At 55.0% G+C, this 54,929-nt stretch carries 65 protein-coding genes and 2 pseudogenes (1 of these 67 running past the window's edge); 4 read left to right on the top strand and 63 right to left on the bottom strand.

Going from position 1 to position 54,929, the window contains the following annotated elements:
* Window positions 1-418: 418 nt before the first annotated feature.
* From IAE27_RS26855 to traM, 48 genes are all read right to left on the bottom strand, one after another.
* Window positions 419-676 carry a bacteriocin immunity protein gene (locus tag IAE27_RS26855; RefSeq protein ID WP_200093091.1) on the bottom strand — a complete coding sequence of 86 codons (258 nt, stop codon included), beginning with the start codon at window positions 674-676 and terminating at the stop codon, window positions 419-421.
* On the bottom strand, window positions 677-2,707 hold the full coding sequence (locus IAE27_RS26860; protein WP_200093093.1) for an S-type pyocin domain-containing protein: 2,031 nt from the start codon (window positions 2,705-2,707) through the stop codon (window positions 677-679).
* Window positions 2,704-3,885, bottom strand: coding sequence for a tail fiber domain-containing protein (locus IAE27_RS26865; protein WP_200093101.1), 1,182 nt, complete (start codon window positions 3,883-3,885; stop codon window positions 2,704-2,706). The genes IAE27_RS26860 and IAE27_RS26865 overlap by 4 nt, the downstream gene beginning before the upstream one ends.
* Window positions 3,886-4,994: 1,109 nt before the next feature.
* On the bottom strand, window positions 4,995-5,870 hold the full coding sequence (gene repA, locus IAE27_RS26870; RefSeq protein WP_200093102.1) for an incFII family plasmid replication initiator RepA: 876 nt from the start codon (window positions 5,868-5,870) through the stop codon (window positions 4,995-4,997).
* Window positions 5,851-5,928 (bottom strand): RepA leader peptide Tap, encoded by a 78-nt coding sequence (gene tap, locus IAE27_RS26875; protein WP_020323529.1) that lies wholly within the window; start codon window positions 5,926-5,928, stop codon window positions 5,851-5,853. Before tap ends, repA begins: the two co-directional genes overlap by 20 nt.
* A gap of 233 nt (window positions 5,929-6,161) precedes the next feature.
* Window positions 6,162-6,422, bottom strand: a complete 261-nt coding sequence (locus IAE27_RS26880) for a replication regulatory protein RepA (RefSeq protein WP_108703732.1) — start codon at window positions 6,420-6,422, stop codon at window positions 6,162-6,164.
* Between the two features lie 132 nt (window positions 6,423-6,554).
* Window positions 6,555-7,112, bottom strand: a complete 558-nt coding sequence (locus tag IAE27_RS26885) for a phospholipase D family protein (RefSeq protein ID WP_320159734.1) — start codon at window positions 7,110-7,112, stop codon at window positions 6,555-6,557.
* Between the two features lie 97 nt (window positions 7,113-7,209).
* Complete coding sequence (locus IAE27_RS26890) at window positions 7,210-7,518, bottom strand: hypothetical protein (RefSeq protein ID WP_200093103.1); 309 nt, start codon at window positions 7,516-7,518, stop codon at window positions 7,210-7,212.
* Window positions 7,515-8,165 carry a DUF2726 domain-containing protein gene (locus IAE27_RS26895; RefSeq protein ID WP_200093104.1) on the bottom strand — a complete coding sequence of 217 codons (651 nt, stop codon included), beginning with the start codon at window positions 8,163-8,165 and terminating at the stop codon, window positions 7,515-7,517. The genes IAE27_RS26890 and IAE27_RS26895 overlap by 4 nt, the downstream gene beginning before the upstream one ends.
* Window positions 8,166-8,170: 5 nt before the next feature.
* The gene (locus tag IAE27_RS26900) at window positions 8,171-8,794 is read right to left on the bottom strand and encodes a hypothetical protein (RefSeq protein ID WP_200093105.1); all 624 of its coding nucleotides are present in this window, start codon (window positions 8,792-8,794) and stop codon (window positions 8,171-8,173) included.
* A 149-nt stretch (window positions 8,795-8,943) separates the two neighbouring features.
* Window positions 8,944-9,246, bottom strand: a complete 303-nt coding sequence (locus tag IAE27_RS26905; protein WP_200093106.1) for a hypothetical protein — start codon at window positions 9,244-9,246, stop codon at window positions 8,944-8,946.
* Between the two features lie 204 nt (window positions 9,247-9,450).
* Window positions 9,451-9,798, bottom strand: coding sequence for a DUF6404 family protein (locus IAE27_RS26910; RefSeq protein WP_200093206.1), 348 nt, complete (start codon window positions 9,796-9,798; stop codon window positions 9,451-9,453).
* A gap of 19 nt (window positions 9,799-9,817) precedes the next feature.
* Complete coding sequence (locus tag IAE27_RS26915) at window positions 9,818-10,411, bottom strand: fertility inhibition protein FinO (RefSeq protein ID WP_200093108.1); 594 nt, start codon at window positions 10,409-10,411, stop codon at window positions 9,818-9,820.
* Window positions 10,412-10,555: 144 nt separating this feature from the next.
* The gene (traX, locus tag IAE27_RS26920; RefSeq protein ID WP_200093112.1) at window positions 10,556-11,281 is read right to left on the bottom strand and encodes a type-F conjugative transfer system pilin acetylase TraX; all 726 of its coding nucleotides are present in this window, start codon (window positions 11,279-11,281) and stop codon (window positions 10,556-10,558) included.
* A 56-nt stretch (window positions 11,282-11,337) separates the two neighbouring features.
* On the bottom strand, window positions 11,338-16,593 hold the full coding sequence (gene traI / locus IAE27_RS26925) for a conjugative transfer relaxase/helicase TraI (protein ID WP_200093120.1): 5,256 nt from the start codon (window positions 16,591-16,593) through the stop codon (window positions 11,338-11,340).
* Window positions 16,593-18,896: a type IV conjugative transfer system coupling protein TraD gene (gene traD / locus IAE27_RS26930; RefSeq protein ID WP_200093123.1), complete on the bottom strand. Its 2,304-nt coding sequence runs from the start codon at window positions 18,894-18,896 to the stop codon at window positions 16,593-16,595. Before traD ends, traI begins: the two co-directional genes overlap by 1 nt.
* Window positions 18,897-19,119: 223 nt before the next feature.
* A complete protein-coding gene (locus tag IAE27_RS26935; RefSeq protein ID WP_320159735.1) occupies window positions 19,120-19,836 on the bottom strand; it encodes a tetratricopeptide repeat protein in 717 nt (238 codons plus the stop codon).
* A gap of 4 nt (window positions 19,837-19,840) precedes the next feature.
* Window positions 19,841-20,470, bottom strand: a complete 630-nt coding sequence (locus IAE27_RS26940; protein ID WP_200093124.1) for a hypothetical protein — start codon at window positions 20,468-20,470, stop codon at window positions 19,841-19,843.
* A gap of 23 nt (window positions 20,471-20,493) precedes the next feature.
* The gene (gene traG, locus IAE27_RS26945) at window positions 20,494-23,322 is read right to left on the bottom strand and encodes a conjugal transfer mating-pair stabilization protein TraG (protein WP_200093127.1); all 2,829 of its coding nucleotides are present in this window, start codon (window positions 23,320-23,322) and stop codon (window positions 20,494-20,496) included.
* A complete protein-coding gene (gene traH / locus IAE27_RS26950; protein WP_200093128.1) occupies window positions 23,322-24,692 on the bottom strand; it encodes a conjugal transfer pilus assembly protein TraH in 1,371 nt (456 codons plus the stop codon). The genes traG and traH overlap by 1 nt, the downstream gene beginning before the upstream one ends.
* Window positions 24,679-25,254 carry a type-F conjugative transfer system pilin assembly thiol-disulfide isomerase TrbB gene (gene trbB / locus IAE27_RS26955; RefSeq protein WP_200093130.1) on the bottom strand — a complete coding sequence of 192 codons (576 nt, stop codon included), beginning with the start codon at window positions 25,252-25,254 and terminating at the stop codon, window positions 24,679-24,681. Before trbB ends, traH begins: the two co-directional genes overlap by 14 nt.
* Entirely contained in the window at window positions 25,226-25,465 is a 240-nt protein-coding gene (gene traQ / locus IAE27_RS26960) for a type-F conjugative transfer system pilin chaperone TraQ (protein ID WP_040118489.1), read from the bottom strand. The genes trbB and traQ overlap by 29 nt, the downstream gene beginning before the upstream one ends.
* Before the next feature lie 10 nt (window positions 25,466-25,475).
* The gene (traF, locus tag IAE27_RS26965) at window positions 25,476-26,228 is read right to left on the bottom strand and encodes a type-F conjugative transfer system pilin assembly protein TraF (RefSeq protein WP_040118488.1); all 753 of its coding nucleotides are present in this window, start codon (window positions 26,226-26,228) and stop codon (window positions 25,476-25,478) included.
* A gap of 18 nt (window positions 26,229-26,246) precedes the next feature.
* Window positions 26,247-26,573, bottom strand: a complete 327-nt coding sequence (locus IAE27_RS26970) for a hypothetical protein (RefSeq protein WP_200093131.1) — start codon at window positions 26,571-26,573, stop codon at window positions 26,247-26,249.
* Window positions 26,574-26,583: 10 nt separating this feature from the next.
* The gene (locus IAE27_RS26975) at window positions 26,584-26,811 is read right to left on the bottom strand and encodes a conjugal transfer protein TrbE (RefSeq protein WP_200093133.1); all 228 of its coding nucleotides are present in this window, start codon (window positions 26,809-26,811) and stop codon (window positions 26,584-26,586) included.
* Window positions 26,801-27,082 (bottom strand): hypothetical protein, encoded by a 282-nt coding sequence (locus IAE27_RS26980; protein WP_200093135.1) that lies wholly within the window; start codon window positions 27,080-27,082, stop codon window positions 26,801-26,803. Before IAE27_RS26980 ends, IAE27_RS26975 begins: the two co-directional genes overlap by 11 nt.
* Before the next feature lie 37 nt (window positions 27,083-27,119).
* Window positions 27,120-29,000: a type-F conjugative transfer system mating-pair stabilization protein TraN gene (traN, locus tag IAE27_RS26985; protein WP_200093145.1), complete on the bottom strand. Its 1,881-nt coding sequence runs from the start codon at window positions 28,998-29,000 to the stop codon at window positions 27,120-27,122.
* Complete coding sequence (gene trbC / locus IAE27_RS26990) at window positions 28,997-29,614, bottom strand: type-F conjugative transfer system pilin assembly protein TrbC (RefSeq protein ID WP_040118483.1); 618 nt, start codon at window positions 29,612-29,614, stop codon at window positions 28,997-28,999. Before trbC ends, traN begins: the two co-directional genes overlap by 4 nt.
* A gap of 12 nt (window positions 29,615-29,626) precedes the next feature.
* Window positions 29,627-30,610, bottom strand: a complete 984-nt coding sequence (gene traU / locus IAE27_RS26995) for a conjugal transfer pilus assembly protein TraU (RefSeq protein ID WP_200093210.1) — start codon at window positions 30,608-30,610, stop codon at window positions 29,627-29,629.
* Between the two features lie 19 nt (window positions 30,611-30,629).
* Window positions 30,630-31,256, bottom strand: a complete 627-nt coding sequence (traW, locus tag IAE27_RS27000; protein ID WP_200093152.1) for a type-F conjugative transfer system protein TraW — start codon at window positions 31,254-31,256, stop codon at window positions 30,630-30,632.
* Entirely contained in the window at window positions 31,253-31,654 is a 402-nt protein-coding gene (trbI, locus tag IAE27_RS27005) for a type-F conjugative transfer system protein TrbI (protein ID WP_155006081.1), read from the bottom strand. Before trbI ends, traW begins: the two co-directional genes overlap by 4 nt.
* A gap of 32 nt (window positions 31,655-31,686) precedes the next feature.
* Window positions 31,687-34,326, bottom strand: coding sequence for a type IV secretion system protein TraC (gene traC, locus IAE27_RS27010; protein WP_200093154.1), 2,640 nt, complete (start codon window positions 34,324-34,326; stop codon window positions 31,687-31,689).
* A gap of 132 nt (window positions 34,327-34,458) precedes the next feature.
* On the bottom strand, window positions 34,459-34,863 hold the full coding sequence (locus tag IAE27_RS27015; RefSeq protein ID WP_064362909.1) for a hypothetical protein: 405 nt from the start codon (window positions 34,861-34,863) through the stop codon (window positions 34,459-34,461).
* A complete protein-coding gene (locus tag IAE27_RS27020) occupies window positions 34,860-35,084 on the bottom strand; it encodes a hypothetical protein (RefSeq protein ID WP_022644711.1) in 225 nt (74 codons plus the stop codon). Before IAE27_RS27020 ends, IAE27_RS27015 begins: the two co-directional genes overlap by 4 nt.
* 16 nt (window positions 35,085-35,100) lie before the next feature.
* Window positions 35,101-35,400 (bottom strand): hypothetical protein, encoded by a 300-nt coding sequence (locus tag IAE27_RS27025; protein ID WP_020315144.1) that lies wholly within the window; start codon window positions 35,398-35,400, stop codon window positions 35,101-35,103.
* A 28-nt stretch (window positions 35,401-35,428) separates the two neighbouring features.
* On the bottom strand, window positions 35,429-35,842 hold the full coding sequence (locus IAE27_RS27030; protein ID WP_200093156.1) for a hypothetical protein: 414 nt from the start codon (window positions 35,840-35,842) through the stop codon (window positions 35,429-35,431).
* A 241-nt stretch (window positions 35,843-36,083) separates the two neighbouring features.
* Window positions 36,084-36,287: a hypothetical protein gene (locus IAE27_RS27035; protein WP_020315141.1), complete on the bottom strand. Its 204-nt coding sequence runs from the start codon at window positions 36,285-36,287 to the stop codon at window positions 36,084-36,086.
* A gap of 146 nt (window positions 36,288-36,433) precedes the next feature.
* Window positions 36,434-36,997 carry a type IV conjugative transfer system lipoprotein TraV gene (traV, locus tag IAE27_RS27040; protein ID WP_200093164.1) on the bottom strand — a complete coding sequence of 188 codons (564 nt, stop codon included), beginning with the start codon at window positions 36,995-36,997 and terminating at the stop codon, window positions 36,434-36,436.
* 22 nt (window positions 36,998-37,019) lie between these two features.
* On the bottom strand, window positions 37,020-37,244 hold the full coding sequence (locus tag IAE27_RS30020) for a hypothetical protein (protein WP_064362914.1): 225 nt from the start codon (window positions 37,242-37,244) through the stop codon (window positions 37,020-37,022).
* Window positions 37,225-37,794: a conjugal transfer protein TraP gene (locus IAE27_RS27050; protein WP_370511965.1), complete on the bottom strand. Its 570-nt coding sequence runs from the start codon at window positions 37,792-37,794 to the stop codon at window positions 37,225-37,227. Before IAE27_RS27050 ends, IAE27_RS30020 begins: the two co-directional genes overlap by 20 nt.
* 25 nt (window positions 37,795-37,819) lie before the next feature.
* Window positions 37,820-39,235, bottom strand: a complete 1,416-nt coding sequence (gene traB / locus IAE27_RS27055; protein WP_200093166.1) for an F-type conjugal transfer pilus assembly protein TraB — start codon at window positions 39,233-39,235, stop codon at window positions 37,820-37,822.
* Complete coding sequence (gene traK / locus IAE27_RS27060) at window positions 39,235-39,975, bottom strand: type-F conjugative transfer system secretin TraK (RefSeq protein ID WP_200093168.1); 741 nt, start codon at window positions 39,973-39,975, stop codon at window positions 39,235-39,237. The genes traB and traK overlap by 1 nt, the downstream gene beginning before the upstream one ends.
* Complete coding sequence (traE, locus tag IAE27_RS27065; RefSeq protein WP_020323527.1) at window positions 39,962-40,528, bottom strand: type IV conjugative transfer system protein TraE; 567 nt, start codon at window positions 40,526-40,528, stop codon at window positions 39,962-39,964. Before traE ends, traK begins: the two co-directional genes overlap by 14 nt.
* 19 nt (window positions 40,529-40,547) lie before the next feature.
* Window positions 40,548-40,853, bottom strand: a complete 306-nt coding sequence (gene traL, locus IAE27_RS27070) for a type IV conjugative transfer system protein TraL (RefSeq protein ID WP_020323523.1) — start codon at window positions 40,851-40,853, stop codon at window positions 40,548-40,550.
* A 13-nt stretch (window positions 40,854-40,866) separates the two neighbouring features.
* Window positions 40,867-41,235, bottom strand: a complete 369-nt coding sequence (gene traA, locus IAE27_RS27075) for a type IV conjugative transfer system pilin TraA (protein WP_200093170.1) — start codon at window positions 41,233-41,235, stop codon at window positions 40,867-40,869.
* Window positions 41,236-41,303: 68 nt separating this feature from the next.
* Window positions 41,304-41,504 (bottom strand): TraY domain-containing protein, encoded by a 201-nt coding sequence (locus IAE27_RS27080; RefSeq protein ID WP_200093172.1) that lies wholly within the window; start codon window positions 41,502-41,504, stop codon window positions 41,304-41,306.
* A gap of 85 nt (window positions 41,505-41,589) precedes the next feature.
* Window positions 41,590-42,291, bottom strand: a complete 702-nt coding sequence (locus IAE27_RS29755) for a hypothetical protein (protein ID WP_227685310.1) — start codon at window positions 42,289-42,291, stop codon at window positions 41,590-41,592.
* Window positions 42,292-42,520: 229 nt separating this feature from the next.
* Entirely contained in the window at window positions 42,521-42,913 is a 393-nt protein-coding gene (gene traM / locus IAE27_RS27090; RefSeq protein WP_200093174.1) for a conjugal transfer relaxosome DNA-binding protein TraM, read from the bottom strand.
* Between the two features lie 422 nt (window positions 42,914-43,335).
* On the opposite strand from traM, the gene IAE27_RS27095 reads away from it, so the two are divergent.
* Complete coding sequence (locus IAE27_RS27095; protein ID WP_020314755.1) at window positions 43,336-43,830, top strand: transglycosylase SLT domain-containing protein; 495 nt, start codon at window positions 43,336-43,338, stop codon at window positions 43,828-43,830.
* A 22-nt stretch (window positions 43,831-43,852) separates the two neighbouring features.
* On the opposite strand, the gene IAE27_RS27100 is transcribed toward IAE27_RS27095, so the two are convergent.
* Complete coding sequence (locus tag IAE27_RS27100) at window positions 43,853-44,395, bottom strand: antirestriction protein (protein WP_200093176.1); 543 nt, start codon at window positions 44,393-44,395, stop codon at window positions 43,853-43,855.
* A 192-nt stretch (window positions 44,396-44,587) separates the two neighbouring features.
* On the opposite strand from IAE27_RS27100, the gene IAE27_RS27105 reads away from it, so the two are divergent.
* The gene (locus IAE27_RS27105) at window positions 44,588-44,869 is read left to right on the top strand and encodes a hypothetical protein (protein WP_200093213.1); all 282 of its coding nucleotides are present in this window, start codon (window positions 44,588-44,590) and stop codon (window positions 44,867-44,869) included.
* A gap of 151 nt (window positions 44,870-45,020) precedes the next feature.
* Here the strand turns inward: IAE27_RS27105 and IAE27_RS27110 are convergent.
* The 4 genes and pseudogenes from IAE27_RS27110 to IAE27_RS27125 all read right to left on the bottom strand — a co-directional run.
* A pseudogene (locus IAE27_RS27110) lies at window positions 45,021-45,239 on the bottom strand (SAM-dependent DNA methyltransferase); the annotation flags it as partial.
* A 94-nt stretch (window positions 45,240-45,333) separates the two neighbouring features.
* The gene (locus tag IAE27_RS27115; protein WP_020314756.1) at window positions 45,334-45,564 is read right to left on the bottom strand and encodes a hypothetical protein; all 231 of its coding nucleotides are present in this window, start codon (window positions 45,562-45,564) and stop codon (window positions 45,334-45,336) included.
* A gap of 89 nt (window positions 45,565-45,653) precedes the next feature.
* Window positions 45,654-46,001, bottom strand: a complete 348-nt coding sequence (locus IAE27_RS27120; protein ID WP_200093178.1) for a hypothetical protein — start codon at window positions 45,999-46,001, stop codon at window positions 45,654-45,656.
* A gap of 55 nt (window positions 46,002-46,056) precedes the next feature.
* Window positions 46,057-46,395 (bottom strand): hypothetical protein, encoded by a 339-nt coding sequence (locus tag IAE27_RS27125; RefSeq protein WP_200093179.1) that lies wholly within the window; start codon window positions 46,393-46,395, stop codon window positions 46,057-46,059.
* Between IAE27_RS27125 and IAE27_RS30025 the strand changes: the two genes are divergently transcribed.
* Window positions 46,375-46,890: a hypothetical protein gene (locus IAE27_RS30025; protein ID WP_200093180.1), complete on the top strand. Its 516-nt coding sequence runs from the start codon at window positions 46,375-46,377 to the stop codon at window positions 46,888-46,890. The genes IAE27_RS27125 and IAE27_RS30025 overlap by 21 nt on opposite strands.
* Window positions 46,891-47,217: 327 nt before the next feature.
* Here IAE27_RS30025 and IAE27_RS27135 read toward each other — a convergent pair whose 3' ends face one another.
* From IAE27_RS27135 to IAE27_RS27145, 3 genes are all read right to left on the bottom strand, one after another.
* Window positions 47,218-48,093, bottom strand: a complete 876-nt coding sequence (locus tag IAE27_RS27135) for a DUF4942 domain-containing protein (RefSeq protein ID WP_200093181.1) — start codon at window positions 48,091-48,093, stop codon at window positions 47,218-47,220.
* A gap of 48 nt (window positions 48,094-48,141) precedes the next feature.
* A complete protein-coding gene (locus IAE27_RS27140) occupies window positions 48,142-48,372 on the bottom strand; it encodes a hypothetical protein (RefSeq protein ID WP_200093182.1) in 231 nt (76 codons plus the stop codon).
* Window positions 48,373-48,464: 92 nt separating this feature from the next.
* On the bottom strand, window positions 48,465-48,692 hold the full coding sequence (locus IAE27_RS27145; protein WP_022644716.1) for a hypothetical protein: 228 nt from the start codon (window positions 48,690-48,692) through the stop codon (window positions 48,465-48,467).
* A 257-nt stretch (window positions 48,693-48,949) separates the two neighbouring features.
* Here IAE27_RS27145 and IAE27_RS29895 point away from each other — a divergent pair.
* A pseudogene (locus tag IAE27_RS29895) lies at window positions 48,950-49,110 on the top strand (hypothetical protein); the annotation flags it as partial.
* Between the two features lie 400 nt (window positions 49,111-49,510).
* Here the strand turns inward: IAE27_RS29895 and IAE27_RS27155 are convergent.
* From IAE27_RS27155 to IAE27_RS27185, 7 genes are all read right to left on the bottom strand, one after another.
* Window positions 49,511-49,834: a hypothetical protein gene (locus tag IAE27_RS27155; protein ID WP_020314937.1), complete on the bottom strand. Its 324-nt coding sequence runs from the start codon at window positions 49,832-49,834 to the stop codon at window positions 49,511-49,513.
* Window positions 49,831-50,559: a plasmid SOS inhibition protein A gene (locus IAE27_RS27160; RefSeq protein ID WP_200093183.1), complete on the bottom strand. Its 729-nt coding sequence runs from the start codon at window positions 50,557-50,559 to the stop codon at window positions 49,831-49,833. The genes IAE27_RS27155 and IAE27_RS27160 overlap by 4 nt, the downstream gene beginning before the upstream one ends.
* Window positions 50,556-50,990, bottom strand: coding sequence for a conjugation system SOS inhibitor PsiB (gene psiB, locus IAE27_RS27165; RefSeq protein WP_195440755.1), 435 nt, complete (start codon window positions 50,988-50,990; stop codon window positions 50,556-50,558). Before psiB ends, IAE27_RS27160 begins: the two co-directional genes overlap by 4 nt.
* Window positions 50,991-51,030: 40 nt before the next feature.
* Window positions 51,031-53,031: a ParB/RepB/Spo0J family partition protein gene (locus IAE27_RS27170; protein WP_200093190.1), complete on the bottom strand. Its 2,001-nt coding sequence runs from the start codon at window positions 53,029-53,031 to the stop codon at window positions 51,031-51,033.
* Between the two features lie 72 nt (window positions 53,032-53,103).
* Window positions 53,104-53,352, bottom strand: coding sequence for a DUF905 domain-containing protein (locus tag IAE27_RS27175; RefSeq protein ID WP_020804458.1), 249 nt, complete (start codon window positions 53,350-53,352; stop codon window positions 53,104-53,106).
* 48 nt (window positions 53,353-53,400) lie between these two features.
* Window positions 53,401-53,958 (bottom strand): single-stranded DNA-binding protein, encoded by a 558-nt coding sequence (gene ssb, locus IAE27_RS27180; RefSeq protein WP_142476085.1) that lies wholly within the window; start codon window positions 53,956-53,958, stop codon window positions 53,401-53,403.
* Between the two features lie 814 nt (window positions 53,959-54,772).
* Window positions 54,773-54,929, bottom strand: the end of a protein-coding gene (locus tag IAE27_RS27185; protein WP_200093192.1) for a hypothetical protein. It continues 164 nt past the right edge of the window; only the last 157 of its 321 coding nucleotides appear in the window; the start codon falls outside the window, past its right edge; it ends in the stop codon at window positions 54,773-54,775.

Here is a 54,929-nt window from a genome sequence, read left to right on the forward strand (position 1 = left end):
TTTGAAGGCTTTTCGGATCAGCTGCATAGTCAGGTAACATAGCAAAAAAAACAGCATGTTATCTGACGACTTCTTAATGCGACAGAGCCAGGATAAGTGCGTCTGAAAAACGGGTTTCAGGTTAAAAAGTCGACGAAATGCGCATTTTATCGATATTAGTGGTATTAGTCCCCGCCATCACTACGCTCCCGATGATAACATTCATGGTCAGGATATTTCTAAAACCATATTTCAGTTTCCTAACCATCAAGGATGATATGTTCGGCAACGCGCATGGAGAGTTCCGGTTAACAGTATTTCGTGTCCGTAAGAATGCCGGCATTCAGCTGGCGGGTCTCATCATAGTCTTCAACGGATACCGACGCATTTGTGGGACAGGGGTTCCACGCCGGAACCCCTACACAGATTTGATTAAAAACTACACTTTTTTAAATCCCGGCTTGCCGTTTTTAGCCCGCCATTCCTTGACTTCTTTTACGATACCTTCAGGGCTGTCATCCTGACCATCTTTCGGGTGATAAATAAGTCCATTACGGTATGGATGTTCGGTTAAACGGTCAAAATCAAGAACAGCCTTTGTATGCTCAGCCTCTGTTCCAAAATCGGCATTACAAATTTTTCTGACGAACTCTAGAAACTCAGTCTCGGTATAGTCAGAAATCTCTTTCTTTTCCATTTACATATTTCCTCTGTGAATTTCAATATGGCGCTTAGGTGTAACGACCCTAATATTATCGATATCATAAACAGCACCACCATCAGTAACGCGTTTGATATGATGCAATTCGAATCGGATTCGCCCCCCAACTTGTTCAGATGGGATAGGGAAAGGAGAATAACTTTTAATTAAGTTACGTTTGTTACTTTCCTGAAACTGCTTAAGCAATTCTGGATCGTTACCCACTTCCGTCCACAACGCTTTACGGAACTCATCAAAACTTGCAAACTCACGCCCACGCAGCTTGTCTGCAATACGCGCCGGGATCGGTACGCCAATCCCTTTGTTTGCATCATTAAGCCAGTTTTCGCCGGTTCCCTGTCCTTTACCGGTTACTGTTCCCGGCAGATCTCGAGGGTCTTCACGCAGCATCACATAGACCGGCTCCACGCCAGTGCCGGTGGCATCCGGCTGCCAGTAGATAAAATCCTGCAGCGCAGGAATATCAGCCACCGGCAGGGTGGTGGTGACGATACTGTCCGCCTGTTTCACCTCCGTCCCGGTATGCACCGGCGTCACCGGCACTGGCGTGCTGTTTCCGGTATGCGATGGTGCCGCAGGTCCGACCGGGACCGGGTTAATCAGGATGGTCCGTGACGGCGCACCGGCCACGGCCGGAACCGTGATTTTATCAAGCCCGGTCACCTTGTCACGCACGGCGCTCAGCACCGGTACCGTGGCGGGCACACCACCGGCTCCGGTTCTGACCAGTTTCACTGACTGTCGTCCGTCCGGCTCCGTGGTGATAAATCCCCGAACAGGCAGGTCAACGGTCTTCATCCCCGGCTTAATTTCCGTCTTCATGGCTGTGAACAGGCTGGCCTGGGCGGCCATCATCTCAATATCCCGGCCGGGAACCCTGTCGCTGCCTCCACCGGCGCGGGGCGAGAAAAATATCGCTGATGCCGCGGCGACCATCGAACCGGCTGTCGTGGCTGTCGCCGTTCCTGCCACACTCACCACACCGCGCCACAGGGCTGAGGAAATCCAGCCTGAGAATTCAGCGGTGGCCGTCAGTACGCCGCTCAGACCGGGGAGTGCTGCCTGAATCCGCGCGGCCACAGCAGACAACTGTATCATTCCCGGCGCGCGGTTCAGCAGTGCCGCGCCGGGAGCCATCATCGCAACGGTGGCGGCTTTCACTCTCTCCTGCGTGTAAACCGGTGTGTCCTGAACGCCTGCTTTTGCAAACAGCGCTTTCCGGGCTTCTTCCGCCTTCCGGCGCTCCGCTTCTGCTTTTGCTCTGGCCTCAGCGTCAGCTTTCTCTGCTGCCAGTCTGTCCGCATCGGCCTTCGCTTTAGCGGCGGCTTCACGCTCCCTGGCCTCCTTCAGTTTCCGCTCGGTTTCAGCCTGCTGGCGCTGCGCTTCTTCCTGCGCCCGCAGGGCAGCCTGATAAGCTTCTTCTGCCTTTCTGGCTTCTTTTTCTGCCCTTTTTATGGCCTCATTCTGTGCGACCATCTGAGCGAACGCTTCCATCTCCATATTGTTCTGATGGGCAAGGTCCGTGACACTCGGTCCTTCTCTGCCCTTCTGAATGGCCGCATTGGTCACATCTTTGAGCTTCTGTGTGAGTTTATCCTGTGATGCCTTTGCCGCCTGCTGCGCCGCCATGGTCGCCCGGACCCGTTCCGCCTGTGCCGCCTGCGTTTTTTTCAGATTTTCGGTTGTCCATTTTGCCGTGGCATGAATGGCCGCAGAGCTTTCGGCCTGGAGTCTGGAAGGCGTTTTTTTACCCAGGTCAGCCTGTACGCTGCCGCTGCCTGGCATAATATTCGCCGGTCCCCCCGACAGACTGGTTCCCCCGTCGCCACCCACCACGGTCATCACCTCCTCGCCGTCAGCGTTCACGCCAAGGGAAACCATTCCCGGCGGGGCAGGGGTGACCGGGACCGGCTGACCTGAGGCACTGCGTTTCCGGCGGACCGCTCCCTCTGAACCCTCTGAGGGAACATCCACCGCAGAAAACCGGCGTTGTTGATTATCTGTCATAATCCGGCCTCCTGCCCGTTCCGGCGCTCCAGTGCGGCCAGGCGTTGTTCAAGCTCCTGCCGGGCTTCCTGCTCTTTCCGCAGCTGCGCCTGGTCTTCCAGACGGGCCTGACGCTCTTCTTTCAGCGCTTCAACCAGCAGGGCCACCACGCCGTTGATATTGATACTGCGTGCATCCGGCAGCACGCTGCCGTCATTGAGTATCAGTTCAGTCTGTGTGACCGACTGAGGCAGCACCTGCTCCACTTCCTGGGCAATCACCCCGGCTTCCGGTACGCCCTGCTTGAGGTAGGTGTAGCCGCCGATGCTGTCCAGTCTGTCCAGCGCATTATCAATTTTTTCGATGTCCGTTTTCATGCGGGCGTCAGAGCTGCTGTTCCAGGCACCGTTGGTGTAGGCATGCCCGTCGTTGCGGAACTCATACCAGCCCTGAGCGCCGCCGTTGGCCACATGCAGGCCGAGGAAGTGATGCTGTCCGATACGCTCATAGTGATAGAAGTCAGCGGATAGATTGCCCGCGCCCTGAAGCCAGAGTCCGTTAGTTTTATTGGCTTTGTTGTTATCAACCGGACGATTACCCTGCGCCTTATACCAGCCATCGGGATTACGTTTAACATACTGTCCGGCATCGAGCGTGGCGCCGGAGCGAAGCCGCAGTTCATTCCAGTTCCCCTGCCAGTCCCGGTAGGAAAGCAGCCCGAAATCCTCACGCGCGGCGTTCACCCTGGCCCCCATGAGCATTCTGACCGTTTTTTTGCCGGTGGTGAACTGCGTGGCAATTTCCGGGGCGTTATATTCCTGCCCCTTAATGAGCGGGTCCGGACCGGTGGTCTGTGCGGTGATACCGGCATTGTGTGAGACCAGCGCTCCGCCGGAGATATCGACGCCGTTGCGCAGGGAAACCCGGCCTGTAGTTAAGCTGAAAGCGAAAGGCCGCAGGGTGTTGAATGCCCCGTCGCGGGCCTGACCGTCTGCGGTTGTCAGGAAGTTAAAGTTCTTACCATCATTGCGAAGAATGACACCGGTATTCGCGCCAGCCAGCCGGAATCCGTTGACGCCTTTTGAAACAATTTCTCCGTCACTGACCACCCGTTTGCGCAGGGTGGTGAGGGATTTTAATTCGGTGATGTCGTCGTTGATGCCATTGAGTATGAGGGCATTTTTCTTCTGTTCAGCCATGGTGAATTCCTTTTATTGGATGAAGTAAAAAAAGAGAAGCACTGTATATACATACAGTATAAAATATACCCTACTCCGGACCCGCCCATGTGTCAACAGATGAGATGCATTCTTGTTTGCGGCCTGAATGATGTCGGTTTTTAGATGCGCGTCAGCGCATGGGAGGCGCAAAGCGCCGGAGACCCCCGCAGCGAAGCGAGGACGAAAAAAGCATTACGGCTTTAGCCGTAATAATCCCCCACCCTGCTAAGCCCAAAACAACCCCGCTAAAAACGCTACAGAAGCTGCTGTGCGCGGTCGGAGTGGTCACGACAAGGCGAGAGTCGCAGTCGGGGCGTATCTCCGCGTTAGCGGGCCGTGAGGGCCGCTTACGAGCGTGTACACAAAAACCCAAAGCCACATAACCCACAGCCACCACGAAATCTAGTTACAACATCCGTCATTAACAGCGATGCATTACCCCGGCTGACGCCGGGGTGGGGCGGCGCTTTTCAGTGGCGGTCAGGTGGGCACGGGTGCTGCTGAAGCGTTAGCGTTCTCCGGTGGTGACAGGTGAGGTCTCTGCTGTGGCTTAAGTGGCTTGTGAAGTGCTGAGGACAGCTCTGACGTGGTTCTCAGGGGATTCGCCCGGATGATGTAACTAATATTTCTGTCTTGCTCACATGCCCGCCGTTAAGCGGCGGGAGGTACTTTTATGGTGTTTCCGAACCGGCGCGGACGTCAGTCCGCTGCAAGGGCGGTCATTTTCATGAGCCTGTCCACAGGCCAGGCGATGAACAGGTTATGTATTTATAAGAGATAAAGATTATGTATTTAAAAGAAGTACAGAGCAGGTGTTTAAAGGGAACCACGCACTTTGAAACTTCACCGACAGGCGCTCTGTAAGCATTACGGTTGTAACCTTATGGAAAAGTCCCTTGCAGTTATTGGTGGATAACTGAATTCAGCGACCAAAAGTGACGCCGGTGATAAATTTTCTGGCCATATTTGCGCAGGGAAGACCGGGATTCTGCCGGGCGAAAGGGAACAGGTGCTCAGATAACAATCAGTGACGGACTGCGGACGTGCGAAAGCCTCCGGCGCCGGCCGGATTTTTTCGGGAAGGAAGGTTATATGGGGACGGTGGCCAGCCGCGTGTAGTTGTTCCCCCGCGACATCAGCATGCGCTCTTTCACGCGACGCTCCAGCTCGCGCTTCATGGCATCGAGCCCCCCGGTAAAGCGCCCGGTGGCGTACTCACGCGTCAGCTGCTGCTTCACCAGGGTCACAATGTCCTGACGGGTTCTGTCCGCGTCACGGCGCGCACGGGCGCGTTTCAGGCCATATTGTTTACGTTCGGACTGGTAGCTGCGGAACCGTTCGCGCACAAACCGCCAGGCCTTCGCTATCAGCTCGTCCATCTCCAGCGGCTTCAGCCTCTGCTTCTGGCGCTGCTGATTTTCCCACTCCACGCGGCTGCGACGCGCAGCCACAACAGCCACGTCAGAGACGTCGAGCGCGGAGAACAGTGCAGGCGTGAAGGTGATATCGGTCGGGATGTTGCAGCCAATCTGCGGGTCATATTCGGTCTGGTACGTAATCAGCCCCAGCTCCGCCATAAATTTCAGCGCCCGCGTGGCGCGGGTGATGGACAGATTGCCGGTTTTCGATTCCGTGGCCAGACCGCACTCAATGGCCAGATTGGTGATGGAGCGCTGCACACGGTTGGCCAGCGGGTCATAGTGGAAGCACAGTCCCTGCAGCAGCGCATCAATGGCACGCCGGCGCAGCAGCGGGGGCATACGATGGCGCTTACCCAGCGAACGCACGAACGCCACATGGACGGAAAAATCAAAACGGGACGTGAAGCCTTCGGCTTTCGCCATCAGCTTACGACAGAACGGCAGCGTTTTCTTGCCTTCACGCGGCGTGAACACCGGATTCGGGTTTTTGACCTGCCGGTAATGGGTGAACAGGGTCTGAACGTCAGTCACACCTTCCCGCACTTATGTTGCACGGAAGGAGCAAATGGCACAGAAACAAGTATTGAACTTTTCTGAGCATAAAACTATACTCCCTGCATAGAGCAACAGCTTCTATACAGTTTAAATGACAACCCACTTAATCTACGATTCCGCCAAGTTTCATGAGATTAGTGGGTTTTCTCTTTTCTGGTCCCGGGTAGACACCTTATCAGAACCAGTTCCCTGCCACCTTACAGCGTGGCCAGCCATCAAAATTTGTTAAACGATCAGTAATCTAGCACTCACGCGTCGAAGGTTCAAGAATGTAAATATTTACGATTCTAATTTCCTTCGTTCATCTTCAAGCTCAATGAGCTTTTCTAACATTTGAGCCTGAGTGATACCTTCTTCATCTGCAAACTGTACGAGCTTGTCCTTTAAAGAACTTTGTATCACTGCATGAAATGCTTTATGCGTCGAACTTCTGCGAGCCAAAGAGGCTTGCTGGCGCTCTCTTGCGGGTACAGGAGCCCCCTTTCGATAGGGACGCTTAATTTTCGATGAGGAAGTTCCTGCATTATCAATCTGCGACATCTCTGCCTCCTCAAGGATCTAAAAAAGGATCGTTCGCAGAGAATACTACAGAATATTTGAATCAGCGACTTACTTTATGAACGTAACCCGCGTTGGCGCACGGTTTACGTCCGGGGATCGTTTAAGGCGGTATCAGTACGTCTGTTTCCAGTCCGTTCCCTTCGACCAGCGGGATGACCAGTGCTGCAGATAGCGTTGGGCTAAAGTAGGGTCATCCCACACGACAAGCACGTTCTCTGAATTCGAACGGTCAGCAGCCCGACTGAAGTTGAACGAACCGACCTCCGTATTACGCCCGTCAGCGATGATCACTTTGTCGTGGAGGATCTTGTAGGTATCCACTGTCCGGACAGGAATACCCGCGCTGACCAGCAGATTCATGGCTGCCCGGCTGGCCTTGTTGCGCTCGCCGGTATTGGCTTTGTGGTCCAGAACAACTTTCACATCCACGCCCCGCTGCCTGGCTCTGACCAGCGCGCCGGCCACATCCGGAGACGTGAAGGAATAGCCCATCAGCCGGATTTCCTGTTCTGCTGTCGTAATGGTTTTCAGAACCAGCTGCAGGCCCGTTCCTTCCGGGGAAAACCCGGTCTCGATGTTCGCGGCATAAACGGCCGGTACGGGTGCGCACAGGCTCAGGCTGACCAGTCCGGGCAGACACCATCTGAGGAGAGTACGATTTACTTTCACAGAATTTCCTTCACTGGATGTGTTCAGAAACGCCGGGGGCGGGGGAAACTGGCTTTTCCCCGCCCCAGGGGTTGGACAACGACGCCCTGCGGAGGCGTCAGGCTTTTGTGGTATGACGGAACCAGTAGCACTCCGGCCCCTCCTCCCGTGGATGTACTGAACCGAGAAACCAGCCCTTACCGGGCGGAGGAACCAGCTCCCATGATGAAGCGTCAGGCGGGCCATCATCCCATCCGGTACAGAATGCCTCTGTAGCCTCGTCACGCATACTCATCACGAAGCACTCCAGCTTCTGGACGCGCAGCCACCACATCAGCTGTGGCGTGGTCTGGCAGCAACTCCGGATTAACGCCGGGTGTGTCCAGTAGCCCCGCGCATCGCGGTCAACCTCTACGGGCACAATCATTTTTCTTCCTCCCTGCATTCAGTATGTGTTGTCGGTAAAGCTGTGTCGGATGCAGATATTTCGTCGGTTTCAGCTTCACGGTATTTCAGAAACTCACTGACTCGCCTGACCAGTTTCTCTGAGTCCCGGTCGCGCAGCAGCGGGATACGCGCCTGCCTCAGAACCTCTTCCAGCAGGATGTCGCGCCGGATACGCTGTTTTTTCAGATGTGAGGCTTCATCAAGTTCAATCGCGCCAACGATAGCAAAGGTGCGGATATCAACGATGACCACGTCGCAGTGCCACTGAGACGCCATGCGGAAGAGTTGCCACCAGGTCCGGGAACGTGGCCGGATGTGGGGAGCGAGTGTGGCAATATCCGCCACCCGGACCTGCGGGCATAACAGCCAGCGCTTACGGCTGGTATGCCTCAGCAGTGCCCGGTAAAAGTGTTGTTCCCGTGGTGTCATCAACGTGTCGTTTCCCACCCAGATCCGCTGGCGACACAATCGCTGTTCGGCCTCTGAGGGGCGAATCCCCTGGGCTTTCAGTGACATCAGGACCGGAGATGTCTTCGTTACGGCCCGTCCTTTCAGAAGCAAAACCAGAAACCCCAGCAGACTCAGCACAACAATGGTACTGCCTGCCATCATTAGTATTTTCGCCATGCTGTTTATTCCTTTGCCTCTGCCGGCAGCCTGTCCAGCAATGCGCGGCGAAAGGCGTTCGGCAATCCTCTCCCGGCCAGAACATCGGCAATCAGAGCCGACATGACGGAAATCAGCAGGACGTAGCGCAGGACAAAACCAGTCTGATGCACAAGCTCTGTGGCGGGCATTTCCCGCAGAGCGCTGAAGACCCGAACAGCATCCTGCGGAAATCCCCAGGCAAGAAAGCACAGACCAGCCAGCATCACCGCCGGCGCGTATATCAGCCCCCGGCTGACGCACCGTTGAGCCAGGTCCAGAAGGGCAAGCATCTGACGGCGATACACGTCAGCATCCTGCAGAATTTCCCACTCCAGACGGGCCTTTTCATGGCGCGGCAGCATGGCCACCACCTGAATACCGTCGCGGATACTGACCAGCGGTGAAACTTCCGGCTTTCTCAGCCGGTCAGTGTGGCGGATGTACAGGGCCAGACCGGCCCAGAACAGCGCAACAGACAACGCAACCAGATAGAATCCACTCACCCGGGTAACAGGAGAAAACAGGAGCATCAGAACCAGCGCCAGCGCGATACCGTATAAATAACAGAATAACTGCTGCTCAGTGTGCAGAATAAAATACCGAAACATATTCGCATTCCTTTTAAATATTAAAATCAACCCACACGAGTATTACACATGACATTTTGCAGACTGTTTGCAGCCATATACGCAAGGGATTTAAATCAGTTAAATAGTGCACTCAGATATATATCCAAAAATAAATCGGGGTACTGATTTCAGTCGTGCATAACCGGACAGGGATTATCAGAAACGCAGTCAGCCAGTCTGAATGATGATGAAAACACCCACCCCGTCAGCGTCAGCATCTCTTCCGGCTCATCCGGCGCACACAGCGTCACACTGGTGTCGGTCACACTCTCAATGTCAAAGCCACCCTCATTTATCATGTAGCGAATCACATCGTCCCTGGAGTGAAGCTGGCCCGAACCCACCATCCGCAGTACCGAACGCCTTATCATTCTTCGCGCCTGTTCAGACTCGGGCAAAGCAGACTCATCTGTCATTTCATCTTTAACCATTATTTACCCTTCTCGTTTAAAATATGATTTCCCGGAGGGAAAAGAATAACAACACATTGAGTGTATCTTTCAGAAATGAATAATAACCATCACAGCACGGCCATATATAATGGCTGCGCAATAAATTTACTAATTTACTTACCTAAAAGAATATAAAACTGTCAGCACAGGCGCAATCGTCCCTGACAGTATATATTCATTCCGTTACAGGTCTTTCCAGTCGGGTAAATTATTTGCCCTTCGCCGCCACCAGTGAAACAGCGCCATCGTCAAGCCAAATAACACGCCCGCAATAAGACTGGTTGCGCAAGCGAACAGAGGACTCCTTCCCTGCACACGCCAGACCATAAGGTACATCAGCAGACCGTACCACATGGAAAAAAAGCCCCCCATCCATCTGAAAACCTGCCAGAACGGGGCAAACGGCAACGGGGGGATTTTTACACCCAGCCACCACAGCAGACGTATCAGAGGCGGTGCGTAATTACTTTTCCACATCTTACGGCTGGCCATTATCGCCAGCGCCTTGCGTTTTCGAGCTGCAAATTCCATCTCTTTTCTCCAGCTATTTTCAGCCATCTGACTGGCTCCGTAACCGCTCTGCGCGCAGAAGCTCCCGGACCATACGCTCACTGGCATATCTCGCCTCTTCAGCAGTGACGGTGGCCACAACATTTCCCTGCAGGTCATAGCGGGAGGCACCTTCCCGCATCCGGGACAGATAACCCGCCGACCGGGTCAGGCTTTTCAGGCACTTAATCACCTGCTTATGCGACAGCGGCAGGTCGCGGCTCGCTATATCGGCAAACAGCTGTTCACGCATCCCGGTTGCCAGCAGACGCGGGGCGTTACCGTCAAACAGCTGCGGCCAGAACGCTTTCAGGGTCATGATAGCCTGCTCCGGCGGCAGCAGTTGAAGATAACGCACAGGAGGCGGAGCCTTTGCTGCTTTGACCGGTTCTGCCGTAGCCTGGCGTGCGGCGGCTTCAGCCGCCTTTTTCGCCTGCTCCAGTTTCTCTTTTTTGACCTTCCAGGCGGGCGGCGTCGAGACCACCACGACTTTTTTGCGGCGAACCACACCCTGCGTGTTTGTGACATTCGCTCCTGTGTTTTCCACTGCAGGCTTTCGTTTCAGGCTCAGTACAGGGCGCTTCTCTTCAGTCATATTCCGGCACTTTATTTACGGTTAAAATGAGGTTATAAAGTACGCCAACATTAGCGTCAACATACCCCTGAGATGGTGGCCTGATGTCCATAATTAAAATGAAGTCACATACAGAATTTCACCCGGCCTCGTCCGGGTCTTTTTTTACATCGAGACGACAATCCCCAGCACCGCCAGGTGACCCGCATAGAACATCACAAAGAAATGCCGTGGCCAGAACCGTTTAATCTCCCCTCCGACCGATGAGCACACCATTAATACGAGAATCGCGATGGCCAGCCCGGCCAGTGACTCACTCACCTCATTCATATTCATCAGTAACACCATGATGGCCCACAGCGCACCGTACCCCAGCCGTTCCGTCACATGTTGTGCGCGGCAGAGCAGCCAGCTGGCGGTGAGCATGCCCACTCCCGCCATGCCGTAACTGCCACAGGAGAACGGTATCCAGGCGGCAACGATGGCCATGGCGGCGAAGGTGTAACGCCAGAACGGCAGGCTGAACCACCGTAGCGCCTGACCGGTGACGGCAAAGGCAAACAGGATATTACCCGTGTACCACGGATACCCGATAAGCATGAACGGTACCTGGGCGACCAGCGCCCAGCCCCAGAGGCTGTTCAGCTGCGACTGGCGGATATCCGCGTGCCGGGCCAGATTCATCCCCCAGACCAGACCGAACAGCGGAAAGCAGCCCCGGCCCAGGAGACGCATAAGCTCGTTGTTATCTGCCAGCAACAGGCCGGTGTGGTCAGTGACCATCAGAAGCAGGGCCACCGTTTTAATCATATCCGTCTGCCCGGGCGTCCAGGTCAGCAGCGCCTTAAGCCAGCGGTCTGCGGCGCTGACGCGTATTACGTGTGATGTCATCGTGATTTCCCTATTTATCCCTGATATTGCTGTGCCTGACAGAAGTCGCGGGTGCGTCAGTCACCCCCGAGGGTCTTCTCGCGGTTCAGGTCGCGCACCATGTCCCGCTCCATCTGCTGCAGGCGCTCGCGCTGCAGACTCTCTGAGGCGACCTGTTGTATCGCGGCCTCCTGGCGCCGGGTCTGCGGGTCATCCGGCAGCAGCGTTTTCTCTTCGCCCGGGCGGTCACGCTCCAGGCCGCGAATCACGTCCCCGATAACCTCTTTTATCCGCTCGCCCGGCTCGCCCGCTCTCTTCTCCTCCCCGGCCACTTCCCGGGCAGTCTGTTCCGCCTGTTTTTCCATCTCCCGGCGCTGCGCCTCTTCTGCGGCCCGCTGTGCCAGAACCTCTGGCGGGAGCGGGATGTCAGTACCGGTATCAGGGAGCGGTGTATTCGGCAGGGGGTCAGCCCAGACCCGCCCACCGGTGATGGCCTCCGGGTTCCAGGGCCGGTCGTCGCCGGCAAGGCGTACTATCACCCCGCTGTCGGGGTTGTCGCGGGCTATTCTGACGCCTTCGCCCATATTCCCGGCCAGCAGACTTTCGCCGTTGCGGCTGTTCTGCAGCGCCACAAACCGGGCCGTTTCGTCTCCCATAATCCGCCCCTCGCCCCCGATAGCCTCCAGCCGCCCGTCCCTGTCCGTCAGCGGACTGAGCCAGATACCGGCGGCTTTGCCGTTTTTATCGAATGCCGGCAGGGCCACATGTGGCTGCGGATATTTTTTACCGGGTGAGATGAATTTACCCGGAGAGCGGCCTCTGGCCAGGCCGGACTGTTGCAGGGCGGCCCGGCCTGCTGCGGTTTCATCCAGCGGCTGTGCACGGCCATAGAGCTGACCGGCATTCCTCACCGCCCGGTCGTTACGGGGTTCCAGAATATCATGCGCCGTCGCTTTCTCAGGTGAGTTCTGGATAGCCTTTATCCAGCCCTTACGGCTGTCGGTATAGACCTGAACATGCTGTTTCATGCGGGATAATCCCACATAGGCAGACTCGAAGCTGGCCATCTGTTCCCGAGCACCGGCCACGCCCTCCAGCGCGATGGCATACCGTTCGCTGGCCCCCTGGGCGCCGTGGGCGGTGATGGCGTAAGCGAGGTCGATATGCTGCTGGGCTTGCTCCACCTTAGGGTTCAGCGTGCGGGTGGTTTTACCGTCAGACAGCGTGACACTGTCACCCGAGACCGCTTTCACCTCCCACACGCTGTTCGCAACATACCCCCGTTCCGGGTCACTTTTGCTGAACCGCATTCGGTCCCCCTGAGACACGGTGATCTTTTCCTGACGATAGAGCGTGACGCCCTCTGACGATGCCTCCCGGGGTGAGATAAATCTCTCCTTTCCTTCACTGTCTGTCAGGGTGATCAACTGATTATCCTTATCCACTTTGCTGATACGGTGGTATGCGTTATCAACCAGCGCAACCGCCTCCTTGTGAGCCGTCCAGGTCGACAATTTGCGCAGTTCACCGTCACGTATATTACTCGTGACCAGCACCGGCAGGGTGATTTCCTCTTTTCCGGTTTCCCCGTTCTCCCGCCGTGCATCATGGATCAGACTGTTCAGCGCCCGCCGGTCCTTATTCAGATGGGTGATCACCAGCGTCTGCGACTGTGCCTCCGGGGTCCGTCCGGTATAGTCCTTCACCAGCGCCTCGTAGAGCGTCGCGGGCTGACCTGCCGGCAGAGTTTTCCCCTCGCTCAGCGCCTTTTGTATCGCCTTTTCCTGCGCCGGCGTGAATTCCACCACAGAACTGCCCGGCACCCAGGCGCCTTCTTTTCTCGGCACCTGCTCCGGCGTGACCTGTTCAATAGTGGACAGCGCACGGCTGATATCCCGGTCAATAAGGCTGTAGACCGCCGGTCTCAGCTCAGGCACCTGGCGCACGATTTCTTTCATGATGGCCACATCAGCCGCGCTGCGCTGCTGCATCAGACGGAACGGCTGGCCCGGCGCAATGGACTGCAACTGGTCGGTATCGCCGCTGAGTACAGCGCGACCTCCTCCGGCTGCAATCAGGGAGAGTGCTTTCGCGGTGTCTGCCAGCCCGACCATCGAGCTCTCATCGAGCAGGAACAGCGTGTTGCTGAAATCCGGCGTCTGGCCGTTGCGCTGCAGCAGCTGCGTGTCATGCAGGAATGAGGCGGTCGTCTGCGCGTCGACGCCGGCGCTCTGCATCTCGCCCACGGCGCGGTGTGTCGGTCCCAGACCGATGACGCGCGGGCGGGCCTCTTCCGGCAGCAGGCTGATGGCGCTCATGACGGATTTGAATTGCGTGGTTTTCCCCACCCCGGCATACCCCTGGACCACCGTAAACCGGTCCGGGGTCTCGAGTATCATCCGGGTCGACGCGCGCTGACCGGCGGTCAGGTCTGTCATGAGGCTACCCGGCACCCGGTCCATCAGCGGCGTCATCGCACCCTTACCTTCCAGCACCCGCGTCAGGACGCTTTTCTCCGCATCCCAGGTCTGGCGGGAAATCAGCAGGTCATTGCCGTGTCCGGAGGCCACCGGCACATTCAGCAGACTCCCGGCCTTAATCTGCGCCTGAATGGTTGCCTCTATGTCCTTCATCGGGACTTTGCCGCCGGTTTCCAGCGCCGTGGCCAGCAACTGCGGGCGGGTAAAGGTCAGGCTGTTGCTCTCCAGCAGCGGCACGGAAAGGTGAATCGCCTGCTCTGCCGGGGTATGCAGTCCGGCTTTCTGCTGTGCGATGGCCGCCTCCAGGTCTGCTTCTCCCGAGCGGACCTTCAGCTGCTCTGAGACCACGCTGAACGCGGTGTGCCGCGCCAGTTTCTCTGTGGTGCGGGCCGCGTCCTGCGCGGAGTACAGCCGGATATGGCTCCCGCTCTGCGCCAGCTGGTTCAGCGTGGCGTTATCCAGCTCACGTTGTGTCACCGAGGCAAAGACGGTCGCCGTTTCGCTGACCGACCGGCCGGGACTCTCCACCCAGCCGTGGCCGACCTTAATCCCGTCGAACGGACTGCTGCCGACAGAAAGCGACTGGGTGGTTTTCTGCCCCGGCCGCTGAACCGTCAGCTGCCCGGCCTCCGCTTTCAGCACCGTGACGCTATCCCCGCCCTTCAGGCGCGTGTCGGGGATTTTCCCGAGCACCGCCAGACGTTCGCCCTCTGCCACCGGCAGCTTATCCGTGCGAAACAGCGTCCACTGGCTGTCGACGGCGGAGACTTTCAGGTCCAGACGCTCCCCCTCGCGGTCTTTCAGGGTCAGCATGTTGCTGCTGGCCGTCACACGGTCAATGACAAAGCGGTCATGCTTCCGGGTCTCCGGGTCCCACCGCTCCATGACCATCCCTTCGCGGTAGTAGTCCCGCACGCCCCGGTTCTTGCTGTCCAGCCAGACCGGCGTCAGCGCGGCCACCATCATGTCCCGGCTGCCGAGCGCCCCCTCATTTTTGAGGGTGTCGCGGATAACGTTATTCAGGACATTCTGCTCACGCGTGCCGCTGATTTGCGCCACGCTCTCCTGCCCTTCACGCACGCTTGCGGCAAACTCCTGTGCCAGCCGGCTGTAGCGCGCACTCTTGTCCGGCTCGCTGATGATGTCTGCCGTCGCCTGCTTTCCGCCCTGCCACCGGTAGGTGTTCACGCCGCTGTCTTTCAGGACTGTCAGCGCGCTCCCGGTTCCGCTGCGCTTGCCGCTGTCGGAGAGCAGGACCTGCACGTTATGGCGCATGGCGCCATCGAGCAGGGAAATCGTCTCCTTCAGGCTCAGCTTCTCCGCCTGGTCGACAATTAAGGTCCCGCCCGGGATAAACGCCGTCCCGTCCTGCAGGGCAGATTTGCCTGTGACGGTTTCTCCGGCCAGCCGCGCATCCCCGGCAAGAAACTCCCGGGAGCGATTATCGGCAGCGAGGATATGCACGTCGCGTCCCTGTTCCCGGGTCATCAGTGTCAGTTCAGCAACCCGCTCCCGCTGGCCTGCCGCGCCGCCCTGACCGGCGACAATCCCCATCGCCGGACGGTCCTGCGCCAGGACGCTGACCGCATCGCTGAAGGTTTTTTCGCGCACCACACCGGCATCCGGCGTGACGGAGACGTGGTTCTGGCGCTGCACCTCCTGGCTGAGCGCCTTCACGGAGAGCTCATCGAGGACGTGAATGTTTGAGGTGAAGAGGCCTTTCTCCCGGTCGAGCGGGATAAGCTGCTCCCGTTCAATCGCCGCATCGATGCCCGTCCGCGCAAGTTCAAAGACGCCGGGTTTTGCCTCCAGCTGACCAACCGTGCGCGCCAGCACATCGGCATAGGTAAACTGCACCTTACGGTCGCTGAGGCCGGCAATGGCCCGGGTCACCACGTCCGCGATATCCGGCCCGTCGGTTTTCACCGGCGCTGCGGGTGCGCGGGCCAGCTCTGCTGCATGTGCGTCAGCAGCCTCACGGTAGCCACGGATGTCGAAGCCGGTCTCCTTCAGCGTGTTCATCCACTCCACCATCTTCTCTGCCGGATCGATGGCTTCCTTCGACTTGCGGGTATCGAGCGCGGCCACATCCCGGGACTTCAGGGACGCATCGGGTCCTGCCGCCTCCCTGAGCTCCTGGCTGCGCGTGGAAAACGCCTCTACCGGCACGTCCTTCATCTCCCACATGCCGTGCTTGCCCGCGTCGACTGTCTTATACCCCATAGACTCAATATCGGCCCTGAGAGCGCTCTGGTATATCTTTCCAAGCGCGATGCGGTTAGCCAGCAGATTTTCGGAAAACCCGGTTTTACCGACGGTATCGCTGGCCAGCGTCTGCCATTTATCGCCGTTCTGAGTGGCGTTAATGACCACGCTGTGCGTATGTATCTGAGGCTCCTGAGCACGCGATGTATCGTGGTTAAACCGGGCGATAATCAGATTCCCGGTCAGAACCGTTTCAGATACGCCGTCTTTCTGCACCCGCGTGCCGGCCAGAGACTCCACCTGATTCAGCGCCACCGTCACCGCACGGTTATGCGCGTCAATCAGGCGCTTATCGCCACCCAGCATGGCCAGCATCGAGACACTTTTGGGCGCCGAAAAGGTCAGATCATAACCGGGACGGTGCTTGTTGACGCCGTCCTGCATCCGGGTAAGGTCGCTGCCGTCGGGGAGTTTTCCCTGCAGCAGTTCCGTGAAGACCTGTTTGTCCACCTTTCCTTCCAGTCCCAGCGCTTCCGCGCCTTTGCCCTGCCAGCGCTCTTCCATACTGCCGGTGACGTAATAATTGTCTTTCTCTGTGTAGTAGTTACCGGCACTGCCAGCCGATTTCACTTGGCTGAAACTGAGCATCAGAAATTCCCCCCAATCTCAATATCATCCTGCTCATCTCGGCGGTGGCTATGGTTAATGTTGACCTCTTCACGCCGCTGCATCTCGCGCTGCGTCTGCTCATCAGCCAGCCAGGTGTCATACGCCTGCATGTCTTCGATTTCACCGTCCTCATTCATGCCAGCCGGCATCACCTCCTGTCCCGTATCTGCGGGCTGTTGCGCCAGCTCCTGTTCTGTGCCGCCGGTCGTGGCCGCCGTCGCAGCGACAGAGGACGCCGTCGCGCTGGAAGCAGCAGTAGTAGTAGCTGCCGGTGCCGGGCGGGTTAACGGCACGGTCGTGACTGTAGCCTGTGGCGCTTCTGACGCCTTAACGGATGGCGGTGCGGCCAGCGTTTCAGCTGTCGACGCGGACTTCACGGGTGCAGGTGAGACCGGGGCGTTTTCCGGCTCTGGCTGTCCGGGCGATGTCCTGCTGTCTGCATCACTCTGTTCAGGCTCCGGCGCATCCGGCGTGAAAAGCGCCCGTGCCAGACTGCCTTCAGCCTCACGCGCTTCCAGCAGAGCACTAAGCCGTGCATCCACCCGCGTATCGAGAGTGCGCTGAATAAATCCCTCGGCAATTTTCGGGCGCGGTTTGTACTTCAGGGCCAGCTTCACGGCCGGGTACGGTCCGGGCAGCGTGACGTAACAGGACAGATCCGGGAGTGTCTGAATATCGGAATAGCTGACCAGCGTTTCACGCTCTTTTTCTTTCCCGGTCGACACCCCGTCACGCACAGGGTCTGCACCGTAGGAGTACTGTTCGCTGGCCTTGAGAATTTCTTTCTCGCCAATCTCACCGGCGGCAAACTCCGCTATTTCCCGGCTGGGAGAGCGAAAGAAGGCCCGGGTGTTCATCACGTCAAAGAGTGTGGCGGCGGGTTTCACACCGTAGATATCTTCTAACTGGGCATAGGACTGAATACCGAACACATAGCAGCCGCCGAACTTACGGGCTTCCGGCAGGATTTCGACCAGGTCCGGCAGCTTGTGCAGCGTGGGCAGCTCATCGGCAAAAATCCACACGCGCCGGTTGCGGTTCTCCCCCATCGCCAGCAGACCCCGGATGGCAATCGACAGCCACATCGAGATAACCGGCTTCAGGGAAGCATGCGTATCCGCATTAGAGGAGATGAACAGCCAGCCATTTGGCTGGTCCTCACGCACACCGCGCATCCAGTCCCGGATAGTGAACGGCTCGCCATTCTTCTCAATGCCCTGCAGGTAGCGGATGGCCTTGACGTAGTTGGTCAGCACCGCACGGATACTGATAGCGGTTTTCTCAATTTTTTCTTCCACCAGGTTCGCCGCCGGTGTGTTCTGCAGATAGGCGCGCAGCTTGTCGATTTTGATGGAGAGCATGGTGTCGACCAGCTTCTCGTAGCTGCGGTCCTTGTCTTCTCGCATCAGATACGCGCCCTCGGCAAAAATCGTGCGCCCTGAGCCCTGCCAGAACGGGTCCTCTTTGGTCCCCATCGGGATAAGGGTATTGGAGACGTTATCGAAGTCCGGCAGCGTCAGGCACTCTTTCCACAAATCCCAGGCCGCACAGCGCGAGTCCAGTGGGTTGAGGATTTTATCGAGCGACGGATCGTAATAGCTTTTGACAAACTCACAGGAGCGGTCGTAGATGATGGCCATATCGCCCCGGGCGCGGACGTAGTTCAGGAGACGGCGTATCACTTCGGATTTACCGGAGCCCACGGTCCCGTGGAGACAGAAGTTCTGGATTTCGGAGTTCAGCAGTATCGGCAGGTCGCCAATTTTAATGTCCGAGGCCATACCATCACGCTTCATCTGGCGGGCCACTTCTTTCGGTTTGTCGGACAACTGGCGCCCGCCAGTATTCTCATCCTCGCTCTGCTGTTTCCCCTGGCGGCCCAGTACCCAGCTGGCAACAAAGAACGTCACGATACAGATGACGAGAGAAACCACGGCGGCGAAAACAAAACTGGTCCACAGCTGCTCACCGCACCAGATAGTGTATTTATCGGCCAGGATTTGTTCTGAGGTATATTCCAGCGACTGGCCGTAATACTGAATGGTGTAGACGGGCTGGGAGCGGATAATATCGCGCATGGGACCGAGCGTCGTACACCACCAGTACACGCAGCCGTTCACAAAGGTCTGCCAGCTGAGCCGGTACATCAGCATCAGTCCACATAACGCCCAGAATAAAATAAACAGCACGTAAAATATAATATTGGCAATCTGGCCAAACATGCGAAAGCGCATATTGGCAATCTGACCGCCCTGCGTCATATCTTTGGCATTGAAGCTCATGGCAATAATCCGTCAGTAAACCATTGAGGAAGAAATGCCGGATATCAGGAAAATATCCGACAGAAGGTGATTACATCATTAAAACATTCCGCCGATGGCGGCAACGCCTCACAGGCGCACAAGTAAATTGCGCACCTACTCACCGTTTGAGTAAAAACAGAAAAAAACACAAAGAGGAACCCGCCATTTTAAATATGGCAGGTATTATTATCGAAGCACATATCTATTCATTGATTAAATCACAAGCTTTTTTATATCCGTGCTCACATGATTTTTTCAGATATACATAGCCGGTATGCTGATTCATAGATACACCGCTACCATTAGAGTATGAAACATATAGGTTGAACTCAGCTTGGCCATTTCCCTTATCAGCTGCTTTTTCCCACCAGTCTACCGCCTTACTCATGCTACGCTCTACACACACTCCACGTAAGTAGTAATTACCAATATTAAGATATGCCATATCATAACCTTTGGCTGCTGACGAGGATAAAAGTTCCCATATCCTATCACAGCGTGCATCTCGAGACTCTGACTCCGAATATAATATCGCCAAATCATTTTGCGCCCTTGGTTCACCATTACGCGAGGCTTTAACTAACCACTCTTCAGCTTTTTTTCGGTTTTTCTTGACACCTGTCCCGTAATAATAGAAAGAGCCTATATCTGCCTGCGCCTCAGCGTTGCCTTGCTTTGCAGCTTTACCTAACCAGTAAAAAGCTTTTTCATAATCCCCGGACACTATCATATACATTCTGCCTATTTTGAACTGTGCTTGTGCATCGCCTGCAATTGCATCTTTCTTAATCTTGCTATAATAGTCATCGTTTGACCATGCATTAAATAGCGTAAAAAGAAAAATCCCACCGATCAAAATATTGTATTTTTTCATTTCGATATCTCCCTGCATCAAAATTTTCTTTTTTAATAAAATCACTCACTCAATAATCTGCATGGCTGTTTATACCATAGGAGTTTCCGCAAACATCTACGTCGCTAATCATTGGCAGTCCACTTGCAGGATTCACATCAGAAATGCTGCCATTAAAATCTGGAACGCTGGGCATATGAATTTCGCATCCTGAACCGGAAGTATTACTAATAGAAAAATCCTCTTGACCCATATAGCTTAGAGAATCTGAAAATTCGTTTAAGCAATACGATGGATTACTACTGATAACTTTGCTACTTGCTACAAACGGTTCTACCTGAGCAAACGAAGAGTCATTACCGTAACGGCGTGGGTTAATACGACTATTCCTTACAGAGATTAGGTTCGTTTGAGAAGCCAACCGCAGGCTTCTGCTTAGATAGAAAGGATGAAAGAAAAATACAAACATTAAACACAGAGCAGGATGTATCAGAGCAAAAAGGAGCACAAAGCTCATGTACTTTAAATTATTACTACAAAATGGAGGGTATTTCACTTTCCTCTTAACAACAAACTTTACATATTCAAAAATCCCAAACCAAATTACAGATAAAGCAGTGAGGAAAATAGTAATAATCAGGAGGTAACCATGTGATAAACAAGAAAGGCATACCATCATCGACATAAACATATTTTTCATACCCCTCCCTAGAACATATATTCTTAACGCTTATGCTTCTCCTGGAAATCGAGAGCCTTTTTCGTCAACTCATCTCGGGAATCAGCCCCGGGAATTAACTCTTGATGTTCCCTTCTGACATTATATTCACTTTCAAATTTATTTCCTGCTGTTTTGTGGTGATTTTCCAGATCGCTCTGTTGTTTCTTCACTTCACCACCCTGCTGCTGAATTCCCTGTTGGCTTTCTCGGTGCGCCTGTTTATTTTTAGACAGCATTGTATCAACTGACTGACCAACATTATCTTTAATTCCAGCATCCCGAGTCATGGTATCAATGCTACCAGCATTATGTCCGTAGTCGTTCATTACCGTACCACGATCACCACCACCTGATACACCAGACATGTTCTGGCCAATGGACTCTCGCCCTTGTTGGTAAGCACCATCAATCTTAGGCTCAACCTGAGCTTTGACGAACTCACGCGCTAGGGCTTCACGTTGCGCAGCAACTTCTGGCGAACTTGTGTTGGTCAGTATGGATTCTGCATTCTGCGGTGAACGTTGCTGGACAAAGTTAGCAAACTGCTGAGTCAGATTTTCACTCATCTGGCCGCTCATGCTCTCTGTCCGTGAAGCCATTTCACTGTATTCATGACTGCGTGTCCGGCTATTCGTATACTGGTCATAGCTGTTTTTAGCACTTGAGAGTGATGCTGCAAACTGGTCAACACGTGAACTGGCATTATTATCCGTAATATTGCCTGATGTGGAATTTTTTCGACTGGTAAAGTAATCTGATCCTTCTTTAAAGTCTTTAGCTGCCTGACTACTTATATCATGACGACTGTCTTCTGATTTACGGCCTGATTGTCCAACCGAATCTGTTGAACCAGAACTAGCAGTACCATTTATTGAAATTTTTCCACCGGCTTCCGCTCGTCCTCCGGTACCGAAAACTTCAAATCCACCACTTACTTTAGCGCTGCCATAAATTTCACCATTGACCGAACCTCTCGTATTTTCATCCATAAGATTCTGGAAGGATTGCTCGTTGCTGATGTTATTGGCTTTAGCATTTGAAACAACGGCATTCCACATCTTGCTTCTGGCCATTGAATCCTGCGACGACTCAGTATTATCGGCCCCGGTTGTTGTCGACGCGCTGTTCCCTTTATTTGTGCCGAACTGCTGCAGGCTGTTCCAGGCACTTGTCACGCTGCTGTTATAGCCATGAAGCGCACTTTCAGCCTGCACATCCGACTCTCTGGCCATCTGCTGCTGCGCACTGGCTATCTGCCGACCGACGTTGATATCCACTGGCAGTTTTGACATTGCACCACCACTGTCCCAGACCATTGAGCCATCCCTGGTCTGCGTGCTCATTGCCCCGTTCCCCAGCTGCCGCGACATCTGCCCGAAGCTGGTCGTGCTGTTGGTGCCCCAGTTGTAGCCGCTGACGTTCTCCATCTGCATATTGGCGAAGGAGTAGTTGCCATCGACGACACCGGATGCGGCCTGCGACGTCGAGCTGAGTCCGGACGAGGCAAAGTGGCTGTAAGCGCTGGAGAAGCCGGCACCGATGTTCTTGACCATATACCAGGTGAGTGGCGGTATCATCATCGAGATATACCCCGCCGTGGTCGCAATATCTGAGTTCTTCAGCTGGACCTGAGAGAGCTCTGAAAGTACCACCGGGACACCGTTCTGTTTTGCGTAGTAGGCCATCGCGCTGTTCAGGATCGAGTAGACCAGCGGCCAGGACTGCAGCCATATCAGGGCAAACGCGTAGCCCTTTATCACCTGCAGCGTCATCAAGTTGAACATCGCGCTCATAACCAGTATGGGGAACAACCCAATCATGATACCCATGATCACCGTCTGCATCATCGGCAGAGAGCGCAATGCCTGATGCCCCATCGTGGCCTGTGCCAGACGCTGCTTTTCCAGTGACGTGGTGTTGGCGATGTTCACAAGACTTGCCGTGTCGCCGCTGCGGGACGCGTAGCTCTGGATACCGTTGCGAAGCGCATTCATGGTGACGTTCTGACGGATAATCTGCCCGGCACTCTGGCCTGAACTGTAGAAGTAGCTATAACTGTCGCCTATCATCTGGCTGAACAGCAGGTCCGGATTCGGTTTGCCGCCAAACATCTGGCGCACATAATAACTCCAGGTTTTCCCGCCGGTCTGAGAGTCAAGTGCTAACGCTGACTTCAAATCACGTGAAGCCTCCAGACAGGTCTGGAACTTGTTGTTTTTATCGAATACCCCTCTCAGTGGGCTGGGATTAGAAAACACCAGTGTGTACGGATCGGACGAGTTCATCAGCTCCTCAAGGGTGTATTTGCCATTGAGAAAGATATCGCCCATCACGCAGTTCTGGACATAGTCGGAGAACAGGGTGGTGATTTCGGGGTTCTGCGAAACAAAATCGGTGCTTTTCGCCACCAGGTTTCCGCCAAACAGCATCCCGGTCTTACTGTAGGTGACACTGTCGGGCAGGGAGAAAATCATCTCGTAGCTCTGTACCAGGGCATTACCCACACGGGTGATCAGCGACGCCGGAATGGCCAGGCCAACCGGGACGTTATCCACTTTGTAGACCTGCGCCACGTTGCTGTAGTCGATTATCTGTACAGGTGTACGGACGACAACCAGCATCGAAACCAGGGTCAGGGAAAACACCCAACCGACAAGGTCCATGATGTTGTGTTTTTTCACCCAGCTGACGGCCACAATCAGCACCGAAAACGCGATGCACATTTTCTCAATGGACGACCAGGTGGCGGTCCCCATGAACGCCGCGATGGCATTGAGATTACCCCGCAGCCAGTCGCCGCCGGCGATGGTGTAGATTTCAAGTGGCGTCATCAGAGGCTCCCTCCGAAATGGTAGTTGTTCTGGTAGCGGGTCATCATGCGGGCGGACACCTGCTGACGCATATAGCTCATCTGCCGGTCAACAACCAGCAACGCGTCCTGCTGAACCTGGACACGGGACTGAAAGGCAGCAATCTGCACACTCGCCTGATTCAGGTTTTCCAGAATTAAATCCATTGTCGACTGCGGGTAGTTACCGGTTGAGACCATCGCCCGGGCCTGCTGGATGAGCTCCTGAATGTACTGCAGCAGAATGTCGTAGCCGATATAGTCCGTCAGCTGGTAGATGAGCGTATTAGACACACCGAGCATCTGCGGGTCGACAAGATATTTGAATACCGGGATGGTCGTGCTGCTGATAAAGCCTTTTTCCATTTCTGTGAGCGGCTGGTCTGCAACGGCCTTATTCTGAATACTGCTCAGGAGAGCAGAAATCTGGTTTTTCAGCGCCTTGTTTGCGGCTATGGTGACCGTCGCGTCTGCCACCACCTTCAGGCACTTCTCTGAATCGTTGCAGTGGTAGATTTTAGCCGTCCCCCCTTCCATCATGGCTTTAATCAGGTCCTGGTCTGTGGTGCGTGCCGGCAGCGGCGTAATCTCACTGTTCTCACCAAAAATCAGCGTCCCGGTCAGCGTCATCACAAACTCTTTCAGCTCCTTATTGCCGTCAAAAAGCCGGTTTTTGGACAGGGCGTTCCACATGATGTTGATGTTCTTCATGACGCGCTCCTTGTCCTTATCGCTGGCTTTATCCTGCACCTTGCCCATCTGCCCGCCAACCGAACAGCCCTGACGCGATGCCGCCCAGTCGGCAAAGATATTGCTCTCGCCGGCAATGTCCTGGCAGACCTTCTGCTGCGCCACCTGGGTGCGGGGGAACAGGCCGCCAACAATGCCCTGCGCGGCCTGGCACGAACTGAGGTTCATGCTGTTAATGTCGCTGGCCATCTTCTGCAGGAAGTCTTTGGCCGTTTTGATTTCGGGTACCGTGGTCTGCAGGGCAAGGTCAAAGAAGTAGCCCGCCGCGTTGGACATGATTTGTTTGCCGAAGCGCTGCAGCTGCTCGCTGTTAATGAAGCTGAATGAGCCCAGGTAGGCATCGATGCCGCCGCAGCCGGCGTTAATATCCGGCAGGGTCATGCTGACCAGCTGGATGGTTTTCACCTGCGTTCTGGCATACAGCGAACCGCCGGAGGCATAGCCCGCTGCCTGCCCCTGCCAGACCTGCGGCTGGCTGGTATTGGACGCGAACCCCAGCTTGTTGAAGAAGTTATTCATATCGCCGTTCACATCGGCGGCTGCCGGGAGAGACAACCCCAACAAAAAACCGCCCGCCAGCGCGGCCCTTTTAATGTTGCCCATTCCCGGTCGCCCCCATCATCTGAAATACCGTATCCACTCGCGCCATAAAACCCTGCGCATCTGTGGCACCCTGCAGAACCGGGTAAGCGGCCAGCGTGTTCACGTTGACCAGAAACGTGGTCGGCGTGGCCACCGGGATGTTCGGAAAAAAGGTCTGCATCACCTCAGGCGGTACCGGGAGCGCCTCGGGAAAGGCCTCATCGCCCTGCCCGTCAATGGTGTAAGGGAAGACAGAGAAACCGTACTGCCCGGCCAGCTGCTTCAGGACCGGGTCAAACTTATGGCAGTACGGACACTTTCCCTGCATGAACAACACCACTTTCCAGTCCCGAAGGTCCACCTGCCTGCCGTTGCTGAGACGGAACCAGCGGGGCTGAGAAACCGGCGTCACCGCGCGCGGAGCGCCATCCTGCCGGGAGGCAGATGAAGCGCCGGAGATACCCTGCGGGTCCCAGAGCGACCTCACCTCATCGAGTGTGCCCGCCTGCGCCATGCCGGAAAGGGCCAGGAGCAGGGTCACCGTTGCGGCTGTTTTAGTTGTGTTCTTCAGGCTGTTTTTCACGGGCCTTCTCCTCCTTTTCGGCTTCTGCAATGAGGGCGTTGAGAATGCGGTATCCGCCGAACACCACCATGCCCAGCCCGAAGATTTCTCCGGCCTGCACGGCCAGCTCAGGCTGCTTTCTGACGAGCCGGGCGATGAGGTGGAAAAATACGCCCACGGCCAGCACCCACATCCCGGTAATGTCTAAATCGGGAAAACGAATCTTTCGCATCACTCATTCCTTAAAAATTGGGTTTAAAGTCGCTGGAGACATAGAGGAACTGTTTCGCCAGGTCGTCCTGGCTGATGAAGCCGTAACTCAGCGGCTTCACCTGACCGCTTTTCGGGTCGACCAGCATCATCGCAGGGAAGTACTTCACGCCGAGTTGTGCGGCCTGTCCCTGATCCGTCCGGCTGTCGGGCAGCATGGGGTTAATGACGCCGTCGACCGACACCGGTATCACGCTCAGGCCGTAGGTTTCGCGGAAGTTCTGGATCACCTGGACCAGCTGGCCGTCAATGGCTTCGCGCCCGCGGTAGAAGAACATCACGCCAAAATGCTGTGCGAGGGTCGAGATAGCCCGGCGCTGTTCGGCATAGTCGGCAGCCAGCTGGTTTTTCACGGTGCCGTTGTAGTGGCTGTACTGCAGGTTGTAATCGAGTTCCGGGTGCGCCAGCATGGCTTTCTTCGCGCTCATCGAGAACAGGCCGGCCTGCTGCGTCCAGTAGTTCTGCAGGCGGAAGTACTTCACAAAGGCCGGTACTGAGGGATACATAATCGCTTCCGCCAGGGCTTTCTTCGTCGCCTGCTGCAGGAGAGCCTGCTTCTGGAGAATATCCATTTGCGGTGGCGGGGCCGCCGGTACTGGCGGCTTTTCAGCTTCCCGGGACTTCAGCTTCTCGTTGTACCACTGCCAGCCCGCATCTTTGGCGAAAGCCGGCAACAGGGTGCAGCAAAGGCACCCCGCCAGAAGGGCGGTGTGTATTTTTCGCATGATAAATACCTGTTTTAATCAGTGTGGCTGGCGGGAAAGTTGCCGGTAGGCAGCGTGTTTATCGAGCAGGTGAATGACTTCACCCTGACCACTGCGCAGTTCAAAGCGGTAGCCGCTGCAGTAAAGGGGGAAATCGTTTATCGTTAAATTCACCCGCTCCCCACCCCGGACCACCCACGCGACCTGAGACTCCCTGTCACACTGGATACCCCATGCGCGGTTGGTGGCCATAAATGCACTAATCTGTTTATCCCGCCACAGGCTGTAAGACATGATGCTCACCAGAAAAACAACAAACACGCTGACAAACAGCATCACCATTCCATACGATTTTTTCTCTTCCATCCCTGTTCCTTTATTTCCCCTTCTGTAAAAGTCTGGTCAGCGCCGAAAAAAACAGATAACTCATAAGCCCGGCACCGCCCATGCAGAGAATAAAGATAACGCTCAGGATATAATCACTGCCTGATGTTCCTTTGACGGCATCCCATGAAAAGTACAGCACCGGAGAAATGATAATTCCCGTCAGCGTCAGTCTCAGCGAAAAATCGACGGCAGGATTTCTGTGAAAATTAACTTTCATTCTCCTCTCTCCCGTTACGAGTATTCTGTTTTACACTGTCAGCCTTGTGCAGCCCGATAACGTAGAAGATGAGTGATGCCGCCCCCATCCCCATTGACTCAGACCAGCCCCGTGCAGACAGACTGGCAAACGCAACGGCAACAGCGGCCTGGCACGTCAGGGCACCCAGGAATATCAGGAGCAGACGGCGGCCTGACATGCATAAAGCAATACCAGTCGGAATAAAAAGAAAGACCACAAGCAGAACAACCACCATCAATGACGCGGCCATTTAATCACCTTTAGATATGTATGTTATTAAAGAGGGGTTACTTTGCAGAAGACTGTGTGAGAAGCTCTTTGATGCGTTCTTTCGTTTTTTCTGTCAGCGCTGAGTTCTCAGGAATAGACTGGTTCTTCATTAAATCCTCCATGAAGTTCGTGAAATCCAGCTGGTCAAAGTTAATACGCTGAAGCTCGTCCACGCTGATACCCCGACAGTCCGGGCTTTTCGCTCCACCAAATCCGATATGCAGCTGGCCGTTACGTCCCTGCTGCTGAACAATCTGCGCCAGTTTTGAATCAAACTGACAGTAGCTGCGTTTTTTCTCCAGACAGACACCCAGGACTTTTTTCGAACAGAACTCCCCGATGCTGATGGTCAGCTTGTTTGCTTTGGCTTTCGCGAGCGCCTTATCTTCGCCGCTGCAGCGCGCCAGCCCCACATCCTGCCCCCAGCCACTGTCCTTGCAGCAGTTACTGAATCCGGCGGCGAACTTCTTGCAGTATTTCGCATTGCCGGTGAAGGCCCTGACATTCACGCCGTCCATCTCAGCCACGTCCTTACCGGCTGCCGCGAGTGCCGCCAGTTCGGAGACTGCCTGACCAAAATCATTGTTCTTCCCGGAGGCCGCCTTATCGCATTCGCCATCGAGACAGAACACGTCCCCGCCGCAAATCATCTGCTTCCCGCTGGTCCGCGTCTCACAGGAGAACGTGGCGTATTCATGAAGACAGGTCCCGCTTCCGTCCTCACTGTAAAAGGCGCACTGGCGGGATGACAGGGTGCAGGCTTTGTTATCCATCAGAGACTGACAGGCACCAAAATCTGCAGGCTGAGTAATGTACGTGTCCCTGTAAGCCCAGCAGGCCTGATAAACCGGGTACGCTTTCCCGTCCTGCCAGACCTCTTTCGTGCTTCCCGGCTCAGTACATTCTGACGATGTTTTGTTTCCTTCATCTTTGTTAAAGGCGCAGTTCTCAACCCAGGTGACGTCAGGCTCCCACTCTTTTGAGGCGACCTGCATTGTGGCGCGGATGTTCAGCGTGATGTAACCGGAGCGGAGATTCCGGGCCAGTATGCCGGCGAAGTAGCTGACCGAATAGCTGTCATGCAGCTTAATGGTCATAATCTCGTCCCGGCCCTCCACAACCTGATAACCGCCACCGGAAAGGGTTTTCCACTCCTGCCCCCCTTCCACACGAACCGAACCGCCAAGGGCATAGAGCGTCCTTGCCTGCCCCGGTGGCGCATAATTCGGCAGGCTGGTAATGAAATACTGCGCCTCTGCATGAATAAGCGTCCCTGTCACACCAAAGGTGAAGCGGACTTTCACCTGGTCGCCCTCCTGCCAGGCATCCTTCAGCGCCACGCTGTACACCTCTGTCGTCGTCGTATCGTTATAGTGACCGGTAATGGTCGCTGTCCGCATGCAATACTGCTCAACCTGAAGGTCGCGCTCACAGGTGTGGTTCGTGAATTCGCTGCGGTTAACCACCTGGGCCGTACAGGCCTGGCCGGTATCCCCGACAATCGTATCCGCCCGGGATTCGATGTCTTTTGCCGACTGAATAAATGGTGCCTCCGGGGAAACCAGGTCCGGAGGCCGGTTTGTGAATGACTCCGTAATGGTTTTACCGGTCTCGCCCTGGCTGAACTCAGCGGCCGAGTCACCTTTCAGGGCGCTGTCTCCGCTGGCAGTGACACCGCCGTAGTATTTTGTCTGCTCCGGGCTGTCGGTATACCCCGGCAGATTTTGTTCACCGCTGAAGTTTTTCAGCGAGTCCATCCCGCTGCCCTGCACCTGCTTCGCAAAATCCGACCCGGCTTTATAGTCAGTACCGCTGTCAGCACAGGCCGGTGATGCCAGCCAGATGAAGGCACTGAGGACAGAGGCGTGAAGTGTCAGAATGAGCGGGAGTTCTTTCACCGGATACCTCCCAGCATTGTTCTGGCCGTCTGTGCGCAGTCACCTGTTTCCGCCACTTTCTCCAGCGCTTGTTTCAGGCGAATATTGCCGCGCACCACGTCGAACCCCGTCTGACACCGCACCACCAGGGCAGGGACACTCCGGATGTTGTACTGTGCGTACAGCGTCGGGTCGATCTGGACGCCGTCGGTGACACCGTCCTTTACCAGCTGCATCACCGCGTCAGTGGTGGTCTTCATGTCGTTGTTGATTAATCCCCGCAGCGTCGCCGGAATACCGTACTGGCGGGTTTCATGCAGCATGCGCTTCAGCCCCTCTTCCGGTATCGAGAAGGAGACAAAATACAGTGCCCCTTCTGTCGGTTTTTCCTGATTCGCTGCTTTCTGCTGGCTCAGAAGATTATCGATAAACTGGCTGTCTGAGCGGTTGAGTGGATTGCGCTTAATTTGCGCTTCCAGCTCCTGCTGCAGCTGTCTGTCCGGATGCTGGCGCAACTGCTCGCTTAAGTTCTCCTGCTGTTTCAGCCAGGCTCTGTCTTCGGTTGTCGGGCCAACGGCCCCACACACCTTCATGGTCAGTAAGGCCATCACTATCATCGCATTGATAAATTTCATCGGAGACTCCTGTCAGAGGAAGACGCAGTTACGTTTACGCCACATCAGATAGCCGTAGTTCTTTCGTGAGTTGGGGGGATTTCGTCCCGCTTCCCAGCGCATCACGCTGCGACCCACGGGATGGCACTGACCGCTGTCGGGGTACATGTTCACCATCTGATAGCGCCAGCGCTCTTTGGGGATAATCGGGGACGGATACTCATAGCAGACCGCCTTGTCCTTGCCGATGCTCTCCATGATTTGTCCCTGCCGGTGAAGCTTGTACGCCATGCGCTCGCTGACCAGTAACGAGGACTGCAGCGGACTGGACTCGTTACTGACCCAGCCGCTGAACGGGTACATCGACCCCTGAGAGCCGGCGCACCAGAACAGAACATCCAGCGGCATATGAAACGCACTGGCCATCGCATCCGCCGCGCAGGCACCCTGCACAATCGGGTTGGCAAACAGAATGGCTTCCGGATTCAGGATGGTAGTCAGGCTGCTGTCCACCCAGGTCGGGTCAATCTCGGAAAGATACGCAATATCCATATCGCCCCCTTCCAGGCAGCCTGCTGACGTGATGATGTTCAGCCAGTACGTCAGCGGGTATTTGTACCAGTGCACGTGATAGAAGGCCCCGTTCACCTGTTTGTCGTCCTTTTTCGCGGTCCCCATGCCGGTCTTGCCGAGGTTGATGCTGAATCCCCCCAGATTGACCATACAGCCCGGCGAGCGGCTGACGTCCGTCATGGCCATCGGCTCCCAGTACCCGATAGCCAGGCCGGGACGAACAAACAGCGGTGGCGGAGCCGGGCAGAGCTGCAGGGGACTGCCGGGATTGCTGGTATCCGGCAGGTCACCTTTGCCGACCTGCACGCTGCCGAGCGACAGGGGGAAGATACAGCGCCAGCACACATCGGTGATCGGGTTGACGAATCGCCCCTCACAGGAAGGGTCAGCGGCCGCACTGAGGCTGTACCCCCATAATGTCAGGGCACTCAGGAACAGAGTCAGGGTTCTCACGGAAACATCCTTATTTAACAGGGAAGGTCTCAATATTCAGCCGTTCACCGGAGGGGGCAGGCGTGATACGCGCCGGCACCGCGGTCAGCCCGAAACGCTTACTCAGCACGCCGTTCTGGTCGAAATAAATCCGGCTGTCCAGTGCGGCGGACGTGTCCGGCACGCTGCCACGCACCAGGATAATCTTGCTCATCAGGGTTTCCGGCACCTGGCGCTTCATCCACGCCACCTGGTCGGCGTCATCCCCGTTGATGAAATACAGGGTCTGCATAAACGGCACGGTTTTCAGGGGGTTCACCACTTCGCCCTTGCGGGCAAACACCCGGCCCTCATGGTCTTTCAGGTCTTCGGTCAGACGGATGCCGGGGTCAAACCAGCGCTGCTCATACTTCTCTGCCCGTTTAATCCCCTCCACCGGCGCCGGGCGCTGGCTGTTTTCAATGACGCGCTGTTTAAATTCATCCATCGTCTGGTCCCACTGACCGGAGGTCTGCAGTTTCTGCAGACGCTGCGTGATGAGCTGCAGCATGTCCTGCTCGCGCACGGGCCACAAATCCCCCCAGGTCCCGAGGTCGGCCGCCTGTGTCAGCGGCGACAAAAGACAGCTGGCGAGCAGGCAGCCTTTCAGTCGTATCATTGCTGTGCTCCTTTCATCCGGCGGGCAATGTCGTGCTGAATGGTGCGGGTCACATCGGATGCGCCCTGAACCACGGCGGGTGAGACCAGAATGAGCACATGATGTTGCTGCTGATAATCCGCCAGGCTCTTCTCCAGTGCCTCGTTAAACCGGTCCGAGAGCACTTTTGACTGCGCCTCTGTCAGTGGCTTCTGGCTGACGCTGTCCATAAAGCTGTCGAGCGTCTTTTTCATATCGAAGGCCACCACCCGTGGCGTGGTGTACGCCAGCATCACCCGCGTGAGCATGACGTTGCAGGCCAGGGTAAAAACGACGAGGGCGGTGATGACCAGCACCCGCCGGAAAGTGCGCGATGTCGCTTTGTTTTGCTGCTGTTCCGGCCTCTGCTGCTGTTGCATCTGCTCCGTTTGTTGCTCTGCATTCTCTTCCATCAGCGGTTTTCCTCTGTGTCGTTTTCAGATATCCGGGATTCAAGCTCAGCCATCTCCCTGTCAAAGTTGTGGCAGGCCAGGCCGTACACCGCATCGTGAATATCGACACCTTCTGCCCGGCGCGCTTTCATGTACTCGAAGTCCGGGCCTTTGGAGGAGTACATCGCCCTGCTGAGCGGGTCGACAAACAGGCGGTGCCAGGAGCAGTTCGCCTCCACCTGCAGCATAAAAGAGGAGAACCACTGCTCTTTGGCCGAGCCGAAACCGTTAATCATGTCTTTCTCAAGCTTGCTGAACTGGTCGGGGTACAGCTGGTTGTATTTGGCAAACTCCTTCGCTGACTGCTTCAGAATGGCCTTGTACGATGAGTTACCCCAGGCGGCCCGTGCAGCGCTTGATGCGGTCGGGGAGTCGAAGTCGACGATGTTCTGGGTAATGGTGATATAAGCCCCGGTGTGCCGGCGCGCCGTCCGGTAGCCCTTCTCGATAAAGGTCCCGACCTTCTCGTTTTTGAAGTCCAGCAGTCGCCAGCCCTCGTCAATCACGTTGAGTTTTTTCAGGCTGCGGGGAGACTGGTACATCCGGTTCTCGATATAGATAATGAGCGAGAACATCACCGCGACCAGCAGGGACTGCCGGGATTCCAGCCCGCCCAGTTCAAGAACCACCATCCGGGCATCGTCGTGCAGGGACGGCTCATCGGAGTTGAAGTATTCCCCGTACAGCCCGTTCACCGTGTACTGGTCGAGCAGGATAATCATGTCATCAAGACGGCTGCGCACCCCCGGTGAGTCGGCGTATTCGTCACTGTCTTTCTCGCTCTGGAGAAAGGCCACCACATCATCGATACGCGCCTTGTTGCGCTTACTCAGCCAGGCCGCCCGGACCGCCTGCAGGAGCAGACCTTCGTGCACTTCATCCAGGTTGCCGTTGGGACTGGCCATCACCGACATCTGGTCGCGGATACGCTCGGCGGACAGGTCAAAGTTCGCGTCATCGAGAATATTGGCGAACGGATTAAACTTCAGCGAGTCGCCGTCGAGATACACGCCACCCATGTTTTCGCACAGGGACTTGTAGCCGTCGCCCATGTCGAAGACCCAGGCAAAACCGCCGGAGTCGAGCACGCTGCGAATGAGGGGCTGAATCAGACCGGTTTTCCCCGCCCCGGAGGTGCCGCAGACCGCCATGTTGAAGTTGGTGTTGTTCATTCCCTCGTAGAACAGATCGATGAACGCCAGCTGGTTACGGTAGGTGGGGGCCAGGAGTCCTGCCGGCGCCAGCGGACTGTCAGCGACAACCGGCAGAAGGTTGGCCACCTGGAACGTCTCAGCCCGCTTCACCACACCTGCCGCCTGCAGCTCTTTAAACAGGCCTTCGCCGCACTTGAACGGCATCATGGCCAGAAAATTACGCAGGTGATGGTAGCGGGCCGGGATAAGCTGGAAGCCGCCCTTACGGTAGCTGTTGAGCACCTGCTGTTCGGTAGCGAGAGAGGCCTCTGCGTTGTCGGCGGTATACGTGGTGATGTTAAAGAAGTAGGACACCAGAGAGGTCTGGTTGGTCGCCAGACGCTGGCGGATATCGCCCCACTCCTGCACCTCCTTTATCACGTTCGGAAAATACTTCGCGTAGGAGGTTTTGCTTTTCTTCTCCACGTCCATGAATTTCAGGTTGGCTTCGTTCTGGGTCTTCACCTGATCCTCGACCATCAGCGTCAGCGTGATGACAAAGGGGCAGGAGATGGAGAGCTCAGGGTTCAGCAGGTTGGCGTAGTTGTCCGCGGCGGTCCAGAGAAAGGCGATTTCCGGGTCACACTCCAGATGGTAGTTCGTCACCCGGGTCACGCACTCTTTCCCGCCGCGCCCCAGGCGGCCGATTTTCAGGTGACCGGCGGTGACCTGCATGTCGAAGCTGTCATCCACGCACTGGTAGTTCAGGTCCTGATACGGGTCCAGCTTGTACGGCACCCGGTACATCTCGTGCGGGTCCGGGTTAATCAGCTCCCGCATCAGTTCGACCAGCCCGGCTGCATCGAGAATACGCGTCGGGATGTAAGCCCCGCCGAGCGATGCCCGTAACACTTTAATCTGATTCTCCAGCTCCACAATTTGCGAGGTGGAGTTCTTCTTGCGGGGCACGCAGCAGGAGATGTAGACGCGGTAGTTACGCAGCGTCAGGGGCAAATCCAGATTGTCCGGCAGGGGAAACTGTGTTTCCGCTGCCCGGAGGTAGTAGGCGCGGGTGATGGCATTAAACTTTTTAGCCTGTGTACCGCTCCAGCGGAATTCACGCAGGCCGTAGTCGATATCATTCCCGACCAGCTTACTGGATACCAGATGAAAACTGACCGGCACACCGCGGGGAAGTTTACTGCGCAGTAAATGCTCCAGCGTGGAGACGATATCTTTATCCGCACCGGGAAGCGGGCGCGCTTCAAACATATAGCCGACGGTTTTGTTATTAATAAACAGCCCGGTGGCAGAGTCATAATCCTTATAAGGCAGGATACGGCTGAACTGCGGAAAGTTCATGCTGCCCAGCGTGTCATTGGCTTTGGCAGATTCGTCGGGCAGCTTCAGCGCAGAGACCAGCGAGTTCACGGCCTGCGCGACGGTATCCATGATGTTATTACTCATGCGAGCATTCCTTAATACATTTTAGAAATTCAGAGAAATATCAGGCTGTAGTTCGCGGATATATCACGCAAAGCCATTTTTAAAATCGCAGACACAAATAAACACCGAAAGTCGCTCAGGCGAATTTAAAAACTATTTACCTGCACGCTTATATAACTCCCACTGGCGGATATACTCATCATACTGAACCGTCGGTATATTAATGATGACACCGGCACAATCCAGTTTATTAACAGGTTCGGTAAATGCGCCCGTCGGAATGTTTGCCTCAAGGAGTTTACAGTCATTTTTCCAGTGTCTCCCGGCTTCCAGCTCATCCATCGTGAATGACCGACTGGTAAAGACGATAAGTGTGACAAACGCAACCACTGCCATAAGCGCACTAAAGAAAAATACATTAGCCCTGCAGACTCGCAGATTAATCTTTTCAGGGATAACAAACATGGCCAGCGCACCGACAACACCGATAACGAAAAGGATCAGGCACACACCAATAAGCCACTCAATATTATCGCCTTCAAGGTAGTAGGCTCTCATTGACTGCCTCCGTTCAGCGTTTCCATCGTACTGTTCAGGGGTTCTCGCGTTTTAACTTCAATGCACTCACCCGTATTACTTCCGAACCTTCTGTTGCCTCCACGCGCTTCGACTGCACGCAGCATTTTGAGGCACACATCCGTATTGGGCATAGGTGTGATACTCCAGATACCACCGGCACTAGCCGGTGTCATCAGCACCAGAAAAATGAAGGTATGCATACCTTATTGTCTCCGTTTATAAATTAACGCCGAACAGTTCTTCAATTAATTCTGCGATGGTTTTTATTTGCTTATCGCCATTTATCGCCCTGTCATAATCAGCCTTGCTGACATTTTCAATAACGTCACCACACTGAAGCCGGTTTTGCGCGGAAGAGAGAAACCCCCTGTCAATATTCGACTCCAGTAACCGGCAGTCATTAATCCAGTGATGAGCCTGCGCCTCGGGTACAGCGTGGCTGTCAGAAGATAACAACAGAGCATACCCGACCACAGTAATGACCAGCGCGAGACCCCATTTGAATAATTCACTCATAATCAGCACGACCTTTCAGTAAATAAATTCAATGCAATTCACTCTGCATTTTTTCAGACGAACCAGCCTCTGGTCTGTACTTAACAGGAAGGTAGCGGGTTATCCCATCAGGGCAGGACCAGGCATCTTTTGTTGTCCCGAATAATCCTGCCTGTTGTGCTCCAAATGCGGAGATCTTGCAGTTTTTAAGCGTAAAGGAAATATTTTCTTTTCTTTGTTGAATATTTTTATAAGTAGACTCAGGTTCAAGTGCAGCAATAAATACAAACAAACAAAATAAGACATCAATTACCAGGAGGATTAGTTTACTCCACCATGACCTGAAATCCTTCAGAACAAAAAAAACAGAAATAACTCCAGTACCCGTAATCATGAAAATCAGTGGTATGTATACCGACTCTTCTTTCAGAAGCAGCCAGGTATATTTAAAAGCCTCAGTCATTATCCCATCCTCTGAACACGCTACCGCCCTCCCCTTTCAACGCGCAGGGTACTCGTTATAAAGCCAGTAATAAGAAAGCGCGCCCCCGCCGGAAATGGCGCAGGCGTGTGGGATATCAGTTAATCCGGGGGCTGGCCCCATGCCGATGGCATCACCACAAATAACACCGTGGTGATGCTCTGGATAAAACACCAGGGCATCATCAATCCTTGCCCGAAATTGATACTTGACTCCTTTGGACTTAACAGACTTCCTTATACCAGAGCCTGAGCATTATAAAACAGGTGTCGGTAGAGAAACCGTCGCCAGTAACTTCGGTCAGGGTTTCAACTGAAATTACCTGAATATTCTTGTTTTCAATCCATTCATTCATTTTACGGACGCAGTCAATCTCCCCATCGCCAGATGTTTTTTTATCTTTTTTAAAATCCTGAAACTTAATCATAAAAAACGACTCCATTCTTCATAAATTTTCAGACCACAAGCGCGAGGTGTAAAGCACGCTACCGCCCATCCCTTTCAACGCAGAGGGCACTCGTTTTAAATCCGGTGTACATTCAGTATTCACAGCGCCATTAACGCCGCTGTTGATTAGTTAATTCGGGGCTGGCCCCATGCCGATGGCGTCACCACAAATAACACCGTGGTGGGCTGGTGATAGACGTCTTCAGCATCGATATACGGCGCTATCCAGAGGGAGGCCGTCTGTTCTCCCTTCCTGAGTGGGCGGGGATAATTGCCCGGCAGCGTTACAGGTGAACGAAATGTCTGACTGACCGGCGTGGCAGTGAGCGGCGCGGTCCGATTGCTGGCGTTTTGCACCGGGTGTACTGGCGGCGCGCTCAGCATGCCTGCCGGTTTCACTGCCGCCGTTGACACTGGAGTTGTGCCGGTTGCAGAGAGGGTCGGTTGCGGCGGCAGCGGGTACGATACCTGCGACAGCGTGCGGAAGTTGCCGTCAGCCAGTCGAGGCAACCCGGCCGCAGCCGGCTTTGCGGCGCTTTCCTCCCGGGCCTTCGCTTTCTCATTCGCCTGCTCCATCGTGATACAGGTATCCGATGTCGTGGCATTACATTCGAATTCCGTCTCTGTGCCCGCGCACCCGGTTAAGAGCAAAGCGCTGCCCAGAGGAATTAACAGCATTAATTCCTTCATGATATTTCTCGCTATTTATCAGTTATTTTTTCAGGTTCATCCTGAACAGAGTGTTTGCCTTAATCGTCCGGACAAATTTATCCCGCTCTCCCGGACTCATCGCTTCGTCAACACGCTTAAGCTGAGTGACATCCGATCGGGCGAAAATCAGTTCTGATGAAAACGCTGTTTTTCCTGCACCAGGCTCCCCGACCGGAACCGCATTACCGGTTTCATCGGGGTATGGATTATTTCTCTTTGTTTTCATTTTTATCTTCCTCGCTAAATCTGGCGGAAGGGTCATAAATCACGATGGTCTCACCGCGTTTCTGATATCCGGCCAGTAACGGTGATATCGCGCCTTTGCCGGGTCTGCATCCGGGAAAAACATTCCCCCGCGCATCCCTCACCCACGTGATACCTGTTCTGCTGGCAGGGGTACGGCCGAAAACCACCGCGACACCCGTAAACACCACCGCCATCAGAAACCAGAGCCAGAGGATATTTTTCGTGTAGCCCTGGTCGATATGTGCTGCATACCCTGCCGCATCCGTACTGAAAGAAGAGCAATCCTCCTGTAAAACAGGAGGCAGTAATGGCTTCACCGCATCACCATTGAGTGCTTCGCGCGAAGCGGGTCCCGTGCAGTCGTGAATGACATATCCTTCCCGCTGCACCGATTCGATGGTATTCACCAGCATCTGACCGGGCGTGATATGACCACGCCACAGCACTGTTACAATCAGCAGCATCATCGTGGCCAGCGGATACACCACCGCATGCTGAATCAGCCAGCGGAACCAGCGCAGCGAGGACATGGACAGAGCGAGAGCAGTGCGGGACTTAACCATGATTTTCTCCCTGCGCTTCTCCGCCTGGTGAGAACTGGCGTGGGTCAAGTTTGCCCAGCTTCTTCAGCATCTCGTCAGTGTTAAACCCGTTCAGGTTGCTGCCTGACTGTTGCGCTTCAGGCTGCGAGACCGGCTCCTGATTCTGCGCCTGTTGTTGACCGTTCTTTTCCGCTTCCAGCTCCTCAATAGTTTTCAGCTGGAAACCATCCTGGAAGACCACCGTCACCTCATTGCCGGCACCAATCGGGATAACCGGGTGATACTGCTCCGCGCGTTTGATGTAGTACTCGCTCAGCGTCTGCGCTGCTTTCGATGCACCGCCACCAATCCCCATTTTCAGAACATCGCCGGCACCGACCGTCGCCGTGGCCCCGAGACCCACGGACGGCTGTGACGCCCGCTCCATCCCCTGACCAATTCCGTCAACAAAGCCAGCGCCCCAGGCCCAGCCGAGGATTTTGCCGTTACGCATCACGACTTCCCCTTTCACCCCGTTCTTGCCCATGAAAGAGACGTGCCCGGCTATCGGCTGGTCGATGGTTTTATCGCCCTTGATGCAGCTGATATTGCGGGTGCGGACGATGGCACGCTCACTGGAAACATCCCCCCAGGCTTCGAGACCGACAAAGCAGCCGGTCAGGTCATACGTTTTGCTGTTCGGCATCTCGACACGACCCACCACACGCAGCTGCATCGGCACCGTGGACTCGTTACCCGTGACAGAAGCATTCGCATCGGCCCCTTCAATCAGGATGCTCTTCGCAAAGCTGCCGGAAGGGATATAGGGCAGCTCCCGCCCTTTTTTGCCCCTGTTGTAGTTGAACGTTTTACGCTGTATCTGGTTCGGAACCGGCACAGACTGGTAGCTGACCTGTGGCGGTAGTGTCACACCATTGCCCGGATAAAATGCCGTCGGAGGCGGTACCGCTGCGCCTGACTGCGGCGGATAACTGGCAGGCTGCGGCTCGCCTTCCGGGCCAGGAGGCGGAGACGGCGGTGTTGGCGCAGGTTCGCCGCCAGAGACAGCCGGCTTAACGCCCAGCGCCTTCAGCTGTTCCTGCATGGCCGCATTCTCATTGCTGAGTTTGTCGATACGGACCTGGTCTGCATTCCGCGCTTTACTGAGCAGGTCCACTTCCCCCTGCAGGGAGGCAAATCGCTTGTTCAGGTCTGCCGCCGTGGCCTGCATCTCGGTGGTGGCATGCTGCTCCACTTTGCTGTTGAAGCTGCTGTCGACCACCCCGGTCATGTCCGGTGCGGGTTCGCCCTGAGCAGGGGCCTCTTCATCAGAGCTCAGGTTCAGCTCTGACAGATACAGACCGCCGCCAACGGCAGCTGCGCCGCCCACCAGAATGAGCCCCAGCCAGAGGTACTGCTTGCGCTTAATCAGCGTGTTGAAGTTCGCCATCAGCGGTTCCCTCCAGCATCAGAGGTGGTCACCCAGACCTGCATCCGGCCACCGGCGGTCAGCGGTCCTGCAGGCGTACTGAGCATGACGGCGCGCGTGCCGGGCTGCCAGAAATCGCTCTCACGCACCATACGAGGCGACAGCGAGACATTATCCAGACTGTAACGGACGACCTTCAGGTGATGCCCTGTCCAGACTTTCTCTGCCGTGGCACGCAAACCGGCTGGCACCGCCAGCGTTTCTGACGTGACCGGGACAGCCTGATAGTCACCAGGAACACTCCCCTGGCGCACGGCACGGTTCAGGGTGACCAGTACGGATTCATACGGATTAGACTCTTCCCATGCCCTGGCCGGTCCCGGTGTTCCCGACAATTCACTGACAAGCTGAATGGTTCTACCGACGCCTGCGCGCGGCACAGCACGTATGGAGAAGTTCAGGCCGCGCTCGGTTTCCACGATAAAGGTGAACGGCTTTTTACTGACGGTCGCCAGAATAGCCCCCCCGCTGTCGGTCTGCTCCTGGTTGGTCAGGCCGCCATCCAGGCTGTTAATCGCGGTGATACGGTCCCCGGGTACAGTAAAAAGGTTCGGATCGGTGTTGCTCACCGCGATATTAGCCTGCCCGCCGTTTGTCAGAGGGACCACGGTCGGGGCCAGCGTCCCACTGAGGGTGGCGGACATTGCAGGCACCGTAAATAACAGGCAACCTGAAATAAATAACGGATTAATTTTTTTCATTATTTATTTCTCCGAAACGCGCCAGCCAGCTGACACCGTCGACACGACTGAACTGAATGACATAACTTTTAATTTCGCTGTAGGGTTTCGAATCACCAATCCATGTTTTCAGCTCCCCCCTGATATCAACGCGGTTCTCCGCAGGCCAGGCGCGGACAGACGTCATATAAAAGGTGGCATTAACATTATTTTCTTTTATTCGTTTCGCATCTTCAGCCAGCTGGACCTTAAGACTGTTCTGCGAGGCCGGTAATACATACCGGAGCAGCTGCTGATGCTGGGCATCAACCGTTTCCGGTGTGACGTTAAGGCGAAGCGCAATAAAACTCAGCCCCAGTTGTTCAATATAAGAGGCGTCGGCCTGATTCTGTGAAACCGCAAACGGGGCACTGAATAACATCGGTGTCACCGCCACTTTCTGTTCTGTCTGAAGGCGGTAGTTATTAATGCCCTGAATGATATTTGTCGCAAGACTGAGGGTAAAAAGCGTCCCCAGACAGATAAATCCCACGGCGATAACACGCGTGGTATCTTGCCTGGCACCATGTTCCATATGTTATTTCCCCGTTGATTTATTTAATCCACTGCCGGAAACAGGAGTCCGGAACATCATGAAAGAAACCTTTAAGAAGAGACGTTGGCAGATACCAGTAAATCAGGTCGCGTAGCCAGGAGCTGCCCCGCCCTTTTTTCAGTTTCTTGATACCCCAGAAAACCAGTGCCGCTGCAGCCATACCAAATATGAACTTGCTGGTCCAGAAACCCCAGCCGAGACATATCACGGCCGGGATAAGTTCATCGAGATATAAACCAAACCAGCGGGACTGGTTAGTCAGTGTTTCCGGGAAACGGTATTTCTTTAATTCGTCTCCCGTCATCACTTATTCCCTGTCAGTATCCGGCGACTGACATACCGATGGTGATAAAGGTGGAAATAATGGCGAAGCCAAACAGGAATTTCACGTTCTTGGTCATCATGTACATGATGCCACCTGCGATAACTTCTGCCAGTACCACCCACTTGACCACGCTGGAAGACTTACCGAAGGTACCCTTGACCGTGGTATCACCGGACTTCATCAGGTCGGTTGCGGTGGTGGTGGCCATCGCAGCGTCCGGGAAAAACGCCGCCACAGCAGCAACCGGCAGCCCAACTTTAGCGACTTTCAGAGCTTTCTTTTTGTTGAAAACGCGGGTCAGAAAAGACGGCTTAGTTTCTTCAGAGACAGCAGTGTCCTGAACACTTAATACAGCATTCATGTTTATATCCTTTAAAGAGAATGTATATGTTAGTTAAAAATCACGCCTGCACTTTATTGATTATACTCTTACCTTTCTTCCTCCTCTTTCTGTTCCGAAAAGATATAGTTTGGGAAACGCTTTAAATGATCTTTAAGGCGCATAGCCACCTCAGTTGATTTAGTTCTGCCACTTCGATTCTTGGCACTAACTAAAACATTATGAGTGTCGTCATCAAGGTAAACGGAAACAAGAGTTTTGTTTCCGTTACTGGTATAACGCTTTGACACACAATTTCTCCGATTCGAGACCTTATAGACAAATCATTACACAGAAAGACACAGGAAATAAAGGGGCTAAATAGCCCCAAATTATTTAACACCTTTTTAACACTATATATTCGTAAACATTCTCAATAAAAAAATATATTTTCCTGGTCTTATAACAATCAGATATAAATGAGCTAAAGGAAGGATAGATCTCCAATACTTTCTCTTTCGAACGATCGATTCTTTTTTTTACAATTTTTTGAGATACACAGATATAACTTGATATATCCAAACAACTAAAACCAAGTACATAAAATGAAAGGGGAATGATATTCAAATCACTTATCCTTGAAATAGCCTCATCAAAATCTGAATTACCTTTTGATTTTATAAACTCCATTTTCCGGCTGGATAATGGCACCGTTATCAGAAGATTTATTTGCCAAAAAAAATAAAAATCATCATCCAAAAGACTGATACACTCAATCCGAATTTGAAAATTCGATTTTCCATACGAAAAGATTTTACTTAACACACAACCTTTACCTAGCACCATGCAATCAAGTTCTAATTGGGAAAGCATCAACTCCAATTCGTTAAATGAGCTTGAGAAACTACCTGTCACACCTTCTGTTTTAAAAAAGTCATAGATTTGTTCAAATGCTGTATTTGAATATAGTACATCGCGTTGTTGATTTCTTACGCAAACAGAGACAGGTGATGTGTTATATAACGCCTTTATGTGGAGAATAGTTTCCCTAACCGATTGACTTAATCCTTCATCACTACTACGATCCATCGCACACATAGGTGCCTCCTTAGAAGGTTTCTATGGATAGTTGGTGTAGAGAGGCTCAATCTCTCTACACCAATGCTGCTCAAATTTTAAAATACAGTTGAATTATATAATTCAGATCGCAGAATGTCACTAAAGAACGATAGATCTTTATGCTGAATATCGAACTTAATTAAGCACAATCTATTTTATTTAACAATCATACTGAAAAGATAAAATAAGAACACGAAACATCCTTTACCTATTCATAGCGCTCACTTTCGACATCAGGAAAAAAAACATCCATAACTTCTTTAGCATCATCCCTGATATTCATAACCATCGATTTGAAATCAAAACGTTCATCGCCTTTAATATGTGGACTAAGCGATTCGATAGCCAGTACTTTTGATATCGTGAATTGAGTTTTCAATACATTTTCAAGCAACAGCTTATTGAATTCTGTCTGATTGAATCCTGACTCTTTTCGTTCCATCTGGGCTTCATACACACGCAAACCAAGCTCAAGAAGCATTGAGGCGACACTAGAAAAGCTGACATCCTTCTCCTTTGCCCCTTCAGCTCTGCGTTTTTCAACAATTGAGTTAATTTTTTCTGCTACTTCATCACTGGCATATGCCTGAACTCTGGCCATTCCCTTTCCCTTATTTAAATCACCACCAATAAAACCATTACGAATGAAACATACCCTGAGTTTTATAAGATTACAACTCTAGACTTAAGTCGCGACTCAAGGCAAGTTGCTTTGCAACTTACTGCACGACTTAAGTCTAGAGTTGAGTTTTTATAACTCATTGAAACTATATTAATGAGTTGAATCCAACTCGTCAGAGAGTTGCTGATGAGTTGTCAGCGACTCACTGACAACTTCCTTTCACACATTAAAAAAATGTACTGCACATTATTATTTTCTTAACTCACTGTTTCCAAAATACAATCTGCAAAATTTTAATTTTGCGTAGTGTGTGGTGATTTTGTGGTGAGGAGTGCATATTTGTTGAGTCTGGTTCTGGTCTGGGTTAACGTAATTACAGGAATCGGCCCGGAGGGAGTCTTTTGAGAAAAAAACTGGCGTTTGCTGCCCTGTTATTAATATCCACGCCTGCATGGGCCACGGATTGTTTTGATATGGCGGGACGGGATTACCGGATTGATCCGGATCTGCTCCGGGCTATTTCATGGCAGGAATCGAAATGGGTGGTGGATGCTGTCGGTAAAAATCCGGGAACAGGATACGGTGCCGGACTGATGCAGATCGATTCGCAGCACCATGCCCGGTTATCGGAGTTCGGTATTAAACCGGAACATCTTCTGACGGATGCCTGCCTGAATATTTACACTGGCGCGTATTATCTGGCGCTGGCGTTTAAGAAGTGGGGCGTCAGCTGGGAGGCAGTCGGTGCCTACAACGCGGGATTCCGCAGAACGGACAGGCAGGACATGCGACGACTGGCCTATGCGAGAAAGATTGAGGCTATCTACAGGGCCATCAAGGCAAATAAAAACGCCGGACAATCCCGGGCTGTTAAAAACGAAAGACCTCATGAATGAGGTCTTTTTTTCAGATGTCTGATTAGTCTATCGCCCGCCAGATTAAATGCCGTTCGGGATGATGAATAATGCTGATATAATCTTTCAGTGCATCCTGACGGGAAACCAGATGTTTACAGACGCGGGCATATTCCGGCCCCATATCCGCCACCTGCCATGACAGCCAGTTCATTATCGTCAGCGTGGCAATAATTCCTGCTGCATCGGCGCTGACGTCACCGTCAAAATAATTGCCGGGGATGCGCATCCTGTAAGACTGTTTTCCTTCCGGCGCAATGTACCCGGTCTGCGTGGTGATGAACTGAATACGGTTCGGGGTAATATTCCCGCCGACACCCTGCGGAATAATCCAGTAAGACCAGAATCCGTCATCGTAATCCGAATGCTGGCGTAACCAGCCTGCCGCCATATTATCGGCTGACGGTGTAAAAAAGAGGGCCGGGATAAAATCCAGACGCTCATCGCCATCGGTGACGGCATAACGCAGATATTTGTCTGTTTTAAATTGTTCGTCTGATTCACGAGTGGCGGTGTTGACGTTGGGGTTGACGTTTATTGTGTGCATGCTGAATGTCTCCTTTGCGGTTTATTAAATCGTTCGACTTCATCACTGAGCGGCAAAGGGCAATTTGCAGCCGACGGGGAGGAAATAAAGGGGCGCGAAGCGTTTATACACCCCTTTATTTTCGCCACGACGGATGCTAAAAGCCGCCCTCCGCGAAAAGATGATGTCGGGCGATATAGCGCGGGGCTGAGCATGCACACAACCCGGAACGTCAATTCGGTGTTTATCGAATTCACGTTCCGGCCATCAGAGTGGCGGGTATTTATCGCCACGGTGAAAGCGGCGCATCCTGATAAGGATGCAGCAAGCGCGATGTTGAATTTGCGTCAGGATGAAAGCCCGAAGGGCAGAGACAGCTTGCTGGCTCTGTTCACGACAGCCGTGTCCCTTCAGGGACGACGCCCGGGCCGTTATATTTTTTATTCTTCACAAAGGATAAATACCAGAACAGATAAACAGCAGGATGCCGGATGAAATATAACAGTGACAAACAAATAATAATGAAGAGAGAAACCCGCGACTGACTGATACGGGCGGCGCGTAGCGCAGCCGGTATTATCCGGCACCGCAGGTGCGCGGCCTTTTTTCCGCAGTCGGGCAGGATATCCCCTGCCCTTCCGGTTATTTACGCAGCCTCCTGTATCCCGCGCATAAAGTCCCGCATCGCCCTGAACCGGTTCAGGTCAGCCAGCCTTTTTTCAAAGTCATTGAGATAGTACACGGGAGTGTATCTTACCCGCCGGAACTGCATTGTCAGGGTGTTACCCGTGACCACTTCGGCGGCAATACCCAGCAGAGACAGCTGGATGAAAGCCATATCTGCCGCCACCGGATCGATATCTGAGGTTTCTCTGGCCATGTTGAACACATCGGCAAAACTCAGCTGCGACATACAATTATCTCCGCTGTTGCCGCTCCCGAAGGAGCGGCTCACCTTATCAGTTACATGCGCGTTTAAGTTCAAGCGTGCGGAGTACCTGCCCGAAGGCGGTGTTGTTCATCGCCGGGATATGGACGCCTCGCCCCTTGCGAATACTGCGGGCAATATGCCGTCCGAAGGCTTTGAGCGCCGGGTCAATCTCCCGCGCGGCGATGTCATCGCGCAGAATGCGCTGGTGACGGCGGGGCTTTACAGCCTCAGTGGAAGGTGAAAGAATAGAAATCGTCATATATGACTCCTTTCGGGTGTTAGGATTGACGCAGAAGTTGTCTCACCAGCTTCTGCGTCGTGGATGAAGCAGGGTTTTCCCTGCTTTTTTCATTTCCGGAACAGGTTAAATCCCTCCTTAATGCGCGCTTTAATCTGCGCATGGCTCAGGTTGCACACATCCCGCAGCCGGAAATATCTGGCTCCGCAGCGGGCGTAAATCTCTGTCACGTCACCGCAGACCATCTCCTGCAGCATGAATGTCTCCCAGCTACCGCTCTCACTCGTTGACCAGTTGAGCGGGTACATCAGGCCCAGCGCGTCGTGGAAGGCGTGAACGTCGATTTCAGCGGGCGCTTTCACCGCCGCTTTCTGGCGACTCAGCCAGTATTCCCGCTCGGCTTCGGCGGTGACCTGCGTTCCCGGACGGGCTGAGGATTCAGTCAGGTGTAAGTGCATGGTTTTCTCCTTCGGGTAAGGGATGGCAGCAACATGCCGCCACCCGTTTTTTTGTCTATTCGTTTTCCGCCAGTTCACTCATCAGCACATCGCGGGCTTCCTGCGCGTACCCTTCTTCAGCCAGCGTCAGGATGTAACCGCGTTTTGCCGCCGCGCCCATGAGCGCCGGGCGGTCTTTCAGCGGCAGCGCATCCAGATAATCCAGCGCATCGCGCAGCACGCGCGCCTGATACAGCTCGTAGTGCATCCCGCAGCAGCGCCCTGCTTCTTTCTCGATGCGCGCAAGCACCACATCGGCGCGGATAACATCGAAAGGGTTACGAGCGTGGATGTTGCGCACAAAACCATCGGTACGCAGAACGGACGATTTGGAATGGACGATGCGGGTATTCATAAGTTTTTCCTTTTTCTGACTTTAAGGTTTTTAAAACCATCACCCGTTGAGTTGCCGGGCCGCGGTTTTGACGTTTTGCGGGGACCTGCTGCTCTTTTCCCCTGGTCCTTTTCCTTCACCCGTTTGAGAGCCGTTCGCCGCAAGGGCGTAAACGAGCACGGCCCGGTGCAGCCGTCCATGCCGGACGTGAAAAGTTTTTGCGGGTCCAGGCAAAAAGTTTTTATGGCCGTGCGCCAGCAGTGCATGGACAGCCAGGCGGGTTGTGCTTGTCTCAGCCCCGGCGAAAGGACTCAAAGGGGTGAAACGGCACCAGGCAAGGAAAGAGCAGGAACCCGCCGCAACGTCGTAGAAGCGGCAGCGAAAACGGCGTTGCGCCTTACAGCCCGGCGGCCGTTTGCCGGGGTGCGAAAAGCGCAGGTAACGGCGCGTAAAAGGGCGGCGCATCCTGACAAGGATGCTGCAAGCCTGCCGTTGACCTCAGACATCAGACACTAGCCGGCAGGCCCGAAACCGCCTGGCGGGTTCGGCGGAGCTTACCGCGTCCTTTCGCGGTTAGCGGAGTGTGGCTCGACGACTGAACCGCGCCAGCGGGTCAGGAGCCGAAGGTGTCCCCGGGTCTGGCCTGTCAGAAAGAAACAGCAGAAGAGAGAATGGAACAGGGGAAGATATCAGCAGAACAGCCAGAGTCAGCCCGAAACAGAGATACCAGTCCTGTGACAGAGTGGCCGTGGCGGCGCGTCAGCGCAGCCCTGCCACGCGCCGCAGGCAGGTTTTCGGCGGACGGTCAGACAGTGACGGGGGAACGAGTCCCCCGCCAGTGCATCAGACCACCGGCGGCAGCGCCCCCGGATAGTGCCGCGCGATAATGTCGTTCACCTTCTCCACCAGGTCGGGCCGGGTAAAGGTGACGTGCGCGGAGCCTTTTTTGTATGTGCGTACCGTGAAATACTCGCAGGTAAAAACCTCCCCCACGCTCTTCGCACCGCCCTGGCTGATAAACGCGCTCAGGTTTGCCCCCTCGGAGACGCGGTTGTCGGGAATGGTCTTTCCGTCGAGTAACCAGAACGGGCGGGCAAGGTCATCGATCCGGTTCTGTGCATACGTGCGCACGGAAAAATACAGCCCGCGATGATTATCCAGGACACCATCAATGATAATTTTTTTTCCCAGCAGGCACGGGTTATGCGTTTTATAGTCCCATGAGAGGTTGCGGAACACGTCAATCACGCCCTGCTCAAACGTTTCTCCCTTGCTGGCGTTAAGCGCCCGGAACGTGGCGATCACGTTGTCGAGGGTGATTTCGGGGCAGTCATCGCTGTAGAGCTGCGTATCCCACGCCTTGCGCTGCGCCTCGCTCATCAGCGTAAACATGCCCGTGTCATTCATCAGGCGCGTCCAGATGTCGCGATCGGCATAACGGCAGATGCTGCGTTTTAAGGCGGCTTCCCGTGTGGCGCTGCGGTCGGCTGACAGACTGCGTTCGATGATGTCGGTCATGCCGGAGATCCACCCGCGCCCGGATGCTTCAAAAATGAGTTTCTGCGCCTCGCGTAGCAGCCTTATGGCTTCCAGAAAAGCCGCCACGCCGCTGTTACGCTGCGCCACAATGCGCTCGACGGGCAAAGACGGGATGACCTCTCCCGCGCCGCTGTGGGGGGTAATGTCGACGCTGACCGCCTGTGTGGTGGTGTGATTCATGATGTCCTCCTTCTGCTGTTGCCGCCCCTTTCGGAGCGGCTCACCTGGTTAGTTAAATGCGCGTGTCAGTTCGAGGGTGCGGAGCACCTGACCAAAATCGGCGTTTTTCATCGCGGGGATGTGAACGCCACGCCCCTTGCATATGCTTTTTGCGATATGCCGCCCGAATGCCCTGAGCGTGGGGTCAATTTCCGGCGCGGGAATATCGACGCGGGGGATGCGGGAATGACGGCGGGGCTTTACAGCGCCGTCAGACGGTGAAACAATAGAAAGGATCATTGAGTTAACTTCCTTTGGTAGTTAATGAAGCCGCAAAAAATCGTTGCTGCGATTTCTGCGGCGTGGAACAAGCCGGGTTTACCCGGCTTTTTTCATCTCTGCGTTTTGCTCTCTGCTTCTTCTGCCTCCTTTTGCACGTTGTCGGTAATGTCTTCGGGATCGCCCAGAAACCAGCCCTGAACAGGTTTGTAACGCTCAATAAACGCCTTAATTGCGCCCTTTCCGGTCATGGCTTTCACGCGGGTAAACATCGGAATAACGCCTTTTGCGTCGCGTCCGGTAAAGGTGATCTGATAAACACGCATCGCCTGTGTCTGCATTTTTTCCTCCTGATTTTTAAAGAACATCACCCGTTGAGTTTCATTCGTCGCGGTGTTGACGTTTCGTGGGGTAGCTGCCGGTTGTTTCCGGGTTGTGAACCTCACCCGTTTGAGAACCTTCGCCGCAACGGGAAAGAACAGACACGGGCCGGTGCAGATGTCCGGTACGGAGGCGACATTATTTGTCGGGTTTTCGGCAAAAAATGTCGACGGAGAGCATCAGCGGTACTGGACAGCCAGGCGGTTTGTGGCGGGATATTCCCGGGCGAAGGGGCTTAAACGGTGAAAGGCGCACGGAACACCAGGGCAGGCACCCCGGCAACGACGGGGCGCGACGAGCGAAACGGCGTTGCGCCTTACGTCCCGGCGTTTTTTTTTGCCGGGATGCAGGGAGCGCAGGCCACGGCGCGACAGAGGGCGGCGCATCCTGACAAGGATGCTGCAAGCCTGCCGTTGACGTCAGACATCAGACACTAGCGATAGCCCGAAACCGCCTGGCGGGTTCGGCGGAGCTTACCGCGTCATTTCGCGGTTAGCGGAGTGTGGCCCGACGACCGGACGCGCAGCGGTCGGGAGCCGAAGGTGTCCCCGGGTCTGGCCAGTCAGAAAGAAACGGAAGAAGAGAGAAAGCAGCAGGAGGAGAGACTCACCCTGTCAGAAAACCGTATCAGGGAGACAAAGGATTTAAGATCAACAATGCAGTGACAGGATCAAGAGGAGCGCGTCAGCGCCCCTCTTTTTATCCGTCGTTGTGCTTTTTTTCTTTCAGACGTTGCAGGCTCCACACCGATGCGCGCCTGAACCGGACCTCACCCGATTCAGGTCTGAGATTTTCCCCGGAAATAGTCTGGTCGCCCCTCAAGCTCCCTCTCAATCAGTTCCTCAGCAAACAGGGGCGCCATCCTGTTGACCCGACGCTCAAGATTCCTTCGACGCGCAGCGGCTTTGCGCTCATCACTCCAGCGCTTAATCTGCCGCTCATCGGGAAAATCCACGCACACCGCATACCCGGCGCCCGCCACCCAGCGCGACATAATGGATTCAGGCGCAGGCTGTCCCGCCTCCACCACTTCGGATGCCAGTTCATGCGGTCCGGGACAGGGCGATGGTAATTTCCAGCGCAGGGAGTAACGCCATTTCATCCCCGCCTCCGGTCCGTCAGTTTGTTCGGGACCTGCCAGCGCTCCGCCTGACGGACAGCCGCCGGGGTGTCACGCACAATGAAGCCGATTTCATGAATGACCCCGTACAGCGGTTCCTTCGCGTCACGCAGCCAGTCCAGGGAGGCCAGCGAGGCAAACCGCGACCGCCAGTGCCAGAAAGCCGGCTCCAGCTCGCGCGCGTCAAACTCTTCGGCCCACCGGCGGTACCAGTTGCTGACCGTCTCCGGGGACTGAAAGTTCAGCTCCGTGACGGCCTGCCCCAGCAGGTTCTGCCGCAGCCGCCAGTGATGCGCCAGCGTCCGTTCTTCCCGGCGCATCCTGCGGGTGAACGCGATGTTTCTGCGCTGCAACCGGCGTTCAGTCCGGGTGTGCAGCACCTCCGGGAACAGTTCAGCCTGCACATCCACCGGCAACGGCAGCGGGCAGCACTCCCCGTGGCTGGCAATCAGTTCATCAAGCGCCTCCTCCACCTGTTTGAGGCTGCTCAGGCGATGCTTCGGGTCCCAGTTGAGGCCGGGAATGCGCTGTGCCACGGTCGTGTTCATGCGGCTGTTCCCGGTCAGCAGACGCAGGAAAGTGCGCACGTGTGGCATGGCGGGCAGACGCGCACCGAGACGGCGGGATTCCTCCACCGACAGGACCGCCTGCAGCGCTGCCTGTCGGGCTGGCTTCAGGGTCACCAGAGACGTTGTTGATGCGTTCACTGTGCGCCCTCCATGACCAGCATGCTGATGATGCTGGCCTGACTGTAGCCATCGGCATCGAGCCGGGCAACCAGACTCAGCGTGTGGCTGATGGCTTCCGGTGACCAGTCAGACAGCGTGCTGATCACCGAGAACGGACGACCGCTGGCCGGGACAAACACCACCATCCAGGCCGGAGAGATATCGCCGGGACTGCACACGGCGAGATGATAGTTACCGTGTGAAGGCGTGAAGCGGATCTGTACCGGGAAAAAGCCCCCGAACTCGCTGCGGTACTCCCCGTTCATGTCCCAGTTATCCGGGCAGTTCAGGTCACGCATCACGGCATGGGTCAGTTCGCGGCGCAAATCCTCCCCTCCTTCGCGCCAGTCTTCGTATTCCTGTGGGATCATGGTTTTCAGGACATCGCGGGTAATGACGTTTCTCATTATGGTCTCCTTATTGCCGCCCCGCAGGGCGGCGTCTCCGTTATCAGGCTGCGTGTGAGGTGGGTTCGTCAGTGTCAGGCGTGGAGGCTGCTTCTTCCGGCGTTGCAGCATCCGGGGACTGCATCCATCCCGGCACCCATCGGGTCCCGGAGAGCCACTGTTCGGCGTGACTGGCGGCATCGCCTTTCTTCATTTTTTCAGCATCCGAGGCGGCCCCGGTCAGTCCGGCGTCGTTCAGCGCCGCCACAATCTGATTTTTGCTGAGTAACCCGAGGAAGTTATCCGCCGTTGGCTGCCACCAGTCGCGCAGGTGGAACCCGAGTGCCGCCTCGACACCGTCAAGGTCACTGCGGCGGGTATGCCCGTGTTCGCGGGTCTGGACACCGTCCACCGAACAGGCGGTACAGAAGGCCATCAGTGACATCAGGGTCTGTCCGTCGAGGGCAAAGAAGGTGGTGAAATCGTTCTTCCAGCCCTCCGGCAGCAGCGCCTCCAGACGGGCTTTCTCCTGCATCAGAGACTGCCATGCCTGACCGTTTTCTCCGGTCGGGGCTTCGCTGGTGAGGCTGCTGTGGTGAACCCCGAGATTCATCACGAACGGGTGCCGGGTGGTGATACAGTAGTGGAACACGCAACTGCACAGCCGCCAGACCATCAGGGCCACGGCTTTCTGTGGCTGCCTGACCAGTTCCGCCTGCACCGCCAGCGTTCTCTCCGACGACATTTTTTTCAGGAGCGGTACGCTGATACCCTCTGCCACATCCGGGGTGCTGCTGGCGACCACATGGATGGAAGCCTGAGAAACGGTACTTTCCTGTCCGTCAGCGACCGCCTCCTGCACCTTCTTCTGCACCCCGCGCTGGATACGAAGCTCGCCGTCACTCAGGCTGGCCACCACGCCACTGGCCGCTTTCTGCTCCGGTGTCCATGCCCGGATCGATGCTGCATCTTCAATCTCATCAATCAGCACCTGAATGGCGGCTTCATCCTCATACGTCGCCGTGGCTTCCTGCGTGGCGTACAGTTCATCGAGACGATGCTGCTCGTCAGCGCTGAGTTCGCCCTCCGGCTCCGGCAGGACCAGATAATGTTCCCGGTCGTCACCGTAGTTCCGCACCGCCCCTTCCCGTGCCAGTGACCATGACCAGCCCTCCTGCATTTCAACAGCCAGCGCGGCGGACGCCAGCTTCTCCTGCACCAGACGCCCGACCAGCACCCCGTCTGCCGTTCCGTCGCCCTCCTGAGCGCTGAACAGGTCCTCACGCACGTTGCCCCCGGCAGCCTCATACGCTTCGCGACCGACAAACATAAAGCGGGCGTCGCGAACCGATATTTCGGTGTCCGTGATGGCGCGTTTCAGCAGATGGGCCGGAGCGTTGCTGTATGAAGCCTTCACCTGCTCATATACCTGTATCTGACGCGCCGGGTCACTTTCCAGACTGAGCGCCTGACACTGCTCCACATCGAGCGTGTTCTCTGCCAGCAGGGCAATCAGTTCCGGAGCAAGGCTGGCCAGCTTCAGCATGCGCTGGACGTGGCGCGAACTGTAGCCCAGCTGGTCCCCGATTTGCGCCGGGGTCTTTCCCTGCTCAGACAACGTGCGGAAACCGCTGATTTGCTCTGCCGGGTGCATCGCCACCCGGTTGTTGTTCTCGACCATCGAAGCCACCACCGCCAGTTCGTCGCTGACGCGCTTCACGATGACCTGATGCCCGGCATCGATGCGCTGCTCGCGCTGTAAAAGCTGCAGGGCCGCCAGACGACGACCGCCCGCTGCGACGCCCGACAGGCCGTCCGGCAGAGTATGAACCACCAGATTCTGAATGAGGCCGACCGCGAGAATGGAGTCAGCCATTTCCCGGACACTCTCTGGCGGATACGGGATAGTGCGGACGTTCAGCGGGGATTTGACCAGCGCCGACAGCGGCACCATCTCAATCTGCGCGGCCTCAAGCGCGGCTTTCAGGGCGGCGGATTCGGCTGGTTTCACCGCTTTTTTGCTGGTTTTCGCGGGGGTTTTTGTTTTAGACTCGGTCACTGACATAGTTAATACTCCTTCAGATTATTGATGACTGTCTGCCGGGCAGACCCAACCCTGCCCGGCACCTCTTACGGCTTATTGCGTTTTACGTACTCCGTAGTCCCGGATATAACGGTTCATCAGGAACTCACCGCCCGGTTCAAAATTCCAGACACGCCAGACCATGCTGCCGTCATCCTGATGACGGACGACAAGGCGAAAATGGGTTCCCTGATCATCCTCAATCGCCACATTCTGATACTGCGCCGCGACCACCTGCGCCTGACTACGGGTGAAGGTGCCATCCGGCAGGGATTCAAGGGGGGACAAAACGTTGTGGTCCATGTGTTTCTCCTTTTCTGCCCCGCCTGAGCGGGGCGTGTTCATCATGGTTTAAAAGGGCACATCCTCATCGGTCAGCGGGTAATCGTCCGGGAAAGTCCGGGGAGGAAGCTGAGACGGGGTGGCGCTCTGACGGCCTTTTTTACCGCCCTTCGCTTTCGGGGATTTAGCCGGGGCCTGAGCAGGTTGAGCCGGGGCAGCAGGATCCTGCGGCTGCGCGGGCTGCTGCGGCACGGCGCTCTCAGGCTCACCAGTTCCACGACGACCGCCGAGCATCTGCATGGTGCCGTTCTGCCCGACCAGCACCTCGGTGACATAGCGCGTGGCGCCGGTATCGTCCTGCCAGCTACGGGTGCGCATCTGGCCCTCGATGTAGACCTGCGCGCCTTTACGCAGGTATTCGCCAGCCACTTCCGCGAGCTTGCCGAACATGACAACACGGTGCCATTCGGTGTTTTCGCGCAGTTCCCCGCTCTGCTTATCACGCCATGTTTCGGACGTGGCCAGCGTCAGGTTTGCCACTGCGCCGCCGTTGGGCATATAACGCACTTCGGGGTCCTGCCCCAGATGTCCGACCAGAATGACTTTATTAACGCCACGTGCTGCCATGATGAATCTCCTTACTCTGTTGTTTTGCCTTTAAAAACCATCACCCGTTGAGTTGCCGGGGCCGCGGTTTTGACGTTTTGCGGGGACCTGCTGAACGTGCCCGCTGGTTGTTACCTTCACCCGTTTGAGAGCCGTTCGCCGCAAGGGCGTAAACGAGCACGGCCCGGTGAAGCCGTCCATGCCGGACGTGAAAAGTTTTTGCGGGTCCAGGCAAAAAGTTTTTATGGCCGTGCGCCAGCAGTGCATGGACGGCAAGACGGGTTGTGCTTGTCTCAGCCCCGGCGAAAGGACTCAAAGGGGTGAAAAAACCAGGCAAGGAATGAGCAGGAACCCGCCGCAACGACGAAACGCGCGGGCGCGAAACGGCGTTGCGCCTTACAGCCCGGCGGCCGTTTGCCGGGGTGCGAAAAGCGCAGGTGACGGCGCGTAAAAGGGCGGCGCATCCTGACAAGGATGCTGCAAGCCTGCCGTTGACGTCAGACATCAGACACTAGCCGGCAGGCCCGAAACCGCCTGGCGGGTTCGGCGGAGCTTACCGCATCCTTTCGCGGTTAGCGGAGTGTGGCTCGACGACTGAACCGCGCCAGCGGGTCGGGAGCCGAAGGTGTCCGGGGGCAGATTATGTGAAAAGCAAATGAGGAAGAGGAAGAGGAAGAGGAAGAGCATCAACATCAACAACAGCAGCAAGAGGCAAAGCCAGAAGCAGATTCAGATTCAGATTCAGATTCAGATTCAGATTCAGATTCAGAGGCAGAGGCAGAGGCAGAGACAGAGACAGAGACAGAGACAGAGACAGAGACAGAAAGAATACCGGTCAGGACAGAGACTCTCTCTTCTCTTTTCTGAACTGAACCCCGGCATACCATGCTGAGGCGAGACAGGCGAATGTACTGATGAGTACCCGGTTTTCTTCATTGGGTTCTGCACCATTAAGCATAAAAGCGACGATGACGGCGGCAGCCATTCCCCAT

The sequence above is a fragment of the Klebsiella sp. S69 genome (genome assembly GCF_016516145.1).
Lineage (GTDB): Bacteria > Pseudomonadota > Gammaproteobacteria > Enterobacterales > Enterobacteriaceae > Klebsiella > Klebsiella oxytoca.

Coding starts and splice junctions, on each gene's coding strand:
- IAE27_RS26855 (WP_200093091.1), bottom strand. CDS start 676: ATGGAAAAGAAAGAGATTTCTGACTATACCGAGACTGAGTTTCTAGAG.
- IAE27_RS26860 (WP_200093093.1), bottom strand. CDS start 2,707: ATGACAGATAATCAACAACGCCGGTTTTCTGCGGTGGATGTTCCCTCA.
- IAE27_RS26865 (WP_200093101.1), bottom strand. CDS start 3,885: ATGGCTGAACAGAAGAAAAATGCCCTCATACTCAATGGCATCAACGAC.
- tap (WP_020323529.1), bottom strand. CDS start 5,928: ATGCTCAGAAAAGTTCAATACTTGTTTCTGTGCCATTTGCTCCTTCCG.
- IAE27_RS26880 (WP_108703732.1), bottom strand. CDS start 6,422: ATGTCGCAGATTGATAATGCAGGAACTTCCTCATCGAAAATTAAGCGT.
- IAE27_RS26890 (WP_200093103.1), bottom strand. CDS start 7,518: ATGATTGTGCCCGTAGAGGTTGACCGCGATGCGCGGGGCTACTGGACA.
- IAE27_RS26895 (WP_200093104.1), bottom strand. CDS start 8,165: ATGGCGAAAATACTAATGATGGCAGGCAGTACCATTGTTGTGCTGAGT.
- IAE27_RS26900 (WP_200093105.1), bottom strand. CDS start 8,794: ATGTTTCGGTATTTTATTCTGCACACTGAGCAGCAGTTATTCTGTTAT.
- IAE27_RS26905 (WP_200093106.1), bottom strand. CDS start 9,246: ATGGTTAAAGATGAAATGACAGATGAGTCTGCTTTGCCCGAGTCTGAA.
- IAE27_RS26910 (WP_200093206.1), bottom strand. CDS start 9,798: ATGGAATTTGCAGCTCGAAAACGCAAGGCGCTGGCGATAATGGCCAGC.
- IAE27_RS26915 (WP_200093108.1), bottom strand. CDS start 10,411: ATGACTGAAGAGAAGCGCCCTGTACTGAGCCTGAAACGAAAGCCTGCA.
- traX (WP_200093112.1), bottom strand. CDS start 11,281: ATGACATCACACGTAATACGCGTCAGCGCCGCAGACCGCTGGCTTAAG.
- traI (WP_200093120.1), bottom strand. CDS start 16,593: ATGCTCAGTTTCAGCCAAGTGAAATCGGCTGGCAGTGCCGGTAACTAC.
- traD (WP_200093123.1), bottom strand. CDS start 18,896: ATGAGCTTCAATGCCAAAGATATGACGCAGGGCGGTCAGATTGCCAAT.
- IAE27_RS26940 (WP_200093124.1), bottom strand. CDS start 20,470: ATGAAAAATATGTTTATGTCGATGATGGTATGCCTTTCTTGTTTATCA.
- traG (WP_200093127.1), bottom strand. CDS start 23,322: ATGACGCCACTTGAAATCTACACCATCGCCGGCGGCGACTGGCTGCGG.
- traH (WP_200093128.1), bottom strand. CDS start 24,692: ATGGGCAACATTAAAAGGGCCGCGCTGGCGGGCGGTTTTTTGTTGGGG.
- traQ (WP_040118489.1), bottom strand. CDS start 25,465: ATGCGAAAGATTCGTTTTCCCGATTTAGACATTACCGGGATGTGGGTG.
- traF (WP_040118488.1), bottom strand. CDS start 26,228: ATGCGAAAAATACACACCGCCCTTCTGGCGGGGTGCCTTTGCTGCACC.
- IAE27_RS26970 (WP_200093131.1), bottom strand. CDS start 26,573: ATGGAAGAGAAAAAATCGTATGGAATGGTGATGCTGTTTGTCAGCGTG.
- IAE27_RS26975 (WP_200093133.1), bottom strand. CDS start 26,811: ATGAAAGTTAATTTTCACAGAAATCCTGCCGTCGATTTTTCGCTGAGA.
- IAE27_RS26980 (WP_200093135.1), bottom strand. CDS start 27,082: ATGGCCGCGTCATTGATGGTGGTTGTTCTGCTTGTGGTCTTTCTTTTT.
- trbC (WP_040118483.1), bottom strand. CDS start 29,614: ATGAAATTTATCAATGCGATGATAGTGATGGCCTTACTGACCATGAAG.
- traW (WP_200093152.1), bottom strand. CDS start 31,256: ATGATACGACTGAAAGGCTGCCTGCTCGCCAGCTGTCTTTTGTCGCCG.
- trbI (WP_155006081.1), bottom strand. CDS start 31,654: ATGCAACAGCAGCAGAGGCCGGAACAGCAGCAAAACAAAGCGACATCG.
- traC (WP_200093154.1), bottom strand. CDS start 34,326: ATGAGTAATAACATCATGGATACCGTCGCGCAGGCCGTGAACTCGCTG.
- IAE27_RS27015 (WP_064362909.1), bottom strand. CDS start 34,863: ATGAGAGCCTACTACCTTGAAGGCGATAATATTGAGTGGCTTATTGGT.
- IAE27_RS27020 (WP_022644711.1), bottom strand. CDS start 35,084: ATGCATACCTTCATTTTTCTGGTGCTGATGACACCGGCTAGTGCCGGT.
- IAE27_RS27025 (WP_020315144.1), bottom strand. CDS start 35,400: ATGAGTGAATTATTCAAATGGGGTCTCGCGCTGGTCATTACTGTGGTC.
- IAE27_RS27030 (WP_200093156.1), bottom strand. CDS start 35,842: ATGACTGAGGCTTTTAAATATACCTGGCTGCTTCTGAAAGAAGAGTCG.
- IAE27_RS27035 (WP_020315141.1), bottom strand. CDS start 36,287: ATGATTAAGTTTCAGGATTTTAAAAAAGATAAAAAAACATCTGGCGAT.
- traV (WP_200093164.1), bottom strand. CDS start 36,997: ATGAAGGAATTAATGCTGTTAATTCCTCTGGGCAGCGCTTTGCTCTTA.
- IAE27_RS30020 (WP_064362914.1), bottom strand. CDS start 37,244: ATGAAAACAAAGAGAAATAATCCATACCCCGATGAAACCGGTAATGCG.
- IAE27_RS27050 (WP_370511965.1), bottom strand. CDS start 37,794: ATGTCCTCGCTGCGCTGGTTCCGCTGGCTGATTCAGCATGCGGTGGTG.
- traB (WP_200093166.1), bottom strand. CDS start 39,235: ATGGCGAACTTCAACACGCTGATTAAGCGCAAGCAGTACCTCTGGCTG.
- traK (WP_200093168.1), bottom strand. CDS start 39,975: ATGAAAAAAATTAATCCGTTATTTATTTCAGGTTGCCTGTTATTTACG.
- traE (WP_020323527.1), bottom strand. CDS start 40,528: ATGGAACATGGTGCCAGGCAAGATACCACGCGTGTTATCGCCGTGGGA.
- traL (WP_020323523.1), bottom strand. CDS start 40,853: ATGACGGGAGACGAATTAAAGAAATACCGTTTCCCGGAAACACTGACT.
- traA (WP_200093170.1), bottom strand. CDS start 41,235: ATGAATGCTGTATTAAGTGTTCAGGACACTGCTGTCTCTGAAGAAACT.
- IAE27_RS29755 (WP_227685310.1), bottom strand. CDS start 42,291: ATGTGTGCGATGGATCGTAGTAGTGATGAAGGATTAAGTCAATCGGTT.
- traM (WP_200093174.1), bottom strand. CDS start 42,913: ATGGCCAGAGTTCAGGCATATGCCAGTGATGAAGTAGCAGAAAAAATT.
- IAE27_RS27100 (WP_200093176.1), bottom strand. CDS start 44,395: ATGCACACAATAAACGTCAACCCCAACGTCAACACCGCCACTCGTGAA.
- IAE27_RS27105 (WP_200093213.1), top strand. CDS start 44,588: ATGCACACAACCCGGAACGTCAATTCGGTGTTTATCGAATTCACGTTC.
- IAE27_RS27115 (WP_020314756.1), bottom strand. CDS start 45,564: ATGACGATTTCTATTCTTTCACCTTCCACTGAGGCTGTAAAGCCCCGC.
- IAE27_RS27120 (WP_200093178.1), bottom strand. CDS start 46,001: ATGCACTTACACCTGACTGAATCCTCAGCCCGTCCGGGAACGCAGGTC.
- IAE27_RS30025 (WP_200093180.1), top strand. CDS start 46,375: ATGGACGATGCGGGTATTCATAAGTTTTTCCTTTTTCTGACTTTAAGG.
- IAE27_RS27125 (WP_200093179.1), bottom strand. CDS start 46,395: ATGAATACCCGCATCGTCCATTCCAAATCGTCCGTTCTGCGTACCGAT.
- IAE27_RS27135 (WP_200093181.1), bottom strand. CDS start 48,093: ATGAATCACACCACCACACAGGCGGTCAGCGTCGACATTACCCCCCAC.
- IAE27_RS27140 (WP_200093182.1), bottom strand. CDS start 48,372: ATGATCCTTTCTATTGTTTCACCGTCTGACGGCGCTGTAAAGCCCCGC.
- IAE27_RS27145 (WP_022644716.1), bottom strand. CDS start 48,692: ATGCAGACACAGGCGATGCGTGTTTATCAGATCACCTTTACCGGACGC.
- IAE27_RS27155 (WP_020314937.1), bottom strand. CDS start 49,834: ATGAAATGGCGTTACTCCCTGCGCTGGAAATTACCATCGCCCTGTCCC.
- IAE27_RS27170 (WP_200093190.1), bottom strand. CDS start 53,031: ATGTCAGTGACCGAGTCTAAAACAAAAACCCCCGCGAAAACCAGCAAA.
- IAE27_RS27175 (WP_020804458.1), bottom strand. CDS start 53,352: ATGGACCACAACGTTTTGTCCCCCCTTGAATCCCTGCCGGATGGCACC.
- ssb (WP_142476085.1), bottom strand. CDS start 53,958: ATGGCAGCACGTGGCGTTAATAAAGTCATTCTGGTCGGACATCTGGGG.